The 57,671-nt window shown below is 71.4% G+C and carries 47 protein-coding genes (1 of these 47 running past the window's edge); 17 read left to right on the forward strand and 30 right to left on the reverse strand.

Annotation, left to right across the window (positions count from 1 at the left end; translation table 11 throughout):
- On the reverse strand, positions 1–652 hold a 652-nt coding region (locus JYK17_RS14775; RefSeq protein ID WP_222810525.1), incomplete at its 3' end, for a TerD family protein.
- Between the two features lie 158 nt (positions 653–810).
- On the reverse strand, positions 811–1,407 hold the full coding sequence (locus tag JYK17_RS14780; RefSeq protein WP_108014025.1) for a M48 metallopeptidase family protein: 597 nt from the start codon (positions 1,405–1,407) through the stop codon (positions 811–813).
- A gap of 338 nt (positions 1,408–1,745) precedes the next feature.
- On the opposite strand from JYK17_RS14780, the gene JYK17_RS14785 reads away from it, so the two are divergent.
- Positions 1,746–2,960 carry a TOMM precursor leader peptide-binding protein gene (locus JYK17_RS14785; protein WP_222810563.1) on the forward strand — a complete coding sequence of 405 codons (1,215 nt, stop codon included), beginning with the start codon at positions 1,746–1,748 and terminating at the stop codon, positions 2,958–2,960.
- Positions 2,953–4,314 carry an ABC1 kinase family protein gene (locus tag JYK17_RS14790; protein ID WP_108014024.1) on the forward strand — a complete coding sequence of 454 codons (1,362 nt, stop codon included), beginning with the start codon at positions 2,953–2,955 and terminating at the stop codon, positions 4,312–4,314. The genes JYK17_RS14785 and JYK17_RS14790 overlap by 8 nt, the downstream gene beginning before the upstream one ends.
- Before the next feature lie 111 nt (positions 4,315–4,425).
- Here the strand turns inward: JYK17_RS14790 and JYK17_RS14795 are convergent, their stop codons facing one another.
- The 4 genes from JYK17_RS14795 to JYK17_RS14810 all read right to left on the reverse strand — a co-directional run bounded on the left by JYK17_RS14795 (position 4,426) and on the right by JYK17_RS14810 (position 7,987).
- Entirely contained in the window at positions 4,426–4,749 is a 324-nt protein-coding gene (locus JYK17_RS14795; protein WP_108014023.1) for a putative WhiB-interacting protein, read from the reverse strand.
- Entirely contained in the window at positions 4,746–5,114 is a 369-nt protein-coding gene (locus JYK17_RS14800; RefSeq protein ID WP_108014022.1) for a WhiB family transcriptional regulator, read from the reverse strand. Before JYK17_RS14800 ends, JYK17_RS14795 begins: the two co-directional genes overlap by 4 nt.
- A gap of 177 nt (positions 5,115–5,291) precedes the next feature.
- Complete coding sequence (locus tag JYK17_RS14805) at positions 5,292–5,615, reverse strand: RAD23 family protein (protein ID WP_108014021.1); 324 nt, start codon at positions 5,613–5,615, stop codon at positions 5,292–5,294.
- Positions 5,616–5,779: 164 nt separating this feature from the next.
- Positions 5,780–7,987 carry an ATP-dependent DNA helicase UvrD2 gene (locus JYK17_RS14810; protein WP_181362553.1) on the reverse strand — a complete coding sequence of 736 codons (2,208 nt, stop codon included), beginning with the start codon at positions 7,985–7,987 and terminating at the stop codon, positions 5,780–5,782.
- Positions 7,988–8,170: 183 nt separating this feature from the next.
- Here JYK17_RS14810 and JYK17_RS14815 point away from each other — a divergent pair, with 183 nt between their 5' ends.
- A complete protein-coding gene (locus JYK17_RS14815) occupies positions 8,171–8,413 on the forward strand; it encodes a mycoredoxin (protein ID WP_108014081.1) in 243 nt (80 codons plus the stop codon).
- A gap of 87 nt (positions 8,414–8,500) precedes the next feature.
- Here the strand turns inward: JYK17_RS14815 and nudC are convergent, their stop codons facing one another.
- The 5 genes from nudC to JYK17_RS14840 all read right to left on the reverse strand — a co-directional run bounded on the left by nudC (position 8,501) and on the right by JYK17_RS14840 (position 18,842).
- Positions 8,501–9,445: an NAD(+) diphosphatase gene (gene nudC, locus JYK17_RS14820; RefSeq protein ID WP_108014020.1), complete on the reverse strand. Its 945-nt coding sequence runs from the start codon at positions 9,443–9,445 to the stop codon at positions 8,501–8,503.
- 156 nt (positions 9,446–9,601) lie between these two features.
- Positions 9,602–11,014, reverse strand: coding sequence for a dipeptidase (locus tag JYK17_RS14825; RefSeq protein WP_222810526.1), 1,413 nt, complete (start codon positions 11,012–11,014; stop codon positions 9,602–9,604).
- 10 nt (positions 11,015–11,024) lie between these two features.
- Positions 11,025–14,714 carry an ATP-dependent helicase gene (locus JYK17_RS14830; protein ID WP_222810527.1) on the reverse strand — a complete coding sequence of 1,230 codons (3,690 nt, stop codon included), beginning with the start codon at positions 14,712–14,714 and terminating at the stop codon, positions 11,025–11,027.
- 100 nt (positions 14,715–14,814) lie between these two features.
- On the reverse strand, positions 14,815–18,198 hold the full coding sequence (locus tag JYK17_RS14835; RefSeq protein WP_222810528.1) for an ATP-dependent helicase: 3,384 nt from the start codon (positions 18,196–18,198) through the stop codon (positions 14,815–14,817).
- A gap of 257 nt (positions 18,199–18,455) precedes the next feature.
- A complete protein-coding gene (locus tag JYK17_RS14840) occupies positions 18,456–18,842 on the reverse strand; it encodes an MGMT family protein (RefSeq protein WP_108014017.1) in 387 nt (128 codons plus the stop codon).
- 185 nt (positions 18,843–19,027) lie between these two features.
- On the opposite strand from JYK17_RS14840, the gene JYK17_RS14845 reads away from it, so the two are divergent.
- The 3 genes from JYK17_RS14845 to JYK17_RS14855 all read left to right on the forward strand — a co-directional run bounded on the left by JYK17_RS14845 (position 19,028) and on the right by JYK17_RS14855 (position 25,168).
- Entirely contained in the window at positions 19,028–21,826 is a 2,799-nt protein-coding gene (locus JYK17_RS14845) for a lysylphosphatidylglycerol synthase transmembrane domain-containing protein (RefSeq protein WP_181362552.1), read from the forward strand.
- 94 nt (positions 21,827–21,920) lie between these two features.
- Positions 21,921–23,474, forward strand: coding sequence for an alpha/beta hydrolase (locus JYK17_RS14850; RefSeq protein WP_222810529.1), 1,554 nt, complete (start codon positions 21,921–21,923; stop codon positions 23,472–23,474).
- 137 nt (positions 23,475–23,611) lie between these two features.
- Positions 23,612–25,168 (forward strand): alpha/beta hydrolase, encoded by a 1,557-nt coding sequence (locus JYK17_RS14855; protein WP_222810530.1) that lies wholly within the window; start codon positions 23,612–23,614, stop codon positions 25,166–25,168.
- Positions 25,169–25,305: 137 nt separating this feature from the next.
- Here the strand turns inward: JYK17_RS14855 and moeZ are convergent, their stop codons facing one another.
- The 12 genes from moeZ to JYK17_RS14910 all read right to left on the reverse strand — a co-directional run bounded on the left by moeZ (position 25,306) and on the right by JYK17_RS14910 (position 40,619).
- Positions 25,306–26,484 (reverse strand): adenylyltransferase/sulfurtransferase MoeZ, encoded by a 1,179-nt coding sequence (gene moeZ / locus JYK17_RS14860; RefSeq protein WP_108014013.1) that lies wholly within the window; start codon positions 26,482–26,484, stop codon positions 25,306–25,308.
- 63 nt (positions 26,485–26,547) lie between these two features.
- Positions 26,548–27,294 carry a spherulation-specific family 4 protein gene (locus tag JYK17_RS14865; protein WP_222810531.1) on the reverse strand — a complete coding sequence of 249 codons (747 nt, stop codon included), beginning with the start codon at positions 27,292–27,294 and terminating at the stop codon, positions 26,548–26,550.
- Positions 27,282–28,241, reverse strand: coding sequence for an NAD-dependent epimerase/dehydratase family protein (locus tag JYK17_RS14870; protein WP_108014011.1), 960 nt, complete (start codon positions 28,239–28,241; stop codon positions 27,282–27,284). Before JYK17_RS14870 ends, JYK17_RS14865 begins: the two co-directional genes overlap by 13 nt.
- Before the next feature lie 553 nt (positions 28,242–28,794).
- A complete protein-coding gene (locus tag JYK17_RS14875; protein WP_108014010.1) occupies positions 28,795–30,081 on the reverse strand; it encodes a hypothetical protein in 1,287 nt (428 codons plus the stop codon).
- Positions 30,078–31,805, reverse strand: coding sequence for a DUF3492 domain-containing protein (locus JYK17_RS14880; RefSeq protein ID WP_222810532.1), 1,728 nt, complete (start codon positions 31,803–31,805; stop codon positions 30,078–30,080). The genes JYK17_RS14875 and JYK17_RS14880 overlap by 4 nt, the downstream gene beginning before the upstream one ends.
- Positions 31,806–31,995: 190 nt before the next feature.
- The gene (locus JYK17_RS14885) at positions 31,996–33,723 is read right to left on the reverse strand and encodes a dipeptide ABC transporter ATP-binding protein (protein WP_222810564.1); all 1,728 of its coding nucleotides are present in this window, start codon (positions 33,721–33,723) and stop codon (positions 31,996–31,998) included.
- Positions 33,724–33,755: 32 nt separating this feature from the next.
- Entirely contained in the window at positions 33,756–34,754 is a 999-nt protein-coding gene (locus tag JYK17_RS14890; protein ID WP_108014007.1) for an ABC transporter permease, read from the reverse strand.
- Positions 34,751–35,812, reverse strand: a complete 1,062-nt coding sequence (locus tag JYK17_RS14895; RefSeq protein ID WP_222810533.1) for an ABC transporter permease — start codon at positions 35,810–35,812, stop codon at positions 34,751–34,753. The genes JYK17_RS14890 and JYK17_RS14895 overlap by 4 nt, the downstream gene beginning before the upstream one ends.
- Positions 35,813–35,816: 4 nt before the next feature.
- Entirely contained in the window at positions 35,817–37,535 is a 1,719-nt protein-coding gene (locus JYK17_RS14900; protein ID WP_108014005.1) for an ABC transporter substrate-binding protein, read from the reverse strand.
- Between the two features lie 167 nt (positions 37,536–37,702).
- Positions 37,703–37,795 carry an Ms4533A family Cys-rich leader peptide gene (locus JYK17_RS41190; RefSeq protein WP_340643640.1) on the reverse strand — a complete coding sequence of 31 codons (93 nt, stop codon included), beginning with the start codon at positions 37,793–37,795 and terminating at the stop codon, positions 37,703–37,705.
- A gap of 56 nt (positions 37,796–37,851) precedes the next feature.
- Positions 37,852–39,498, reverse strand: a complete 1,647-nt coding sequence (locus JYK17_RS14905; RefSeq protein ID WP_222810534.1) for a DUF3152 domain-containing protein — start codon at positions 39,496–39,498, stop codon at positions 37,852–37,854.
- An 8-nt stretch (positions 39,499–39,506) separates the two neighbouring features.
- Positions 39,507–40,619 carry an alpha/beta fold hydrolase gene (locus JYK17_RS14910; protein ID WP_222810535.1) on the reverse strand — a complete coding sequence of 371 codons (1,113 nt, stop codon included), beginning with the start codon at positions 40,617–40,619 and terminating at the stop codon, positions 39,507–39,509.
- 164 nt (positions 40,620–40,783) lie between these two features.
- On the opposite strand from JYK17_RS14910, the gene JYK17_RS14915 reads away from it, so the two are divergent.
- From JYK17_RS14915 to JYK17_RS14930, 4 genes are all read left to right on the forward strand, one after another.
- The gene (locus JYK17_RS14915; RefSeq protein ID WP_108014002.1) at positions 40,784–41,008 is read left to right on the forward strand and encodes an Rv3202a family protein; all 225 of its coding nucleotides are present in this window, start codon (positions 40,784–40,786) and stop codon (positions 41,006–41,008) included.
- A gap of 205 nt (positions 41,009–41,213) precedes the next feature.
- Positions 41,214–41,858, forward strand: a complete 645-nt coding sequence (locus JYK17_RS14920; RefSeq protein WP_108014001.1) for a TetR/AcrR family transcriptional regulator — start codon at positions 41,214–41,216, stop codon at positions 41,856–41,858.
- 169 nt (positions 41,859–42,027) lie between these two features.
- Complete coding sequence (locus JYK17_RS14925; protein WP_108014000.1) at positions 42,028–42,255, forward strand: DUF3107 domain-containing protein; 228 nt, start codon at positions 42,028–42,030, stop codon at positions 42,253–42,255.
- A gap of 242 nt (positions 42,256–42,497) precedes the next feature.
- A complete protein-coding gene (locus JYK17_RS14930) occupies positions 42,498–42,770 on the forward strand; it encodes a hypothetical protein (protein ID WP_108013999.1) in 273 nt (90 codons plus the stop codon).
- 48 nt (positions 42,771–42,818) lie between these two features.
- On the opposite strand, the gene JYK17_RS14935 is transcribed toward JYK17_RS14930, so the two are convergent.
- Positions 42,819–43,556, reverse strand: a complete 738-nt coding sequence (locus tag JYK17_RS14935; RefSeq protein ID WP_108013998.1) for a ferritin-like fold-containing protein — start codon at positions 43,554–43,556, stop codon at positions 42,819–42,821.
- A gap of 471 nt (positions 43,557–44,027) precedes the next feature.
- On the opposite strand from JYK17_RS14935, the gene JYK17_RS14940 reads away from it, so the two are divergent.
- Both JYK17_RS14940 and JYK17_RS14945 read left to right on the forward strand, forming a co-directional pair.
- Positions 44,028–46,886 (forward strand): DEAD/DEAH box helicase, encoded by a 2,859-nt coding sequence (locus JYK17_RS14940; protein WP_222810536.1) that lies wholly within the window; start codon positions 44,028–44,030, stop codon positions 46,884–46,886.
- A gap of 348 nt (positions 46,887–47,234) precedes the next feature.
- The gene (locus JYK17_RS14945) at positions 47,235–48,125 is read left to right on the forward strand and encodes an alpha/beta fold hydrolase (protein ID WP_222810537.1); all 891 of its coding nucleotides are present in this window, start codon (positions 47,235–47,237) and stop codon (positions 48,123–48,125) included.
- Between the two features lie 212 nt (positions 48,126–48,337).
- On the opposite strand, the gene JYK17_RS14950 is transcribed toward JYK17_RS14945, so the two are convergent.
- Entirely contained in the window at positions 48,338–49,231 is an 894-nt protein-coding gene (locus tag JYK17_RS14950; RefSeq protein WP_164932167.1) for an NYN domain-containing protein, read from the reverse strand.
- Positions 49,232–49,404: 173 nt separating this feature from the next.
- Between JYK17_RS14950 and JYK17_RS14955 the strand changes: the two genes are divergently transcribed.
- A complete protein-coding gene (locus JYK17_RS14955) occupies positions 49,405–49,557 on the forward strand; it encodes a DUF8834 family protein (RefSeq protein WP_016437842.1) in 153 nt (50 codons plus the stop codon).
- Positions 49,558–49,679: 122 nt separating this feature from the next.
- On the opposite strand, the gene JYK17_RS14960 is transcribed toward JYK17_RS14955, so the two are convergent.
- From JYK17_RS14960 to JYK17_RS14970, 3 genes are all read right to left on the reverse strand, one after another.
- Entirely contained in the window at positions 49,680–50,285 is a 606-nt protein-coding gene (locus tag JYK17_RS14960) for a MarC family protein (protein ID WP_108013993.1), read from the reverse strand.
- A gap of 56 nt (positions 50,286–50,341) precedes the next feature.
- Complete coding sequence (locus tag JYK17_RS14965; RefSeq protein WP_128801977.1) at positions 50,342–51,199, reverse strand: PHP domain-containing protein; 858 nt, start codon at positions 51,197–51,199, stop codon at positions 50,342–50,344.
- Positions 51,200–51,390: 191 nt separating this feature from the next.
- Positions 51,391–52,032 carry a DUF6758 family protein gene (locus JYK17_RS14970; protein WP_128801978.1) on the reverse strand — a complete coding sequence of 214 codons (642 nt, stop codon included), beginning with the start codon at positions 52,030–52,032 and terminating at the stop codon, positions 51,391–51,393.
- 204 nt (positions 52,033–52,236) lie between these two features.
- On the opposite strand from JYK17_RS14970, the gene JYK17_RS14975 reads away from it, so the two are divergent.
- Positions 52,237–53,463, forward strand: a complete 1,227-nt coding sequence (locus tag JYK17_RS14975; protein ID WP_222810538.1) for an MFS transporter — start codon at positions 52,237–52,239, stop codon at positions 53,461–53,463.
- 63 nt (positions 53,464–53,526) lie between these two features.
- Here the strand turns inward: JYK17_RS14975 and JYK17_RS14980 are convergent, their stop codons facing one another.
- Positions 53,527–54,111, reverse strand: a complete 585-nt coding sequence (locus JYK17_RS14980; protein ID WP_108013989.1) for a suppressor of fused domain protein — start codon at positions 54,109–54,111, stop codon at positions 53,527–53,529.
- Between the two features lie 455 nt (positions 54,112–54,566).
- On the opposite strand from JYK17_RS14980, the gene JYK17_RS14985 reads away from it, so the two are divergent.
- Complete coding sequence (locus JYK17_RS14985; protein WP_108013988.1) at positions 54,567–55,685, forward strand: magnesium and cobalt transport protein CorA; 1,119 nt, start codon at positions 54,567–54,569, stop codon at positions 55,683–55,685.
- 23 nt (positions 55,686–55,708) lie between these two features.
- Positions 55,709–56,221, forward strand: a complete 513-nt coding sequence (locus tag JYK17_RS14990) for a hypothetical protein (RefSeq protein ID WP_108013987.1) — start codon at positions 55,709–55,711, stop codon at positions 56,219–56,221.
- 14 nt (positions 56,222–56,235) lie between these two features.
- Here JYK17_RS14990 and JYK17_RS14995 read toward each other — a convergent pair whose 3' ends face one another.
- The gene (locus JYK17_RS14995; RefSeq protein WP_108013986.1) at positions 56,236–56,973 is read right to left on the reverse strand and encodes a hypothetical protein; all 738 of its coding nucleotides are present in this window, start codon (positions 56,971–56,973) and stop codon (positions 56,236–56,238) included.
- Positions 56,974–57,188: 215 nt separating this feature from the next.
- Between JYK17_RS14995 and JYK17_RS15000 the strand changes: the two genes are divergently transcribed.
- On the forward strand, positions 57,189–57,671 hold the 5' portion of the coding sequence (locus JYK17_RS15000) for a magnesium transporter MgtE N-terminal domain-containing protein (protein ID WP_108013985.1). It continues 807 nt past the right edge of the window; only the first 483 of its 1,290 coding nucleotides appear in the window; the start codon lies at positions 57,189–57,191; its stop codon lies off the right edge, out of view.

Below are 57,671 nucleotides of genomic sequence, written 5' to 3' on the forward strand. Positions count from 1 at the left end.
GGGCCGGAGCGGGCGCGGGAGCCGGCGCCGGAGCGGCCGGGGCGGCGAACGCGGGCGGGGCGAAGCCGGGGGTGGCGCCGGTCTGCTGCGGCTGCTGCGGAGCGGGGGCGGCGGGCTGCTCCTCCTCCATGACCTCGCCGCCGAAGTTCTTCAGCAGCGCCTCGAGGCCGCCGTCGAAGCCCTGTCCGACAGCGGCGAAGCGCCACACGTCCTTCAGGTAGAAGTCGCCCAGCATCACGGCTCGCTCGGTGGTGAACTCCGAGCCGTCGAAGGCGTACCGGGCCACCTCCTCGCCGCCCGCGACGATGCGGAGGTATCCGGGGGCGATCTGCGACATCTGCCCGGCGCCGTCGAGCGTCGCCGTGAACGACAGCTTCTGGATCTGCGCCGGGATCCTGTCGAGCGTGACCCGGAAGGACTGCGTGTCACCGGCCTGCTCGCCCAGGAGCTGAATGGACTCCTCGGGGGACTTCGGCTGGTTGAAGAAGACGAAGTAGCGGTCGTCCGAGAGCCGTTCGTCGGCGTCGAGACCGAAGCAGCTGATGTCGAAGGTCAGTCCGGGGCCGCTGATCTGCACACCTACGTACAGATCCGTGCCCGCGGTCAGGTCACTGATCTTGGCCTTGTGGCCGCGTTGGAATTCCCTGGCCATGCGTAACGACCGTCCCCCATCCCGAATGTGAGTGCGTCGCGCCAGGCTAACGGCAAACTCGGACACCGGAAGAAGTCGGTACAGACCCGGTACACAACCGCCGTCCCGGGGACGGTGCTCCCTGCCCGGGGGCCGCGCCCGCTCCTCGCGGGTGCCGCTCAGTCCTCGCGCGTGCCGGGCAGATGCGGCAGCCGTTCGGCGGCGACCACGCCTTCGAGATAGCCCCGGGCCCGTTCGGTGCGCGGAAAGGCCTCCAGGAGACGCCAGAAGCGGGGGCCGTGCCCGGGGACCAGCAGATGTGCCAGTTCGTGGACGAGCACGTAGTCGACGACGTACTCAGGCATGCCCTGCAGCCGGTGCGACAGGCGGATGCTGCCCTCGGAGGGGGTGCACGAGCCCCAGCGCGTGTTCTGGTTGGTGACCCAGCGCACCGAGGTGGGCCGGGCGCGTCCGTCGAAGTACTGCGCCGACAGCCGCTCGGCGCGCTCGGCCAGCTCGCCGTCGCCGAGGACCCGCTTGCTCTCCTGGGCGGCCAGCTTGTCGAGCATGACGCTCACCCAGCGCTGCTCCTCCGCCTCGGACATCCGGGCAGGGATGAGTACGACGGTGCGATCGCCCTCGCGGTACGCGGAGACCGTCCTGCGTCGACGGGCGCTCCTGCGGACCTCGATCGCGCTCGCCCCCGAGCCGCTCGGCGGCTGGCTCGTCGTACTGCGCTGTGGCGTTCTGGCGCTGTGCAGTGGGTCGGCGGGCACGCCCCGACGTTACCCGCTGCACATGGGGGAAGTCCCGACTCCGGGACGGTTCCGTGCCGATCGCCCACCAGGCGTTTGATTTGTACGACGAATCCTCGCTGCTTGTGGATAACTTTCGGTGGCTGTCGGCCGGTTTGGGCATGCTGGTTCCTGCCGGACGGAGCCATGACCGGGCCCGGCCGGCGAACGGGGATGTTCTGCGAAGGTTACGGGGGCTTGTGATGAACGCGATGGAAGCTACGGTTCCGCCTGCGCTGGATACGCCGACTGCGCCGGTTGCCGCGACGGATGCGGCTGTTCCGACGGCTCCGGTTGTCCCGACGGCTGCGGCTGCTCTGATCGCCCCTGCGGTGAAGCCCGCGCTGCGACGCGGATGGCGCGATCTCAACACGGTGCAGTTCGGGATGGCACCGGCGCATGCGCTGACGCTGGGGCCGGTGGACACGGCGACGGGCAGCTTCCTCGATCTGCTCAACGGCACCCGCGGACTGCCCCTCCTGCGCGAGGAGGGGTGCCGGATGGATCTGCCTGACGGACATGTCGACAGACTGGTGGAGCGGCTGGCACGGGCGGGTCTCCTGGACGACGTCAGGGGCGGAGGGCCGGACGCCGACGAACTGCGGGGCAAGAAGGAGGTCATGGCCCGGCTGCGCCCGGATCTCGCCTCCCTCTCCTTGCTCACCACCGAACCGGGCGACGCCATCGCGCGACTGGCCGCGCGCCGTTCGCTGCGCGTCCAGGTACGGGGCGCCGGCCGAGTGGGCACGGTGCTCGCCTCACTGCTGGCGGGCGCCGGGATCGGCGAGGTCGATGTGCGGGACATCGGCCGGGTCGAGGCGGGTGATGTGGCACCGGGCGGCCTGCCCGCCGAGTCCGTCGGCGACCGCAGGGAGGAAGCGGCCCGTCGGGCGGTACGCCGGGCCGCTCCGGACCGGCCGCCCCGCCATGTCCGCGCCGACCGGCTCTCGGCCGGCGAGCCCGGCTTCTCCCTGGTGATCCTGGCCCCGCGCGACGACGTCGCCGTGCACGCGCCCGCGCCGTCCACCGCGGAACCGCTCATCGCCTCGGGCACGCCGCATCTGTACGCCGGTGTCGTGGAGGCGACGGGCGTCGTCGGCCCCCTCGTCCTGCCCGGCGAGACCAGTTGCGCGGGCTGTCTGCACGAGGCGCGCACCGACCGGGATCCGGCCTGGCCCCGACTGGTCGCCCAGTGGCGCTCCGGCGGGCCACGCCCGGGGCGCGCCTGCGATGTGACACTTGCCACAACGGTCGCCGGGCTGGCGTCCGCGCACGCACTCTCCTTCCTGGACGGGCACCTCCCGACGAGCGCCGGCGCGCGCTGGGAGGTCTCGCTACCGGGTCTGACCTGGCACGCCCGGCCCGTCTGGGCACATCCCGCATGCCCCTGCGGAAGTGCGGAGAAAGGAAAGGGTGAACGCCCCTCAAAGGACGAGGAGCCACACGGGACAATGGAGGGGCAACGGTCGCCGAAGACGTTGTGCCGTAAGGCAGACGCGGCGCGGCCGGCAGGGACTTGGAGGGCGCATGTCTGATCTTCCGCGCAAGGCGGTCACCCGGACCGCCAAGCTCGCCGCGCTCCCGCTCGGCTTCGCCGGGCGGGCCACCTGGGGGCTCGGCAAGCGGATCGTCGGCGAGTCCGCGGAGATCGTCGGCCGCGAACTGCAACAGCGCACGGCGGAGCAGCTGTTCAAGGTGCTCGGTGAGCTCAAGGGCGGCGCCATGAAGTTCGGCCAGGCCCTGTCGGTCTTCGAGTCCGCGCTGCCCGAGGAGGTCGCCGGTCCCTACCGCGCGGCGCTGACGAAGCTGCAGGAGGCGGCGCCGCCGATGCCGACCAGCACCGTGCACCGGGTGCTGGGCGAGCGGCTGGGTGAGGACTGGGCCGACCTGTTCCTCGAGTTCGAGGACAAGCCCTCCGCCGCGGCCTCGATCGGGCAGGTGCACCGCGGGGTGTGGCACGACGGCCGCGAGGTGGCGGTCAAGGTCCAGTATCCGGGAGCCGGCGACGCCCTCCTGTCCGACCTGGGGCAATTGAGCCGATTCGCCCGCTTGTTGGGGCCGCTCATCCCCGGCATGGACATCAAGCCGCTGATCGCGGAGCTCAGGGACCGTGTCTCCGAGGAGCTGGACTACGCCCTGGAGGCCCAGGCCCAGCAGGCGCATGCCGAGGAGTTCGCGGACGACCCGGACGTCCTGGTGCCGGGCGTGGTCCACCAGTGCGACCAGGTGCTGATCACCGAGTGGATCGACGGCATACCGCTGTCGGAGGTCATCGCGGAGGGCACCCAGGAGCAGCGCGACCGGGCCGGTCAGCTCCTGGCCCGCTTCCTCTTCTCCGGGCCGGCCCGCACCGGCCTGCTGCACGCCGACCCGCACCCGGGCAACTTCCGCCTGCTGCCCGGCGGCCCGGACGACGAGGAGCAATGGCGCCTGGGCGTGCTGGACTTCGGCACGGTCGACCGCCTCCCGGGCGGCCTGCCGACCCCCATCGGCAGCTCTCTGCGGATGACTCTCGACGGCGAGGCGGAGGCCGTCTACGAACTGCTGTGCTCGGAGGGCTTCGTCAAGGACTCCATAGAACTGGATCCGAGCGCCGTCCTCGACTATCTCCTGCCGATCATCGAACCGGCCAAAGCCGACGAGTTCACCTTCACCCGCGGCTGGATGCGCAGCCAGGCGGCCCGCATCGCCGACCCCCGCTCCCCCGCGTACCAGCTGGGCAAGCAGCTGAATCTTCCGCCCGCCTATCTGCTGATTCACCGCGTCACCCTGAGCACGATCGGTGTGCTGTGCCAGTTGGGGGCGACGGTGCGGCTGCGTGAGGAGCTGGAGGAGTGGCTGCCGGGGTTCGTGGTGGAGGCGGACGAGGAGGAAGCCGTCGAGGCGTGACCACCACCGCCGTGCGAACGCACCGCGGGGGCCGGTCCGTTCGGACGGACCGGCCCCCGCAGGCAGCTGGCGCCTCCCGGTCGGGGAGGCCACCGCTTCAGGTGTCGTTGTCTACTGCATGACCGCCACGGCGAGCGCGCGGCGAGCACGCCGCGAGGCGCGCTCGGCTCGGCGCTGCATCCGGCGGGCGACCACCAGGCTCATGGCCCGGCGTTCCCGCTCGGCTTCATGCAGCCGGTCGTGCATATGCGCACGAGCCAGGGCTTCTGGGATGAGTTGCATCTCTCGGGTCCTGTTCTGGCGCGAGCCGGTCGCGCCGGTGGTGGTGAGGTCTTCGATCGCGGAGCCGGTGGGCTCGTTGGTGGACGGCTTCATCGGGGCCTGCTTCTTGGGGTCGTTCGTGAGGGGACGGTCGATCGTTCCTGTGATGTTCATGCCGTGACCGGGTTCTTGCGCGGGCGGCCACGCGGCCGCTTCCGGGCGACGACAACACCCTGGACGAACAGCTCGCCACCCCAGACGCCCCAGGGCTCACGCCGCTCCTTCGCGCCGGCGAGGCAGGCCTCGATCAGCGGGCAGGTGCGGCACAGGGACTTGGCGTACTCGACGTCGGCCGGCGACTCGGCGAAGAAGACCTCCGGGTCGTAGGAGCGGCACGGGACGGGTACACCGAGGTTCTCGATGGCGTCGTCGAGCGCGGTGAGCGCGGTGAGCGGGATCAAGGTGGAGTCCTCCGTGGAACCGGGCTTGGGGATCGTGTCTGAAGGCGGTACGGACGGGGCGTGCGCTTCGAGTTGCACGGTTCGTCTTCCTCGTCTGGTCGTTCCGGCCCTGTTGGACCGGTGGTCGGCTGGTACCGGGTTCTTTTTTTGTCCCGAGGCCCCTTCTCTCCGTCGCCCCCGGTGGTGGGGCAAACAGAAGGGCCGCGGATCCCGGATGGGGTTCCGCGGCCCTGAAGGCGCCGGCCTGATCAAAGATCAGGCTGGATCACTCCAGGGATCTGGCCCACGGAAGGCCCACATCAGGTGGTGCTGCGTCGTCTGCTTCCGGCTTCCGGCACCGGTCGCGGTAAAGGCATAGGCCTTCGCCTGTGCCACTACTGCTTCCAGTGCCTTGATCGGTCGCTCATTGCGCTCACGGACGGGAAGGCCCGCGAGAGACACGGGGGCGGACGCCGGACCGGCGGCAGGAATGCCGGACAGACCGGTGCCCTGGTTCGAGGCGCCGAGCATGCACAGGGAGACGATCGCGCGATCGGTCAGTTTGGCGGTGCTCACGGTGCTGTTGCTGATGCTGATCACTTCAATCGCCTCCTCTCGGCGTCTCGGGGGACTGGATGAACCAGTCCGACGGATATGCAAGTAGAACACGGAATCGGGGCCTCCGAGAAGGCCTCCGTCCCCGTGGACAAGAACCTATGGGGATCGCTGGGGCATGCGCAAACTATTTTTCCGACGAGTTTGAATCAGTCGTCTTCGTCCTCTTCTTCGGCCTCTTCCACGGGCTCGCGGCCGGCGCACAGGGCCAGGACCTCGGTGCCGTAGCGATTGAGCTTGCGCATGCCGACCCCGGGGATCCGTGCCAGTTCGCGCTCGTCGTCGGGAACGGACTCGGCGATGGCCATCAGGGTCTTGTCGGTGAAGACGCAGAAGGCGGGCTGCCCGCTGCGCTCCGCCTGGACCGCGCGCCACTCCCGCAGCCGCTCGTAGAGCCCCTCGTCCATGTCGGAGGGGCAGTCCTCGCAACGCATCAGTTTCATCTCGCCGGCGTCGGTGAGCGTGCGCCCGCACACCCGGCAGCGTGCCGGGGTGCGCTGCTTGCGCCGCGGCGCGGCCGCCGGTGCGCTGGTGAAACCGCGCTCGACTCCTCCTGCCCCTGCCACGGCGGCGCGGCCCGCCGTGCCGGTGGAGCCCGGACGCAGCCCGTCCAGGAACCGGCTGGGCCGGCGGTTGGGGCGGCCGCCCGGCGAGCGGGACAGCGACCAGGAGACGTAGAGGCGCTCCCGGGCCCGGGTGACGCCGACGTAGAGGAGGCGGCGCTCCTCCTCGATCTGTTCGTCGGTCTTCGCGTAGGTGATCGGCATCATGCCCTCGGCGACGCCGACCAGGAAGACGACGTCCCATTCGAGGCCCTTGGCCGAGTGCAGGGAGGCCAGGGTGACGCCCTGGACGGTGGGGGCGTGCTGTGCGTTGGCCCGCTCGTCGAGTTCGGCCACGAGGTCACCGAGTGTGGCGCCGGCTCTGGCAGCGGCGAAGTCGCGCGCGAGGTTCACGAGGGCGGCGAGGGATTCCCAGCGCTCTCTGACCGCGCCGGAGCCTGCCGGGGGCTGAGCCGTCCAGCCCTCCCCCGACAGCACGGCGCGGACCTGGGAGGGCAGGTCCACGACGTCGTCGAGCAGGGAGTCGTTGCCCCCGAAGCGGGCCGCGCCGCGCAGGGCGACGCTCGCCTTGCGCACCTCGGGGCGGTCGAAGAACCGCTCGGCGCCGCGCAGCTGGTAGGGGATTCCCGCGTCGGCCAGGGCCTGCTCGTAGGTCTCCGACTGGGCGTTCGTACGGAACAGGATGGCGATCTCGCTCGCCGGGACGCCCGACTCCATGAGTTCGCGGATGCGGCGGGCGGCGCCCTCGGCCTCCACGGGCTCGTCGGTGTACTCGGTGTAGGCGGGCTCGGGACCCGGCTCGCGCTGGGAGATCAGCTCCAGGCGGTGGTCCGCGGCGCGGCCCCGGGCCTGGGCGAGGAGGCCGTTGGCGAGGTGGACGACCTGGGGGGTGGAGCGGTAGTCCCGGACCAGTTTGACGACGGTGGCTCCGGGATGGCGGGTGCGGAAGTCGAGGAGGTGGTCGGGGGTTGCTCCGGTGAAGGAGTAGATCGTCTGGCTGGCGTCGCCCACCACGCACAGGCTGTCCCGCTCGCCGAGCCACAGCTCCAGCAGGCGCTGCTGGAGCGGGCTGACGTCCTGGTACTCGTCGACCACGAAGTGCTGGTACTGGGAGCGGACCTGCTCGGCGATGTCGTGCCGGTCCTGGAGGACGGCGACCGTCAGCAGCAGGACGTCCTCGAAGTCGATGACGGAGCGGTCCCGCTTGAGGTCCTCGTAGACGGAGTAGAGCTGGGCGATCTCGGCCGGGTCGCGGGGGGACTCACGGCCGGCCTTGGCGGCGGCCGGCGCGTAGTCGGCGGGGACGGTCTGGGTGACCTTGGACCATTCGATCTCGGCGGTGACGTCCCGCAGCTCGCCCCGGTCGAGGCGGATGCGGCAGGCGGCGGCCGCGTCCGCGACGAGCTGGATCTTGCGGTCGACGAGCCGTGGCATGGAGCCGCCGACCGCTTTCGGCCAGAAGTACTGCAGCTGGCGCAGGGCGGCCGAGTGGAAGGTGCGGGCCTGGACGCCTGCGGCGCCGAGCTGGCGCAGGCGTCCGCGCATCTCCCCGGCGGCGCGGTTGGTGAAGGTGACGGCCAGCACGCTGGAGGGCTGCAGGATGCCGGCCCGCACTCCGTAGGCGATGCGGTGGGTGATCGCCCGTGTCTTGCCCGTGCCGGCGCCCGCCAGCACGCACACCGGGCCGCGCAGGGCGGTGGCCACCTCGCGCTGCTCGGGGTCGAGCCCTTCGAGCACCGCGTCGGCCGAGTCCGGTACCCGCGGGAAGAGCGTGGAGTGCGTTGCTGCTGTCACACCGCCATGCTGCCAGGTCGCCGGAGACGAGTGCGGCGGTTGTCCACAGGCAGGCACCCGCAGTCGTACTAATGCGGCAGGCGTCACCTCGGGCCGGATACCACCCCGGGGAATGGTGGCGCATTCAAGTACGTTCCCTCTCTGCGAGCACCGATCCCCCAGCTGTTGAGGAGCGCGAGAGACATGTCGGGCACTGTGACGATGTACAGCACCACGTGGTGCGGCTACTGCCGCCGGCTGAAGAGCCAGATGGACCGCGAGGGCATCACGTACAACGAGATCAACATCGAGCAGGACCCGGAGTCGGCGGCGTTCGTCGAGAAGGCGAACGGCGGAAACCAGACAGTCCCGACCGTGCTCTTCCCCGACGGTTCGACGCTCACCAACCCGTCGCTGGCGCAGGTCAAGCAGAAGATCGGCGCGTAGACACCCCACGGCTTCGCCGGGAAGGCGGCTCCTGAGGCAACTCAGGGGCCGCCTTCTCGCGGTTCGGCCGCCCGGCCGCTCCGCCGCTCAGACGAAGCTCCTCGTCGGCAGTGGCTTGCCGTACCACATCTCGATCAGGCGGGCCGCGATGGAGATGCCGTAGGGGGGCAGCACCTCGCCGGACTCGAAGGCCGCGCCCAGTTCGTCGCGGGAGAAGAAGCGGGCCTCGTGGATCTCGTCGCCGTCGACGTTGATGTCGGTCGAGGTGGCGTGGGCCATGAAGCCGAGCATCAGGCTGGACGGGAAGGGCCAGGGCTGGCTGGCGATGTACTCCACGTCGCCGACGACGATGCCCGCCTCCTCGAAGACCTCGCGGCGCACCGACTGCTCGATGGACTCTCCCGGTTCGACGAACCCGGCGAGCGTCGAGAAGCGGCCCTCGGGCCAGTGCACCTGGCGCCCGAGCAGGATGCGGTCCTGGTCGTCGGTGACGGCCATGATCACGGCGGGGTCGGTGCGCGGGTAGTGCTCGGCGCCGCAGGCGGGGCAGCGGCGAATGTGGCCGGCCGCGGCGATCACCGTGCGCTCGCCGCAGCGGGAGCAGAAGCGGTGGGTGCGCTGCCAGTTCTCCAGGCCGACCGCGTGCACCATCAGGCCCGCGTCGCGGGGCGACAGCAGCAGGCCCGCCTCGCGCAGACCCGCCGGGCGGGCGGACTGGTCGATACGGCCGGGCAGGGCGTCCTTCTGGAGGGCGAAGTAGCTGACGCCGTCCTCGTCGGTGCCCAGGAAGTAGCGGTGCGCCTCGGTCAGAGGGGCCTCGAAGGAAGGGGTCATGACGAGTTCGGTACGGCCGTCGGGCGTCTCGTCGATGAGGACCTGGCCGCCGGAGACCACGAAGCAGCGGGTCGAGGGGTGGCTCCAGGCCGCCGCGAGCCAGGCCTCGTCGAGGCGGTGGTGGGCGGCGCGGTCGATTCCGCTAGGGGCGGTGAGCGAGATGGGGCGATCGGCGGTGTGGTCGGTCCTGGTGGTCACGGGTGCTTCCAACTCCCCCGGTGGAACGGATTGTTTCGGCAGGTGGTTCGGCGGGACGTGGGGCAGGGGGCGGCCGGATCCGGCGGGGCCGGGCGGTGCGGGGCGGTCCTTCCAGTGTGCTCCGCGCGCGGTGCCGCTCCGGACAACGCGGAGGCTTCAGGGCGCATGGCGCCAGGTCTCGGCGAGATCCCCCCACAGGTGTGCGCTGGTCTCGGCGCCCTTGAGGAGGAGATCGAGCTCGACCTTCTCGTTCGGAGCGTGCCAGCCGTCGGACGGGACGGAGATACCCAGGAACAGCACGGGTGCGCCGAGGACCTCCTGAAGGTCGGCGGCGGGTCCGGATCCGCCCTCTCGCGTGTAACGGATCTTCTGGTCGAAGGCGCGGCCCATGGCCCGGACCACGGACTGCAGGGCCGGGTGGTCCAGCGGCGTCAGGCACGGGCGCGTGGCCGGGGCGAACGTGATCTCGCACCGGATACCGGCGGGCACCTGTTCGGTGGCCCACGCGCGGACAGCCTTCTCGATGTGGCCGGGGTCCTGGCCCGCGACCAGCCGGAAGGAGAGCTTCACCATCGCCGACGACGGGATGATCGTCTTGCTGCCGGGGCCCTGGTAGCCGCCGCCGATGCCGTTCACCTCGGCCGTGGGGCGGGCCCAGATGCGCTCCAGGGTGGTGTGCCCGGCCTCGCCGTGGGTGGCGTACGACTTGGCGGTGCGCAGCCACTGCTTTTCGTCGAAGGGCAGCTCGGCGAGGAGTTCGCGCTCGCTGTCGGTGAGTTCGACGATGCCGTCGTAGAAGCCGGGGACCGCCACGCGTGCGTGCTCGTCGTGCAGGGCGGCGACGAGGCGGGCGGCGGCGGTGGCCGGGTTCGGGACGGCGCCGCCGAAGGAGCCGGAGTGGATGTCCTGGTCGGGGCCTTGGAAGTGGATCATGCACTCGGCGAGGCCGCGCATGCCGGTGCACACCGTGGGGGTGTCCTCGGACCACATACCGGTGTCGGAGACGATGACGACGTCGGCGGCCAGCCGCTGCGCGTGCCGCTCGACGAGGGCGCGGAAGTGCAGGGAGCCGGACTCCTCCTCGCCCTCGATCAGCAGCTTCAGGTGGACGGCGGGAGCGGTGCGGCCGGTGGCGGCGAGATGGGCACGGACGCCGAGTGTGTGGAAGAACACCTGGCCCTTGTCGTCGGCCGCCCCGCGCGCGTGGAGACGGTTCTCCCGGACGACGGGCTCGAAGGGGTCGCTGTCCCAGCCGTCCTCCCGGGCGGCGGGCTGCACGTCGTGGTGGCCGTAGACGAGGACGGTGGGTGCCTCGGGGTCGGTGCAGGGCCATTCGGCGAAGACGGCCGGGGCGCCCGGGGTCTCCCAGACCTCCGTGGTCGTGAAGCCGGTCTCCCGGAGCTTGACGGCGAGCCATTCCGCGCTGCGGCGCACGTCGGGCGCGTGATCGGGCTGGGCCGACACGGACGGAATGCGCAGCCACTCGGCGAGGTCGTCGAGGAAGGCGGCGCGATGCTGTGCGAGGTACGTACGGACGGCGCTGACGGCACTGTCAACGGGCTGGCTCATGGTCACGAGCCTATCGGCCCGCACCGACATCGTCGTTGGGCGGTTCCTCACAGTTTGCCGTCGCGGCAGGCTCCCCCAGCAGCAGCCGTTCCAGTGCGGCCCGGTCCGGCAGGCCCTGCGGTCGTACGACCTCACCCGTGCGTACGTAGAGGAACGCCGCGTTGACGGACTCCAGGGGAACGCCCTGCTGCTCGGCCCAGGCGAGCCGGTACAGGGCGAGCTGGAGGGGGTCGCCGGAGCGGGTGCGACCGGTCTTCCAGTCGACGATCTCGTACGTCGTCCCCTTGCCGTCGGCGCTCTCCCTGTAGACGGCGTCGATACGGCCCCGGATCACGCGTCCGGCGATGGCGAGCTGGAAGGGCGCCTCCACACGGTGGGGCGTGCGGTGCGCGTACTCGGTCCGCTCGAAGGCCTCCTTGAGTGCTTCCAGGTCGCGCTCGTCGGCGATCTCGGCATCGGTGCCGGGCAACTCCTCCGGCTCCAGCACGGGCAGGGTCAGCTCTTCGAAGCGCGCTTCGACCCAGGCGTGGAAGCGGGTGCCCCGGCGGGCGGCGGGCTGCGGCGGGCGGGGCATGGGCCGCGCGAGTTCCTGTGCAAAACCGTCCGGGTCGGCGGCCAGGCGCAGCACCTGGGACGCGGTGAGCGACGCGGGCAGGGGGACTTCCGTGACGGCCTCCCGCGCGCGCAGGAGCTCACCGGTGAGGGCGTCCAGGTCGCGGTCCCAGGAGGCGAGGGTGCGGGCCTCCTCAGGGGTGAGGCGGACCTCCTGCGCGGTGAGGCGGGCGGGCTCGCGAGGCGGGCGGTGCGGGTACGCGCGCGTGCCGCCACGCGGATCGGGGGCCTCCGGGGGCGGTGTCCCGGAAGCGTCAGGGGACGATGCCTGGTGCGGGACGGTGGGGCGGGTTGTGGACCAAGAGTCCCAACCGGACGGGGCTTCGCCCGTGGAGGGGAGTTCGTCGTCCGTGAAGGGGGGCTTTTCGCCCGGCGGCTCGCCCTCGTACGGCGGTTCGTCGCCGTACAGCGCTTCCTCGTCGTACGGGAGATCGTCCTCGAACGGTGGTTCGCCCTCGTAGGGTGGCTCGTTCTCGTAGGGCGGCTCGTTCTCGTACGGCAGCTCCTCGTCGTCCGGTGGCGCCGGCCAGTCCGGGTCGTCGTGGCTGTCGGGGTCGTGCGTGGCCGTGGGGTGGCCGTCCTCGTGGAGGGCGAGTTCCTCCAGGTGGGCGAGGACCGTCTCGGCGGCCGCGCGGCGCCGGGCGAGGGACGTCTCGTCCAGGGGCAGGGGCCAGGCCTGCTCGGCGCTCGCCGTGTGCAGGGCCGGATTCTCCTCGTCCTCGGCGGGCTCGTCCGCCCACGCCTCGATCTCGCCGTGCCCGGCCTCGCAGTGCTCGTACAGGGCCTGGAGGAAGTCGGAGGGGCCGCGCGGTTTCTTCTGCGTGGGGCCCCACCAGTGGCCCGAGCCCAGGAGCAGTGAGCGGGGGCGGGTGAAGGTGACGTAGCCAAGGCGGAGTTCCTCGGTGTGCTGGTGCTCCTTCATCGCCTCCTGGAAGGCCTTCAGGCCCCGGGAGTCCCAGGAATCGACGTCGGGCAGGGTGGCGGCGTCGCCGCGCAGCTCGTGCGGCAGCACCTTGCCCTGGGAGGTCCATCTCTCGCGGCCCTGGGTGCTGGGGAAGGTGCCGGTGACCAGTCCGGGGACGGCCACGACGTCCCACTCCAGGCCCTTGGACTTGTGCGCGGTGAGGACCTTGACGGTGTTCTCGCCGCCGGGGAGGGCGTTGTCGAGGCCCTTCTCGTACTGGGCGGCGGTGCGCAGGAAGGCCAGAAAGGCGAGCAGGGTGGCCTCTTGGTCGCCGGCGGCGAACGAGGCGGCGATGTCCAGGAAGTTGGAGAGGGTCTCGCGACGGCGTGCGGCCAGGGCGTGCGGGGACGCGGACAGTTCCACCTCCAGGCCGGTCACGGCGAGGACGCGGTGCAGTACGTCCATCAGCGGGTCGGACAACGACCGGCGCAGATCGCGCAGTTCGGCGGCCAGGCGAGCGAAGCGCACGCGCGCGTCCGGCGAGAAGGGCAGTCCGTCGTCCTCCCGGTCGGCGTCGAGCGGCATCTCCAGGAAGGTGTCGAGGGCGTCCGCGAGCGAGGTCACCTCCGAGGGGTCGATCCCCTCGACGGCCTCGGCGAGCCGGCGGTCCCGGTCGTCGTCGTCCACGCGCGCGTGGCTGACGAGGAGGCGCGCGCGGCGTCCCAGGAGGGCGAGGTCGCGCGGGCCGATGCGCCAGCGCGGGCCGGTCAGCAGCCGGACCAGGGAGGCGTTGGCGCCGGGGTCCTGCAACACCTCGCAGACGGCGACCAGGTCGGCGATCTCGGGCAGGTGCAGCAGCCCGGACAGTCCGACCACCTCGACGGGTACGTCCCGGGCGACGAGCGCGCCCTGGATCTCGGCGAAGTCGGTCGCCGTGCGGCACAGGACGGCGATCTCACCGGGCGCCTTCCCGGTGTTCACCAGGTGGGAGACGGAGTCGGCGAGCCACTCGATCTCCTCGGCGTGGGTGGCCAGCAGCGCGCAGCGCACCGTGCCGTCGCGCTCGGCGCCGGGCGCGGGCCGCAGGGCCTCCACGCCCGCGTGCATGGCGCGCAGCGGCTCCGCGAGGCCGTTGGCCAGGTCGAGGAGGCGGCCGCCGCTGCGGCGGTTCTCGCTGAGCGCCTGCCGGGTGGCGGGGCGGCCGTCGGGGTGGGCGAAGTGCTCGGGGAAGTCGTCCAGGTTGGCGACGGAGGCGCCGCGCCAGCCGTAGATGGCCTGGCAGGGGTCGCCGACGGCGGTGACCGGGTGGCCGGTGCCGCCCCCGAACAGGCCTGCAAGGAGGATGCGTTGGGCCACCGAGGTGTCCTGGTACTCGTCGAGGAGGACCACGCGGAACTCGTCGCGCAGGGTGCGGCCGACCTCGGTGATCTGCGCGAGCTGCGCGGACAGGGCGATCTGGTCGCCGAAGTCGAGCAGGTCGCGCTCGCGTTTCGCGGCTCGGTAGCGGACCACGAGGTCGGCGAGTTCGCGGCGCGCCGCGGCCGCTTTGGGCACCTGTCGCAGGGCGTCGTTGCTGAGTCTGACGCCCTCGAGGGTGCGCAGCAGCTCGGAGTCGTACGCGCGCACCTCTGCCGGTGCCACGAGGTGTTCGGAGAGTTCGGCGTCGAGCGTGAGCAGGTCGCTGACGAGGTCCGCGAAGGAGCGGGTGAGTCCCGGGTAGGGGCCCGGCGCCTCGCGCAGCACGCGCGCGGCGAGCTGGTAGCGGGTGGCGTCGGCGAGCAGTCGCGCGGTGGGTTCGAGGCCGATGCGCAGTCCGTGGTCGGTCAGGAGGCGGCCCGCGAAGGCGTGGTAGGTGGAGATCACGGGCTCGCCCGGCGGGTTGTCCGGGTCGATGACGTCGGGGTCGGTGACGCCCGCCTTGATGAGCGCCTTGCGGACGCGCTCGGCGAGTTCGCCCGCCGCCTTGTTGGTGAAGGTGAGTCCGAGGACCTGTTCCGGAGCGACCTGTCCGGTGCCGACCAGCCACACCACGCGTGCCGCCATCACGGTCGTCTTGCCGGACCCGGCTCCGGCCACGATCACCTGCGGGGCGGGCGGCGCGATGATGCAGGCCGTCTGCTCCGGGGTGAACGGGATCCCGAGGAGCTCCTTGAGCTGATCGGGATCGGTGATACGTGGCGGCACGTCAGAGAGGCTAGCGGCGGCCACTGACAGTGGAGGCCGCATCGGCCCGCGGTCGGCGAGAAGTGCAGGTCAGCACGCGTGGTGTGATGGATCACCCTCGTCACTCCACGATGTGGCGTCCTTCGGGCCGGGCGCTGCAGGACGCCTGGAACGCGCAGTGCGCGCAGTGCTGTCCGGCGGTCGGCGTGAAGCGTTCGTCGAGCACCTTGCCGGCGGCGGTGGCGAGCAGTTCGCCGACCCACTCCCCCTCCAGCGGCTCCTGCGCCTGCACCTTGGGGAGCGTCTCGCCGCCGTCGCGCACGGCGGCGCCCTGGCGCAGCTGGACCAGTTCGGCGCCCCCGGCCTCGGGGCGCTGCCCGTCGAAGGCGTCGTCGACGGCACCCTCCCGGACGGCGAGCTGGTAGACGGCGAGCTGGGGATGGCGCTCCATCTCGCGCGCGGTGGGCGCCTGTTTGCCTGTCTTGAAGTCGACGACGTAGGCGCGCCCCTCGCCGTCCGCCTCGACGCGGTCCATGGAACCGCGGATGCGCACCTCGTAGTCGCCCGCTTCGAGAGTGACGTCGAAGCCGTGCTCGCTGGCGACGGGCGTGCGGCCCGCGCGGTCCATGACGTGCCACTTCAGGAAGCGTTCGAGCGCCACGCGCGCGTTGTCCTTCTCCTGCGCCGACTTCCACGGCGCGTCGAAGGCGAGCGCGTTCCACACGGAGTCGAGGCGTTCCATGAGGACGTCGAGGTCGGCGGGGGTGTGCCCGGAGGCGACCTCGTCGGCGAGGACGTGCACCACGTTGCCGAAGCCCTGGGCGGTGGTCGCGGGTGCGTCGGCCTTCACCTCGCGGCCCAGGAACCACTGCAGGGTGCAGGTGTTGGCGAGCTGGTCCAGGGCGCTGCCGGAGAGCACGACGGGCTGGTCGCGGTCGCGCAGCGGCACCTTGCTCTCGGTCGGCTCGAACATGCCCCACCAGCGGTAGGGGTGGGCCGAGGGGACGAGCGGGCGGCCGTCCTCGTCGGCGAGCGCGGCGAGCCGTGCCAGCCGCTGGGCGGCGGACTGCCTGAGGGTGTCCGAGACGCGCGGGTCGACCGTCGTGGCCCGCAGCTCGGCGACGAGCGCGGCGACGGACAGCGGGCGGCGGGGGCGGCCCGTGACGTCCTTGGGCTCGACGCCGAGCTCGGTGAGGAAGCGGGAGGGCTGGTCGCCGTCGTCCGCGGGGGCCTTCACCGCGGTGACGACGAGACGTTCACGCGCGCGCGTGGCGGCCACGTAGAACAGCCGGCGCTCCTCCGCCAGCAGCGCACCCGGGGTGAGCGGTTCGGCGAGTCCGTCCCGGCCGATGCGGTCGGCCTCCAGGAGCGAGCCGCGGCGGCGCAGGTCGGGCCACAGCCCCTCCTGCACTCCGGCGACGACGACCACGCGCCATTCCAGGCCCTTGGAACGGTGCGCGGTCATCAGGCGTACGGCGTCGGGTCGTACCGCACGCCGGGTGAGGGTGTCGGCGGCGATGTCCTCGGCCTCGATCTCCTCCAGGAAGTTGAGCGCGCCGCGGCCGCCGGTGCGCTCCTCCGCGCGCGTGGCGGTCGCGAACAGGGCGCACACGGCGTCCAGGTCACGGTCGGCGTTGCGTCCCGCCGCTCCGCCGCGGCGCGCGGACCGCTCCAGGCGGACCGGCCACGGTGTGCCCTCCCACAGGTCCCACAGCGCCTCTTCGGCCGTGCCGCCACGGGCCAGGCGTTCCCTGGCCTTGCGCAGCAGCGCGCCGAGCCGCTGGGCGCCACGCGCGTACGCGGGGTCGTGGACGGCGAGTCGCTCCGGTTCGGCCAGCGCCCGCGCGAGCAGCTCGTCCGAGGGCGGCGGCAGGGCGTTCCCCGCGGCCCGCTCCTCGTCGCGCAGGGCCCGCCCCAGACGGCGCAGATCGGCGGCGTCCATGCCGCCGAGGGGTGAGGCGAGCAGGGTGAGGGCGGTTTCGGTGTCGAGCCACGGGGTGGGCGGTGTTTCCGGCTCTACGGGCGGCGCCTCTTCCGCAGGGGGTTCCTCTTCCGCAGGGGGAGCCTCGGACTGCTCCGCCTCCGCAGCGGCCACCCCCTCGGAACGCTCCGCCTCCGCAGCCGCCACCGCCCGCAGCGCCGTGAGCAGTGGTGCCACCGCCGGCTCGTGGCGCAGGGGTAGGTCGTCGCCGTCTATGTCCAGGGGGACGCCTGCGGCGGTGAGGGCGCGGCGGACCGTCGGGATGGTGCGGGACCCGGCGCGCACCAGCACCGCCATCTCACGCCACGGAATCCCGTCCTCCAGGTGGGCCCGGCGGAGGATGTCGGCGATGTTGTCCAGCTCCGTACCGGGTGTCGGGTACGTGTACACCTCGACGCGTCCGCCGTCGCGCACCGGGGCGAGCGTGCGGTGCGCGCGCACCTTTTCGGCGGGGAGGCGGGTGAGCGGCATGCGCTGGGTGACCAGCCGGGTCGCGGCGAGCAGCGCGGCACCGGAGCGGCGTGAGGTGCGCAGGACCTCCACGGGCGCCGGGCGGCCGTCCGCGCGCGGGAAGGTGTCCGGGAACTCGAGGATGCCGTTGACGTCCGCACCGCGGAAGGCGTAGATCGACTGGTCGGGGTCGCCGAAGGCGACAAGGGTGCGGCCGCCGCCGGCGAGCGCGTGCAGCAGCCGTACCTGGGCGGCGTCCGTGTCCTGGTACTCGTCCACGAAGACGGCGTCGTACTGCGCTGCCAGTTGCCCGGCCACCTCGGGGCGGCGGGCGAGGAGGACGGCCCTGTGGACCAGTTCGGCGTAGTCGAGCACGCCCTGCAGGTCGAGCACGTCGAGGTACTCGGCGAGGAAGGCGGCCGCGGCGCGCCAGTCGGGGCGGCCGATGCGGCGGGCGAAGGCGTCCAGGGAGCCGGGGCCGAGGCCCAGTTCGCGGCTGCGGGCGAGGACGGCGCGGACCTCGTCGGCGAAGCCGCGGGTGGTGAGACAGGCGCGCAGTTCGTCGGGCCAGCGCACATGCGCGAGGCCCAGCCGCTCCAGGTCGGCCTGGCCCGCGAGCAGTTCGCGGACCGTCACGTCCTGCTCGGGGCCGGACAGCAGCCGCAGCGGCTCCACGAACAGGTCGCTGTCCTGGTGGGCGCGGACCAGGGCGTAGCAGAACGAGTGGAAGGTGGTGGCCCGGGGCGCGTGGGCCGCCCCGATGCGCAGGGCCATGCGGTCGCGCAGTTCGACGGCGGCCTTGCGGCTGAACGTCAGCACCAGGATGCGTTCGGGGTCGCCGCCGCGGGCGACGTGCGCGGCCACGGACTCCACGAGCGTGGTGGTCTTGCCGGTGCCCGGACCTGCGAGGACGAGCAGCGGGCCGCCCTCGTGGTCAACCACGGAGCGCTGTGACGCGTCAAGACGAGGGGGATCCTGTCGGGTCGGCGGAGTACGCACCAGACGGTAAGCGCCACGGTTCCCCTGCCGCACCTGGGGGTGCGGCAGGCGCCTGGTGGAGGAAGAGGAGCTCACGTGGTTCGCCGGTCCTGGTGGTTGCGCTGGTTGTCGGACCACAGTGCGTGGAGGACGGTGGTCAGGGGGTGAGGGGGACTGATGCAGCCGACGCTACGCCGACGGCAGCTGCGGAAGTCGGTCTTCCGCTTCTTCCCTCTCGGCACTCGCGACCCGCAGGCCCCTCGCCCCACGAACGTACGGCATGCCACAAACGTGCCTCTGTTCCCCCGTACGGATCACGGGTCACACGCGGACCTGCCACATGGCGGAAGCTGTCAGGTGTGACCCTCCGCGCGTCCGCCGCCGTCCCACCGCGCCCGTCTCATGTCGAGGCGCGGCAGGTGGCCCTCGGCGGCCCTGCTCGCCTCCTTGAGGGGCGTGCCCTCGACGCGGTAGCGGTCGAGCGCCCGCAGTTCGTGGCCGGGGAGCAGGACGCCGTCCGAACGTACGACGCGCCACCACGGGACGGCTCCGCCGTAGAGGGCCATCACCCGGCCGACCTGACGCGGGCCGCCCTCCTGCAGCCATTCGGCGACATCCCCGTACGTCATCACGCGCCCGGGCGGAATCAGTTCGGCGACCTCCAGGACCCGCTCCGCGTACTCCGGCAGCGCGTCGGAGTGTTCCGGACGGTCGTCGTGCGGCAGGCTCTCCTCGCTCATCCGGTTCATCCTGCCCCATGCCACCGACAGTGCGACGGGCCGGTGACTATGCGTGACCCTCGCCCCAGGGCGGCACTTCCGGCAGACTGTGCGCCCCGCACGTGCACCCTGATACCCCCGCGTGTCGGTGGGGCATGCCACCATCATGCGGGCGGTGACCGTTGATACGAGATCAAGAAGAGACGATGAAGCAGCAGGGTGCGCACCCAGAGGACGCGGAGAGCACCTCTGACGCTTCGTCGCGCCCGGGCAGCGCCACCGGCTCCGGAACGGACGCCGGGACCACCGCCCCGGACGGCAAGCAGACCGCTCCGGACGGCAGGTCAGCCGGCTCGAAGAGCGCGGGCAGGAACGAGGACCCGTACCTCGACGAGGCCCACATCGACGAGGTGGAGGGCGACGAACCGCTGCTCCCCGCGCGCGTGCACCGCCCGTCCGACCTGATGCGCCTCATGGTGGGCGTACTGGCCGTCGCCGTCCTGCTCGCCATCGCCGCGTTCGCGCACGGCACCACCTCGGGGCTCGAACAGGACATCAACAAGGGCACCGGACAGGCGCCCGACCTGCTCATCAAGATCGCCGGCCTGGCCTCCAGCATCGCGATCCTGCTCGTGCCGGTCGCCTTCGCGATCGAGCGGCTGATCAAGCGCGACGGGCTGCGCATCGCCGACGGCGTGCTCGCGGCGGTCCTCGCCCACGGAGTGACACTCGCCACCGACCTGTGGGTCGCCAAGGCCGCCCCGGACTCCATCCAGGAGGCGCTCACCCAGCCCTCCCCCGGCGACATCCACGCCCTGACCGACCCGGTGCACGGCTATCTCGCGCCGGTCATCGCGTACATGACCGCGGTCGGCATGTCCCGCCGGCCGCGCTGGCGCGCGGTGCTGTGGATCGTGCTGCTCCTCGACGCCTTCTCGATGCTCGTCACCGGCTACACCACGCCGTTCTCGATCATCCTGACGGTGCTGATCGGCTGGACCGTGGCCTACGGCACGCTGTACGCGGTCGGCTCGCCCAACGTCCGCCCCACGGGACGCACGCTGATGGCGGGCCTGCGGCACGTCGGATTCCGTCCGGTGACCGCCGCGCGCGAGGAAGTGCCGGAGACGCCCGAGACCGGCGACCGCGGCCGGCGGTACTTCGTCACCCTGGAGGACGGTCCGCCCCTGGATGTGACGGTGGTCGACCGCGAGCAGCAGGCACAGGGCTTCTTCTACCGCGCGTGGCGCAATCTGACGCTGCGCGGCTTCGCCACGCGCAGCAGCCTGCAGTCACTGCGTCAGGCGCTGGAGCAGGAAGCGCTGCTCGCCTACGCGGCGATCGCGGCCGGCGCCAACGCACCCAAGCTGATCGCGACCTCGGAACTCGGCCCCGACGCCGTGATGCTCATCTACGAGCACACCGGCGGGCGCACCCTCGACACGCTGGCGGACGACGAGATCACCGACGAGCTGCTGCACGACGCCTGGCACCAGGTACGGGCCCTGCAGTCGCGGCGCATCGCGCACCGCAGGCTGGTGGGCGACGCGATCCTGGTGGATCGTTCCGGCACGGTGATCCTGACCGATCTGCGCGTCGGCGAGATCGCGGCCGGCGACCTGCTGCTGCGCATGGACGTCTCGCAGCTCCTGGTCACGCTCGGCCTGCGGGTGGGCGCCGAGCGCGCGGTGGCCTCCGCGGTGGGCGTGCTCGGTCCTGACGCCGTGGCCGACTGCCTGCCGATGCTGCAGCCCATCGCGCTCAGCCGCACCTCGCGCTCGACCCTGCGCAGACTGGCCCGCGAGCGCGCCGAACGCGAGCGCGAGGCGGTCCTGGACGCCTCGCGGCAGCTCAAGCAGGCCCGGCTGGACGAGTCACCGGACGACGGCACCCCCGTATCCGACAAGCCCGACAAGAAGGCCGTACGGGCTGAGCAGCGGGCCGAGCAACGCGCCGAGAAGCGGGCCCTCGACGAAGCCCTGGACGAGGCGCGCGAGGACGATCTGCTCACCCAGATCCGTCACCAGGTGCTGCTCATCAGGCCGCAGGCGCCGGTCGAGCCCGCCCGCCTGGAACGGGTGCGGCCGCGCACGCTGATCAGCTTCATCGCGGGCGCCTTCGGTGCCTACTTCCTGCTGACGCAGCTCACCCACATCGAGTTCGGCCCCCTGATCTCGAACGCGAAGTGGGGCTGGGTCCTTGCGGGCGTGGCGTTCTCGGCGGCCAGCTACTTCGCCGCCGCCATGGCGCTGCTGGGGTTCGTGCCCGAGCGGGTGCCGTTCGTGCGGGCCGTGGCCGCGCAGGTCGCCGGGTCGTTCGTCAAGATCGTCGCCCCGGCCGCGGTGGGCGGTGTCGCGCTCAACACGCGTTTCCTCCAGCGCTCGGGCGTGCGCCCGGGGCTCGCGGTGGCGAGCGTCGGCGCCTCACAGCTGTTCGGGCTCGGCTGCCACATCGTGATGCTGCTGTCGTTCGGCTATCTGACGGGCACCGAGAAGACCCCGTCGCTCTCGCCGTCCCGGACGGTCATCGCGGGTCTGCTCACCGTGGCGGTGCTCGTCCTGGTGGTCACCTCGGTGCCGTTCCTGCGCAAGTTCGTCGTCACGCGCGTGCGGTCGCTGTTCGCCGGTGTCGTGCCGCGCATGCTGGACGTGCTGCAGCGGCCGCAGAAGCTCGTCAGCGGCATCGGCGGCACCCTGCTGCTGACCGCCTGCTTCGTGATGTGCCTGGACGCCTCGATCCGCGCCTTCGGCAGCCAGGGGACCACGCTCAGCATCGCCAGCGTCGCCGTCGTCTTCCTCGCCGGCAACGCGCTCGGATCCGCGGCCCCGACCCCGGGCGGCGTGGGCGCGGTGGAGGCGACCCTGACGGTCGGTCTGATCGCGGTGGGCCTGCCCAAGGAGGTCGCGGCCCCCGCCGTCCTGCTGTTCCGGCTGCTGACCCTGTGGCTGCCGGTGCTGCCGGGCTGGCTGGCCTTCAACCACCTCTCCCGCAAGGGCTCGCTCTAGTACGACGGTTTTCTGGTACGGCGGCTGTACGCGCGCGTACCTCGTACGGCCCGTGTCCCGAGCATCCCGCCCCGCACGGCCGCAGGATGGAGGCATGCCGAACCCTTCCCGTCCGCGCGCCGCTGCCGTGACCGCCGCCGTCGTGCTCCTGTCCTCCGTGCTGGCCGGCTGCAGCGATGACTCCGGCAGCAACAACTCCGGGAATCTGTCGACCCAGAAGCTGGACTGGAAGGACTGCCCCGCGCCGTCGGCCGCGGAGGGCGGCGGGGGCGCGCCCTCGCCACTGCCGAAGCACGGCACCTGGCAGTGCGCCACCATGAAGGCGCCCCTCGACTGGAACAAGCCCAAGGGCGACACCATCGGCATCGCGCTGATCCGGGCCAGGACGAGCGGCCCGCAGAACAAGCGCATCGGCTCGCTCGTCTTCAACTTCGGCGGGCCGGGCGGCTCGGGCGTCACCACGCTGCCCTCCTTCGGCGAGGACTACGCGACCCTGCGCACCCGCTACGACCTGGTCAGCTTCGACCCCCGCGGGGTCGGCCGCAGCGCCCCCGTGAAGTGCGAGAGCGACCAGGAACTCGACGCGTACTTCCAGCAGGACGCGACCCCGGACAACGCACGTGAACAGACCGAGTACCTGGACAACACCAAGGACTTCAACGCGGCCTGCGAGAAGAACTCCAAGAAGGTGCTGCCGCATGTGCGCACCACCGACGCGGCCCGTGACATGGATCTGATGCGGCAGGTCCTCGGCGACCACAAGCTGTACTACTTCGGCATCTCGTACGGCACCGAACTCGGCGGCGTCTACGCCCACCTGTTCCCGAAGAAGGTGGGCCGCGCCGTCTTCGACGCGGTCGTCGACCCGACGCAGAACTCCGAGCAGAGCTCGCTCGGACAGGCCGAGGGCTTCCAGCTCGCGCTCGACAACTTCGCCGAGGACTGCACGTCCAAGACCACGGACTGCCCCATCGGCGACACGGCGCAGGACGTGAAAACCCGTATCGCCACGCTGCTCAAGAACCTCGACAGCGAGCCGATCACCGGCATCTTCCCCCGCCGGCTGACACAGACCGCCGCGACCAACGGCATCGCGCAGGCGCTGTACTCGAAGGACTTCTGGCAGTACCTCACCGAGGGCCTGGAGCAGGCCTACCAGGGCGACGGAAGGATTCTTCTGTCGCTGTCCGACTCGCTGAACGGGCGCAGCGAGAACGGCGAGTACAGCAACATCTCCGCCGCCAACATCGCCATCAACTGCGCCGACGACAAGCCGCGTTACAGCCCCGGCTTCGTGCAGCAGAAACTGCCCGAGTTCCGGTCCGCCTCACCGCTGTTCGGCGACTTCCTGGCCTGGGGCATGGTCAGCTGCACCGACTGGGCCGTGGCGGGGTCCGGCGACCACCCCGACGTGAGCGCGCCGGGCTCCGCCCCGATCCTCGTCGTGGGCAACACCGGCGACCCGGCCACACCGTACGAGGGCGCGAAGAAGATGGTGGACGCGCTGGGCCCGGGCGTCGGGGTCGAGCTGACGTACAAGGGTCAGGGGCACGGTTCGTACGACAGCAAGAACAAGTGCGTGCAGGGTGCGGTGAACGGCTATCTGCTCGACGGGAGGGTGCCGAAGGCAGGGACCGTCTGTTCCTGAGACCCGAGCCAGATGACCGTCAAAACAGCAGGTCAGAGCGTTATCCACAGGCTCCGGCAGGCGCGGCTTGATCCGCCTACTATGGCCTGACCGCCATCCGCGGCACGATGCGGAGGGCCTGTGAGGGGGGAAAGCACATGGCACGACTCGTACGGTGGACGGCTCTGGGCGCCGCCGCCGCGCTCCTGGTGGGCGGCTGCAGCAGCGGTTCGTCCTCCGGCGACGGCAAGGACGGTGACCGCACGAGCGCGCCCGCTGCGTCGCCGTCCCGCTCCTCCGGCACGACGGCCGCGCTGCCCTCCTCACTGACCGGGCAGAAGCTCGCCTGGGGAGCCTGCAAGGCCACCGCCGACTCCCCCGCGCCGGGCAACGACTGGCAGTGCGCGACGCTCAAGGCGCCACTGGACTGGTCGAAGCCCGGGGGCGAGACCATCGGCCTGGCGCTGATTCGAGCCAAGTCCAACGGGGACAAGCGCACCGGCTCGCTCCTGTTCAACTTCGGCGGCCCCGGCGGCTCGGGCGTCTCCATGATGCCGACGTACGCCTCCACGGTCTCCAAACTGCGCGAGCAGTACGACCTGGTGAGCTGGGACCCGCGCGGGGTCGCCGCCAGCGAGGGTGTGCGCTGCCGCAGCGACAAGGACATCCAGGCAGCCGAGGACGTGGACGCCACCCCGGACACCCCGGCCGAGGAGAAGGCGTACTTCCAGGACTCCGCCGACTTCGGCAAGGGCTGCGAGAAGGCCGCGGGAAAGCTGCTGGCGCATGTGTCGACGACCGACACCGCCCGCGACATGGACCTGATGCGCCAGGTCCTGGGCGACAAGAAGATGCACTACTTCGGCATCTCGTACGGCACGGAACTCGGCGGTGTCTACGCCCACTTGTTCCCGAAGAACGTGGGGCGGCTGATCCTCGACGCGGTCGTCGACCCGAGCGCCGACACCGTGGGGCACGCGGAGAACCAGACCAAGGGCTTCCAGCGCGCCCTGGACGACTACCTCAAGTCGACCGGCCAGGACCCCAAGCAGGGCTCCCGGAAGATCGCGGACCTGGTCCGGCGACTCGACTCGAAGCCGCTGCCCACCTCGTCCGGCCGCAAGCTCACGCAGACGCTCGCCCTCACCGGCATCGTCCTGCCTCTGTACAGCAAGGCCGGCTGGCCGACCCTGACCAGCGCCCTTGACGCGGCCGAGCAGGGCGACGGTTCCGAGCTGCTGACGCTCGCCGACGGCTACAACGAACGCGACACCTCGGGGCACTACGGCACGACGACCCACTCCCAGCGGGTCATATCGTGCCTGGACGACAAGGAGCGGCCGACCGCCGAGGAGACGAAGAAGAGGCTGCCGGCGTTCGAGAAGATCTCACCCGTGTTCGGCGACTTCCTCGGCTGGGACACGGCCGGCTGGTGCCACGACTGGCCGGTGGCCGGGCAGTCCGACACCCCGGAGGTGAGTGCGCCGGGTGCCGCTCCGATTCTCGTGGTCGGCAACACCGGCGACCCTGCGACGCCGTACGAGGGCGCCCGCAAGATGGTCGACGAACTGGGCAAGGGCGTCGGCGTGGAACTCACCTGGAAGGGCGAGGGGCACGGTGCGTACGGAAGCGGGAGCGACTGCGTCGACTCGACGGTGAACGCCTATCTGCTGGACGGGACCGTGCCGAAGGACGGCAAGGTCTGCGCTTCCTAGCCGCGGCGGCGGACTTCGGGACCCGGACAGCGGAAAGGGGCCCGGCACCAGTGGTGCCGAGCCCCTCCCGGGAAGGCGTGCGCCGTGTGGACCGGCGTGAACTGCTGAACGGGTGCGGCCTGCTGGGCCTGTGCGGCCTAGTAGACCGGCTTGTGCGGCTCGATCTGGTTGACCCAGCCGATGACACCGCCGCCGACGTGCACGGCGTCGGAGAAGCCCGCGGACTTCAGGACCGCGAGAACCTCCGCACTGCGGACACCCGTCTTGCAGTGCAGGACGATCTTCTTGTCCTGCGGGAGGCTCTCCAGGGCGGTGCCCATGAGGAACTCGTTCTTCGGGATCAGCTTGGCGCCCGGGATGTTGACGATCTCGTACTCGTTGATCTCACGGACGTCGATGATCTCGATGTTCTCGCCGTCGTCGATCCACTCCTTGAGCTGCTTGGGAGTGATCGTCGAGCCGGCGGCCGCCTCCTGGGCCTCCTCGGAGACGACGCCGCAGAAGGCCTCGTAGTCGATGAGCTCGGTGACGGTCGGGTTCTCGCCGCAGACCGCGCAGTCGGGGTCCTTTCGGACCTTGACCTGGCGGTACTGCATCTCCAGGGCGTCGTAGATCATCAGGCGGCCGACCAGCGGCTCGCCGATGCCCGCGAGGAGCTTGATGGCCTCGTTGACCTGGATGGAGCCGATGGACGCGCACAGCACGCCGAGGACGCCGCCCTCGGCGCAGGAGGGGACCATGCCCGGGGGCGGGGGCTCCGGGTACAGGCAGCGGTAGCAGGGACCGTGCTCGGACCAGAAGACGGAGGCCTGGCCGTCGAAGCGGTAGATCGAGCCCCACACGTACGGCTTGTTCAGCAGTACGCAGGCGTCGTTGACCAGGTAGCGGGTCGCGAAGTTGTCCGTGCCGTCGACGATCAGGTCGTACTGGCTGAAGATCTCCATCACGTTGTCGGCCTCGAGCCGCTCCTCGTGAAGGATCACGTTCACGTACGGGTTGATGCCCTTGACGGAGTCACGGGCGGACTCGGCCTTGGAGCGGCCGATGTCGGACTGGCTGTGGATGATCTGACGCTGCAGGTTCGACTCGTCGACCTCGTCGAACTCGACGATGCCGAGGGTGCCCACGCCCGCGGCGGCCAGGTACATCAGTGCCGGCGAGCCCAGGCCGCCGGCGCCCACACAGAGCACCTTGGCGTTCTTCAGCCGCTTCTGCCCGTCCATCCCGACGTCGGGGATGATCAGGTGGCGGGAGTACCTGCGGACCTCGTCTACGGTGAGCTCGGCAGCCGGCTCGACCAGGGGTGGCAGCGACACGGGGACTCCGTTGGTCGGTCAATCACTACGGGTGTTCTTGCTGCAACACTGCCACGCGCTTTTTCATTCCGAGACACCCGTTCCGATCCGCGAGACGATTTCGTCCCAGTAGCCGGGCATGGCATCCCAGGGGCCGCCGTGGCCTTGGTCCGTGCAGTCGGTGAAGTAGATCGTCGCCGCGCCCTGCCAGCGGGCGATGCGCAGGGCCTCCTCCAGGTGCGGGAGGGGCACTCCGTGGACGAAGTGGCAGAAACGCTCGGGCGGATGCTCGGCGGTCCACTCGGCCACCTGCGACCAGCGGTAGTCGCTCCAGGGGCCGCTGAAGGTGACCAACTGGTCGGCGCAGTCCACGTAGCCGGGGTGCGGGTGGGCGCCGTGGCCCAGGACGATGTGAGCGTCTTCACACAGCGCGCGGAGCGTGGCGACGGTGCGGCGGATCTCGGGGAGCGAGACGCCGTCGGTCGGACAGCGGTCCAGGAGGAAGCCGTCGACCTGGTACCAGTCGACGTGGCGCTGCGCGTCGGAGATCACCTCGCCGAAGTTCCGGCTCCCGGACGCGGCGTCGAGGTGGCCCAGGACCCGCACGCCCGCGTTGCGCAGTCGTCCCGCCGCCTCCAGGCAGTGCGGGTCGGGCCGGGTGCCGGGGCCATCGGAGACGTTGAGCACGACCCAGTGCAAGGGGGTGCCGGGGCGGGTGAGTTCGTTCCATTCGGTGGGTGCGACGAGGGGGTGTGCGTAGCCGGGGATGCCGAAGCCCGTGCGGACGCCGGTGCTTGCGATGCCTGCTCTGGTGCTCGTCACATACGACATGCCGCCTCCATCCAGATGTCGGCGAGGGACTCCTCGAGGTTGATCCGCGGCCGCCAGCCGAGCCGGTCGCGCGCAGTGCGCACATCGGCCTGCTGCCAGCTTCCGCAGCCGTCCGGGTACGGGTACGCCACCGGGGCCGCGTGGTCGGGATCCGGGCGCGGGTGGCCCACGGTCGCCCGCAACGGGCCGGGCGGACCGTCGAGTTCATGGAGGGCACCGCCGTATCCGGCCACCCGGGCGAGCATGGCGGCGGCGTCGCGCAGCCGGACGGCGCGGCCCGCGCCGATGTTGATGACGCCCTGCGCGGCGGAGAGCGAGGCGGCGTGCACGGCTCGGGCCACATCGCGTACGTCGACGAAGTCGCGCTGGATGCCGAGGCCGCCGAGCTTGAGCTCGCCGTCGCCGGACTGCATGGCCCGGCGCATGGCCTCGGCGAGCCGGCCGAGCGGTGATCCGGCGGGCGTGCCCGGTCCGGCCGGGGAGAAGACCCGCAGGACGACCGCGTCCAGGCCGGAGCCGAGGACGAGTTCGGTGGCGGCGAGCTTGCTGACGCCGTACGGGCCGCCGGGGCGGGGGACGGCGTCCTCCGCCGTGGAGGAGCCGGGTTGGCTGGGCCCGTACTCCGCGCCGCAGCCGATCTGCACCAGGCGTGCGCCGCAGCCACTGCGGCGCAGGGCCTCGCAGACGGTGGCCACGGCCACGGTGTTGTGGCGGGTCAGGTCGCGGGCGCCGCCGCGGGTGGCACCGGCGCAGTTGATGACGACACCGGGGTGGACCGCGTCGAGGAAGCGGGTGAGGGCACCGGGGCTGCCGGACGCGAGGTCGAAGCGGACGTCGGCGTCGTCGCCGCGGCCGAGCGCGGTGAGCTGTACGGCCGGGTCGGCGAGCAGACGGTCGGCGACGAAGCGGCCCAGGTAGCCGTTGGCTCCGATCAGCAGGACTCTCATCGGGCGGCTCCCGGGGCCGAGGCGTCAGATCGGGAGGTGATCATCTGGACTTCTCCTTCGGAGGGGGAGGTGCGGTTGCCCCGGGCGGCGGATCCGGGCGCCGGCGGCGGGGTGGGGGCCGGCCTGCTGCGGCGTACCGGCGGCCCGGGGCGGTGGCAGGAGGGCGGCCGCGGCGTCAGCACGGCTGGTCCACGGGCGCGTGGGCCGAGGCCCAAGTCAGGGTGCGGGTCACGTGGACCAGCAGGGCCAGCGCCGCCGCTGCGCAGACGAGGGTCGAGACGCTGCGCCGTCGGCCGGGTGGGGGTCGGCCCGCTGCGGCGTTCGAGCGGCCCGAGGCGGTGGCCAGGAGACGGCCGCGGCGTCGGCGTCAGCACGGCCTGTCCGCGGGCGCGTGGGCCGAGGCCCGAGTCAGGGTGCGGGTCGCGTGAGCCAACGGGATCAGCGCCGCCACCGAGCAGACGAGGGTCGGGACACTGCGCCGGCGACGGGGTGAGGGCCAGCCTGCCGCGGGGTACCGACGGCCCGAGGCGATGGCCAGGAGACGGCCGCGGCGTCAGCACGGCTGGTCCACGGGCGCGTGGGCCGAGGCCCGGGTCAGGGTGCGGGTCGCGTGGACCAGCAGGGTCAGCGCGGCCACCGAGCAGACGAGGGTCGGGACGGTGCCGGGGCCCCAGGTGTCGGCGGCGGTTTCCACGGGGGTGGCGAGGAAGCCGCACCCGGGCAGGCGGCCCGCGAAGACCGTGGCGAGGGCGGTCGCCTCGGCGGCCGCCGCTGCCCCGAGGAGGATCGCGGGGGCGTGGGTGAAACCGTGCGCGGTGAGGAGGCGGGCGAGGAGCAGCAGGGCGCCCAGGGTGACGGTCTGGGCGTAGGCCGGGCTCTCGCCCAGGACGACGCCGCACACGGCGAGCAGGGCCGACAGAGCGGACAGGAACAGGGCGAACGCGCCCAGCAGCAGGGGCCGCGCGGACGCGGTGAAATCCTCCAGGCCCCGGCTGGTGTCCAGTCGGCGGCGGGCGCTCACCGCGAAGAGGTGCGCGCACCACGCGGCGGGGGCGCACGCCAGGCTCAGGGCCAGGACAGGCGCCGTGGCCACGGCCCATGAGCTGTCGGCGGAGGCACCGGGCAGGGCGTCGGGGCCTCCGGCGACGGCCGCCTCGAGCAGGCCGTCGCCGAGGAGGGCGTAGGCGACGAGCCAGCACGTCCACGCCCGACTGCCTGAAGAGTGGCGTGCGGATCCCGGGAGCGTGCCGTTCGTCGGGGCGAGGGGGCCGCGGGTGAGCGCCGCGCGCAGGGCGAGGACCGCTGCGAGGACGCCGACCGCGAGCGCGATGGCGTGGGCCTGTCCGTGAGTGAGGCGGAGGGCGGCCACGGTCGCGGCGCAGAGCGTTCCGGGCAGCAGGGTGAGAAGGATCCAGGAGGTGTGTGCGCGGGTGGGCGTGAGGGTGGTGGGGCGCGGCGCCGTCTCCTCGTCGTGGGCGGCGCGCGCGTACATCTCCTCCGCGAGGGAGAAGACGTCCCGGTGGCGGAAGCGGGTCGCGGTCCGGTCGGTGACGCCGTGGGCCTCCAGGCCCGCCGCGATCTCCAGGGGGTCCACGGCTCGTTCGCACAGCTCGCGATGACGGTGCATCAGCGCCTTCACGGGGTCGGCGGCGGTGCGGCGGGGGGTCGGTCGACGGTTGGGGGCGGGGGCATGAGCCTGCTCGGACACCGCGGACACCGCAGTCCCCTCCGGCACCGCATCAGCCCCACCGACCTCCGCAACCCACTCCCCCGAGCGCTCGTCCCACGCCTCCGCGCCGCCCGGTGCGCCGGGGCGGTCCAGTTCTCCCAAGCCGCTCATCGCGCACCCTCCGTGGCGGGCGTCGCGTGCGTTGCGGGCATCGCGGAACCGGCGCGTACGGGGGCGCCCGCCGCCCAGGCGGGGCCGCCGCGGGCCACTACGCGCGCGGCCGGGCCGGTCCAGCGGCCGGGGACGTGGGCCTCGGCGGGAACGGCGAAGGGCAGGGGCTCGCCGGTGTCGTCGAGGACGAGCCGGCGTACCGGGGTGTGCGAGACGATCTCCAGGTAAATGCCGTGAAATGCCGTGGTGTTCTGCTCGACGGTGAACAGTTCGAGCGCACGCGCGCGTGCGGCCGCGCCCAGGCGCTCCCGGCGCTCGGGGTCGCGCAACAGCGCCAGGCACGCCTCGCCGAGCGCCCGGGGGTTGCGCGGCGGCACCACGAGCCCCGTGCCTCCAATGACCTCGACGACCGCACCGACATCCGTGGACACCGTCGCGCGGCCGCAGAACATGGCCTCGACCAGGCTGATCGGAAAGCCCTCGACGACGCTGGAGAGCACGGTCACGGCCCCGGCGGCGTACGCGTCGGCGAGCGTGGGCAGCTCCGGGCCGCCGATCTCCTCGAAGGAGACGGGGTTGTCGCCGACGGAGTGCGGCCCCTCGGCCTCGTCGGGGAAGAGCTGCGCCGCGAGCGCTTTGCAGTGTCCGAGATAGGCCGTGCCCTCGGGGTCGGCCGGTGCGCCGACGATCCGCAGCCGCGTCTTCGGCTCCTCCTTGCGGATCTCGGCGAAGGCGTGCAGCAGGGAGACCAGGTCCTTGGCGGGCTCGATGCGGCCGACCCAGACCAGCGTGTCGGCGTCGGCGCTCTCGGCGGACTCCCCCACCTCGGCGAAACGGGAGGCGTCCATGCCCGGGTAGACCGTGCGGAGCTTGGTCCGGTCGGCGCCGCAGCGCTCCTGCCAGCGGCGGGCGTGCGCATTGCCCGGTGTGATGACGGCGGCCCGTTCGTAGGTCTCGGCGGCGAGCCTGCCGTGGAAGGCGGCGAGCAGGGCGCGCACGGCGGGCGGCGCGTCCGTGGCGGCCAGGTAGTGCGTGCGCAGTCGCACGCCGTACTCGGTCACCAGGAGGGGTACGCCGTGGAAGTGGCGCGCGAGCAGTCCGGGCAGGGCGGCGGGGCCGCCGGACGTCGCGTGGCACAGGTCGACCGAGCCGAGCCCGTCGTCCTCGTACCAGTCGAGCGAGAGGGGGCGCAGGGCGCGTTCGAGGTGTGCGGCGACCGCGAGCAGATCCGGGACGCGCGCCTCCCGCGCGTCCCGCAGGGCGCCCGGTGCGCGACAGGCGCGCTCCAGGGCGCGTACGGCGGTCTCGGATCGGAGCGCTCCCACGAGACCGCCTTCGTCGCGGGCGAGTTCGGCGAGGCCGTACAGCGCGTTGCCGAAACGGTCCGCCTCGGCGGCCGGGGCCTCCCCCGGGGCGGCGGGATCCCCTGGCCTGCCCGTGCACAACGCGGCCGCCAACTCGCCGTAGCACTCGGCGAACCGGCGGCGCGCCCGGCGCCCGTAGTGGACCCCGTCGTCCTCGGCTGTCCACAGCGGCGCGGTGATCACCCGGTCGACCTGCGACGGCAGCGGGATCCAGCCCTCGGCCTCCTGGCGCTCGCTGCGGCTGAGCGCGTAGACCTCGAACTCGTGCTGCCCGAGCCCGCGCACGAGCCGGTCGCACCAGAGCCTGGCGTCACCGCTCACATACGGATAGCCACCCTCCGTAAGCAGTCCGATGCGCACGAGCGCACCCCCGATCTCCCGTATGAGGAGCCGCCGTTGACTTGGCGGCTCACAGCGGGAAGAACGTATGCGGACAAGGCGGTGGCGCGATGGACGGTTGTCCGTCGCGCCACCAAAAGGGGTGAACGGTCGTAACTTTCCTGTGCGGTTCGCGTTCGATCGCGCTAAGAGATCAAGCAGTTACGTTCCGTCAGGCGACGGCCAATTCTCGCCGGGCCACCCTGCGCCGGGCGGCGACCTGCGGGTCGAGCGACGGTACGGCGGCCAGCAGCTGCTTGGTGTACGGGTCCTGGGGGTTGTCGTACACCTCGTCGGCGGGGCCCGACTCGACGATCCGGCCGCGGCGCATCACCGCGACCCGGTCGCTGACCTGTCGCACGACGGCGAGGTCGTGCGCGACGAAGACGAGCGCCAGCCCGAGTTCGCGCTGGAGCTCACCGAGCAGGGCGACGACCTGGGCCTGCGTGGTCACGTCGAGCGCGGAGACCGGCTCGTCGCAGACGATCACGCGCGGGTCGGCGGCGAGCGCCCGCGCGATGCCCACGCGCTGGCGCTGTCCACCGCTGAACTCGTGCGGGTAGCGGTCGTAGTGCGCCCCTTCGAGCCCTACGCGCTCCAGCAATTCCGTCACGCGCCCCCTGATCCGCTTCTCGTCCCTCTCGCCACGCGCGCGGAGCGGGTCGGCTATCGACTCACCCACGCTGCGGCGCGGGTTGAGGGAGGAGACGGGGTCCTGGAAGACCATCTGGACGGCCGGATGCACGCCCACGCGCGCGTGCCCGTCGTAGCGGACCTCACCGGCCGTCGGCTCCAGCAGCCCGACCAGCATCCGGCCGAGCGTCGTCTTGCCGCTGCCGCTCTCGCCCACGACACCGAGGGTCTCGCCCCGCCGGATGGCCAGCGACACGCCGTCCACTGCGGCGAACGCCCGCTTGCCCCGCCCGAACTCACGCCGCAGGCCGGTGGCTTCCAGAACGACGTCCCCGGTCACCTCCGGACGGCCGTCGGGGCCGCCGGCGCCGACCTCTGCCGCAGACACGGCAGACACCGCAGACACCGCGGACACGGCGCCGGCGGCTACCCCGGCGCCCTCCTCGCCGGCTACCCCGGCGTCGTCCCCGCCAGTCACCGACGCGCCCCGTCGCGCATCCACCCGCGGCACCGCCGCCAGCAACTCCCGTGTGTACGTCTGTGCAGGCGCGCTCAACACGTCGGCCACCGGACCGTGTTCGACCCGGCGCCCGTGCCGCATGACGAGTACCTCGTCGACGCTCTCGGCGGCCACGCCCACGTCGTGCGTGACGAGCAGCAGGCCCATGCCGGTCTCCTCGCGCAGTGTGTGGAGCAGGTCGAGGATCTGGGCCTGGACCGTGACGTCGAGTGCGGTGGTCGGTTCGTCGGCGATCAGCAGGTCGGGCTCGCAGGCGAGCGCCATCGCGATGAGCGCGCGCTGGCGCATGCCGCCGCTGAACTCGTGCGGCCGGGAACGCGAGCGCCGCACCGCGTCCGGAATCCCCACCCGGTCGAGCACGTCCACCGCACGCGCGCGTGCCGCCCGTCGTGACACGCGCGTGTGCACGCGGTACACCTCGGCGATCTGGTCGCCGATCGCGTAGTACGGGTCGAGGGACGACAGCGGGTCCTGGAAGACCATGGCGGCCTTGGCGCCGCGCAGCCGCCGCAGTTCGTCGTCGGACGCCCGCTGTACGTCGGCGCCGGCGACCTCGATCGAGCCGCCGACCCGCGCGCCGGTTCCGCGGTGCAACCCCAGCAGGGCCGAGGCGACCGTGGACTTGCCGGATCCGGACTCGCCGACCAGCGCCAGGGCGGCGCCGCGAGCCAGGCCGAACGAGAGGCAGTCCACGGCCCGCAAATCGCCGAACTCCACGGACAGGTCCGTCACCTGGACGAGACTCACGTCGGTACCACCACTCACGTCGGTACCACCACTCACGTCAGTACCACCCGTCGGTCGGCCACCGCGTACAGGACGTCCGCGACGGCGTTGGCGAGGACCACGAAGAAACCGATGACCAGGACCATGCCGACGACGACGGGCAGGTCGACCACATTGACCGCGTGGACGAGTTCCTGTCCGATGCCGGGCAGTCCGAAGAGGGTCTCGGTGAGGACGGCGCCGCCGATCGCCGAGCCGACGTTGTTGGCGTTCAGCGCGATGACGGGCGCGAGGGCGCCGCGCAGCGCGTGCCGCCCCACGATCGCCCGCTCGGCGACCCCGTAGGCCCGGAAGGTGCGGATGTGGTCCTCTGCCAGCGTCTCCAGCATCGACGCCCTGGTCAGCCGCGCGAACGCGGCGGCCTCGATCAGGGCGAGCGAGAGCCAGGGCAACAGCAGGTTCCACGCCCACTGCTCGGGGTCGTCGGTGAGCTTCACGTACTGCGGGAAGGGCAGCAGTTGCAGTTCGCCGCAGACGACGATCATCAGCACCAGGCCGATGACGAAGACCGGGGTGGCCCAGCCAGCGAGGGTGAGGGCCGTCAGCAGCCGCTCGGTGAACCGGCCGCGCCGCCACGCGGAGAGCACACCGGTGCCGACCCCGAGGACCAGCCACAGGACCATCGCGCCGAGCACCAGCGAGAGGCTCACCGGCAGCTTCGTCAGGATGATGTCCATGACCTGACGGTCGGTCTGGTACGAGAGCCCGAGGCAGGGCGCCGGGCAGTGCTCCACCGAGGTGCCCGTGGAGTAGTCCTGACCGGCGACCAGGCCTTCGAGGAAGTGCCAATAGCGCACGTACAGCGGGTCGTCGAGCCTGAGTTGCTGGGCCACCTGGTGCACCTGCTCCGGGGAGCAGCGCGGGCCGCAGGTGATCTGCGCGACGTTGCCCGGGGTGGCGTAGAAGACGACGTAGACGATGACCGAGATGGCCAGCAGGGTGATGACCGTGCCGATGCCGCGCCGGACCAGGAAGCCTCCGAAGCCGCTCATGCGGAGCCCTCCTTCGCGCCCGCCCCGGCGCCCTTCTCCCCCGCCCGGACGCCTGTCCCAGCGTCCTTCCCGGCCGCCCCGGCCTCCCGCTTGCTGCCCGTCCCGACGCGCAGTCGGGAGGCGGCCCGGGGGTCCAGGGCGGTGCGGACGCCGTCGCCGAGGACGGTCAGGGCGAGGACGGTGACGAAGAGCGCGCCCGCCGGGAGCAGCAGGTACTGCGGGGCCGCCTGGTACCAGACGTCGGCGGCGGTGAGCATCTGCCCCCAGGACGGCGTGGGCGGCTTCACGCCGACGCCGAGGAAGGACAGCGCGGCCTCGACGCTGATGTTGACCGGCATGAGGATCGCGGCGTACGTGATGACCGGAGCGGCGAGCCCGGGCAGCAGTTCCCTGCGCGCGATGCGCCAGGTCCCCCAGCCGCTGAGCCGGGCGGCGGAGACATAGTCGAGCCCCTTGAGCGTGAGCGTCTGGGCCCGCACGATCTTCGCGATGTTGCCCCAGGCGATGAACCCGATGACCAACGTGACCAGTACAGGTCGCGGGAAGCTCGACGGGACGATCGCGAGCAGCGCCAACGACATGATCATCAAAGGCATGGCGACGAAGATGTCGGTGATCCGGCTCAACAGTTGATCAACCCATCCGGCGCCGATCGCCGAGGCGATTCCGATCACCACGCCGAGGAAGACCTGGATCACGGTCGCCGCCAGCGCGACGCCCAGGGAGACCCGCGCCCCGTAGACGAGCCGGGCGAACAGGTCGCGCCCGGTCTGCGGTTCGACGCCCAGCCAGTGGTCGGCGCCGATGCCCCCGAGGGAGCCGATCGGCACGCCTCCGCGCGCGGAGTCGACGAGCGAGGGGTGGTACGTGGTCGGGTCCTGGTTCTCCAGGGCGGTGAGCAGGGGCGCGGCGAGCGCGATCAGGACCAGCAGTGCGACGACGGACGCCGCGACGAGGGCGGCGCGCTGCGTACGCAGCCGCCGCCAGAACCGAAGGGCCCCCGAGGTCCCCGAGGCGGACACCTCGGGGACCTGGGTGGCGACAAGTGCCTCGCTCACGGCGCTACTTCACCGCGACCTGCGAGATGTCCAGCACGCCGGTCCAGTCGCTGATCACGACGTTCTTGATGTCGCTGCCGACCAGGCGCTTGTAGACGGGGTGGAACAGCGGGACGGTCAGGGCCTGTTCGCCGATCTTCTTGTCCAGTGCACCCCACCTCTTGGCGGCAGCGTCAAGATCGGTCAACTTGTTGATCGCGTCAATCTCGTCATTGACCGACTTGTCATTGAGCAGGCCGTTGTTGAAGTTCGCGCCGTTCTTGACGATCTGGCGACCGTCGAAGATCGGGGCGAGGAAGGGGCCGCCGGAGGGCCAGTCGGCACCCCAGTGGGCGAGGAAGAAGCCGGGCTCGGTCTTCACGCTGTGGATCTTGTCCCGGTAGTCGTTGTCCTCCAGGCCCTGCAGCTTGACCGTGATGCCGGCCTTCTTGAGCGCGTCCTGGATGGCGGTCGCGATCTCCGGGCTGGTCTCGAAGTCCTTGGCGTTGGAGTGGGTCAGCGTGACGGTGAGGCCGTTCTTGTAACCCGCCTGGGACAGCAGCTGCTTGGCCTTGGCGGCGTTGCCGGCCGCACCGGCCGGGAAGAGGTCGTACGGCGTGTAGCCGAAGGACTTCTGGTTCGGCAGGAAGGTGGTGGCCGGCTCGGCGAGCGCCGAACCGCCGGCCGCGTTGACCACGGACGACCGGTCGATGGCGTACGAGATCGCCTGCCGCACCTTGACGTTGTTGAACGGCTTGACGGTCGGGTTGAACGCTATGTAGTTGGTGTAGCCGAAGTGGCCCGTGCCGACACGCGCGGCCAGCTTCTTGTCGCTGCTCACCTTGGCGAGTTCGGCCGGACCGAGGTTGGTGTCCGTGGTCACGGCCGCCGCGTCCGCACCCTGCGACGCCGACAGCCGCTGGTTGATCACGGACGAGTCGAGACCGGACCGCACGTCGATCTTGTCCGGGTAGGCCTTGCGCTCGGGGTCCGTGGCGGCCGACCAGTGGGTGTTGCGCTCCAGGACCAGGTGCTCACCGTCGTTCTCGTTGCTGACGACCTTGTACGGTCCGGACGAGACCGGGTGCTCCTCGTACTTCGTACCCGTGTCCTTGGCCTTCGGGACGGGCGTGAACTGCGTCTGCGTGGCCAGGTACGGGAACTCGCCCTCGGGCTTGTTGAGATGGAAGACGATGGTCCGGCTGTCCGGCGTCTCGATCGCCGGCAGGCCCTTCTTGTCCTTGTACGGCCCCTGGTAGTCGGCCGCGCCGACCAGCCAGTCCCGCAGGTAGGGCGCGCCGCCGGACAGCTCGGGCGCGAAGGAGCGCTCGATGCCGTACTTGATGTCGGCGGACGTGATCGCGCTGCCGTCCTCGTACGTGAGGCCCTTCTTCAGGGTGTACGTCCACACGGTCGCGTCCTTGTTGGGGCGCCCGATGTCGGTGGCGAGGTCCGGGACGACCTTGGCACCGGCCGCGCCGTTCTCGCGGTTGCGGGTGGTGAGCGTACGGAAGACCAGGGAGGGGACGTTGCCGCCGCCGGAGGTGTACAGGCGCGCGGGGTCGAAGTCCGTCTGGGCCTCGGAGTTGAGGACCGTGAGGGTGCCGCCCTTGTGGGGCGTGGAGTCGCCGCCGGCGCCCTTGGCATCGTTGTCCTCGGGCCCGCAGGCGGCGGCGCCCAGGGCCAGGACCAGGCCTGCGGATATCGCCGCCACACGGGCTCTGTTTACGGACGGGTGACGCATCGGAATGACGACCTCTCGAATGATGAGACGGATTGACGAGATGTGAGACGAATGTGAGCAGACGTCTGCCCGGGCGTCAGGTCGTCGAAAACGGCTGCCCGGCCACGGCGCAAGACCGGGTCAGGGGAGCGGGACAAGATCGCGACGCGAGCGCCCGTGGGCGAGCGTCAGCGACAGTCGATGTCGGCCACGCAGAGCGCGGTCACGCCGATGAGCGCCAGCTCGATGGCGGCGCGCGCGGAGGCGTGGAGGGTCGACATGACCAGAAATATGAATCAACTTTCTGCGCATGTCAATGTGACATATGCGGCACCCGTCAACTCCCCGGATACGGCCAGGGGTTGGCCCGGCAGTGGATCCCGTCGTGGTCGAGGAACTTGGTCTGCTGCTGCATCACCGGGGCGAGCTCGCCGTCCTTGGTGCAGTTCACGTGGCCGTGGCCGAGTCGGTGACCGACCTCGTGGTTGATCAACATCTGCCGGTAGGCCAGCATGTGGTCGCCGTAGGTCTTCGACCCCTGTGCCCATCTGTATGCATTGATCATCACTCGCTCGGTGGCGGCCGAGTCGCAGGAGACGTTCTCCTCGCCGGTGTCGAGTCCGGACTTGGCGCACCACTTCGCGGTGGTCCCCGGGCTGGCGAGTGTGATCACGAAGTCGGGCTTGCCGGTGTGGATGCGCTCGAAGGTGCGCTCGCCGTCGTGGGCCCAGCTCCGTTTGTCGTTGAGGGTCGTCTGCACGGCCCGGGCGAAGAGTTCGCCGTCGAGCCCGAGCCCCTGCTCCACATCCACGCGGTAGGTGTACTTCTGCCCCTTGCCCGGCGCCTTGGCCACCCCGGGGACCGCGTCGAACTTCCCCGACCCCTTGAGCGTCGCACTGAGCGGATACCGCTTCGCCATCGCCTGGGAGTACGTCAGCGTCGCCACGCTGGGCGAGGCGGACGGCGCCGCGCTCCCGCCCGAGTCCCGGGCGTCCCGGGCCTGGTCGGTCGCCGACTGCGTCCCGATGGCGTCGTCGTCGCGTCCGTTCGCGACCTGCCCGGCCACCACGACGGCCAGCACGGTCGTCACGGCGGCAGCGGCAATGCCGGTGAACGTCCGCCCCTTGCTGCCCCTGGTCTGCGCGGGCACACCGGTTGGCGCCGCGTCCTCGTCGGTCTCTGAGTCGGTCTCGGCATCGGTCTCGGAGGGGACGCCGACCCCCGTGTCCGGATCCCAGTCGGTGACGGAGGCGTACGGGTCCGCGGCGCGCGCGGACGCATACGACCCCGGGGCGCGCACGGAACCGCCGCCGCGGGGCGCGAAGACGTCGGCCTCCTCGTCGGAGCCGCCGAAGCCGCCTGAGCCGCCGAAGGCATCGAAGTCGTCGAATGCGTCGACGTAATCCTGCCGCGGCCCTCCGGGCGGCGCCTGGCGCTGCCGCGGGAGGGACACACCGGGGCTCCTCAACTCGCCCCATCCCCCGCCGGCTTCACGCTGCTCGGGGTGACCGCCACGGAACTGGGGCGCGCTGAGGGAAGTGCCGTCGGCGAGACGGGGAGTGCCGTGGGCGGGAGTGCCGTCGGGGAATCGAGGCACCCCCCGGGCGGGCGTGCCGTCCGGGAATCGAGGCACTCCGCGCGCGGGGGTGCCGTCGGCGAATCGCGGTACCCCGCGCGCGGGAGTCCCATCAGGCAGACGCGGCACCCCACGCGCGGGCGTGCCATCCGTCGGCCGCGGCCCGTACGCCGGCATCCCCTGCCCGGACGGCGGCCCGTACCCCGGCATCCCCTGCGGCCCGGACGGCGGCCCGTACCCCGGCGCCCCTTGCTGCCCAGGCAGCGGCCCGGGTACCCGTCGAGCACCCGCGGCTCCCGCACCGGCGCCCGAGCCCCCGGACCCCGACCCCTGGCCTCCACGTACCGCGTCCGCGTCCCTGGACTCGCCCTTCGCGGCACCGGAGCCGCGGCGGCTGTGACGTCCCACGCCGGCCCTCAGCTCCCCGTGCTCTCGGTGGCACTATCGCCGTCGGCGACAAGCAAACCATCCCGGCCGAGGGAGGCCCGGTCCGCGCCACTCGCCGACGCACCACCGGCCGTCTCACCCGAATCGCCCGACTCGCTTGTCCCGCCTGCGCCACCAGTCTCGCCCATCTCGCCCGTCTCGGCGAGGAGTTCACGAAAGGCGCGGGCCACGGTGTCCGGATACTCCATCATCGCCACGTGCCCCGCGTCCGGCAGGGTCAGCAGGCGTGAGTCGCGGAAGGCGCGGGCCGCCTTCCGGGCCATCCGGAAGCCGACGAGCTGGTCCCGGCCGCCGTAGACGAGCAGGGTCGGGGCGAGGACGCGCTCCGCCTGGCGCCACAGTCCGTGCTGTCCGCCCAGGGTGTACGCGTTGACGATGCCGCGCGCGGAACGCGTCATCGCGTCCCAGAGATACGGCAGTTGCAGCCGCCGTTCCATCTCCTCCACGGCGTTGCGGAAGCCTTCCGGCGACACCTGACCGGGATCGCCGTAGCAGAGCGCCATGACGCCGCGGACGCGTGCCTCCGCGGACCACTTCCTGGTGGCGCGGGTGAACAGGCCGGCGACGCCGGGCAGCGCGAGCAGCGCCGTCGGCACCGCGCTGCGCTGGATGAGGATCTCCGGCAGCGCCGGTGAGACCAGGGTCAGCGTGCGTACGAGGTCGGGCCGCAGCGCCGCCACGCGCGTGGTGACCGCGCCGCCGAGCGAATTGCCCAGCAGATGCACGGGACCGCGCCCGGAGGCGTCGAGAAAACGGATCACCGCGCGCGCGTGCCCGGTGATCGAGTAGTCGCCGTCGTCCGGCGGCGGGGAGTCGCCGAAGCCCGGCAGGTCGATGGCCTCGCCGTCGACCACGTCGTCGAGCTGCTCCATCAGGGCCGACCAGTTCTGCGAGGAACCGCCCAGACCGTGGACGTAGAGCGCGGGTGGCAGTCCCTCGCGCGCGGGTGGTCTCGACCGCACCGTCAGCGTGATCCCCGGCAGCCCGACGGACCTCAGCCGCTCGCCCTCCGCGACCCTTACGGGCGCCACCTTCGGGAGCACATTGGTCGCCGGAACGGACGGCAGCTCGGTCGAAGACATGCGGCAATGTTACGAGACGATCACGTAGTGGCTCATGTGTTCGCCGTCACAGATTGCCTGCACACCGCATAGCATCCGGATCCGGTGTCTCCTAGGCTCATAAAGAGGGCACCCGCTGTGGCCCCTGCTTCTTCCAGGGACATTCGTAGGAAGGGAGCCCGATCATGGCCGTAGACCCAAGCGACCCCGACACCTTCGAGGACGAGAGCGCGGAGGAAGCCCGGGAGATCGACGTCGAGGCACCGGAGAACGACGCCGCTGAGCAGTCCGAGAAGCTCACGGCGGACAAGGACGACCCTCTCGAGGACGTGGACCCGGCCCGCGGGAACGAGGCCGATCTCGTCGAGCAGCACCGCGTCGTCTCCCTCGACGAGGACGACTACCGCTGACGGGGGACGCGGGCCTCCGAGAGGGTGCCGCTGAACTGGAGGGAGACGGCCGCCTGCCCGCTTCGCTCCGGTTTGGCACCATCTGCACGGCTTTCGTCGCTGTCCGGTCCGTGAAATTCTGCGCTCGCACCGCGCACACCGGGGTTACCGAAAAGTACGATGGCGGCGCGGCGCACACCGCATGTGGACGAAATTGGGAGGCGGCGTGACAGCCATCGAGCAGACAGAGGCGGCACGCCCGCGGGGCACGCGCCTGCCGCGCCGTGCCCGACGGAATCAGCTGCTGGGTGCCGCACAGGAAGTGTTCGTGGCACAGGGTTACCACGCGGCCGCGATGGACGACATCGCCGAGCGCGCCGGGGTCAGCAAGCCGGTGCTCTACCAGCACTTCCCGGGCAAGCTCGACCTCTACCTCGCACTGCTGGACCAGCACTGCGAGTCACTGATCGGTTCGGTACGGAGCGCGCTCGCGTCGACCACCGACAACAAGCAGCGCGTCCGCGCGACCATGGACGCCTACTTCGCATATGTGGAGGACGACGGCGGCGCCTTCCGACTGGTGTTCGAGTCGGACCTAACGAACGAGCCCGCGGTGCGCGAGCGCGTCGACAAGGTCACCAACGAGTGCGCCGAGGCGATCTGTGAGGTGATCGCCGAGGACACCGGCCTCTCGCGCGCGGAGTCGATGCTGCTGGCCTCCGGTCTCGGCGGGCTCGCGCAGGTCGTGGCGCGCTCCTGGCTGCACAGCGACCGCAGCGTGCCGCGCGACCAGGCGGTGCAGTTGCTGACCTCGCTCGCCTGGCGCGGTATCGCGGGCTTCCCGCTGCACGGCACCGAGCAGGCTCACTGACGGCCCGTCGGCAGCACCGGCTTGCGCCCTCGTCGCCGCCTTTGTTCCCGCTCGCTGTTCGCTCTTGGCGTTCCCGGGCGGAGCATGTGGGTCCCCTCACCGGGCTAATGTGTGCTGGGTACGGCGCGTATAGGTCGCGCACTTCACTGACCGTCGGAGGGACATAGCCGTGGAGGTCAAGATCGGCGTGCAGCACGCGCCCCGCGAGATCGTTCTGGAGAGCGGTCAGAGCGCCGAGGAGGTCGAGCGGGTCGTGGCCGATGCGCTGGCCGGGAAGACGCAGCTGCTGACCCTCGTGGACGAGCACGGCCGCAAGGTCCTCGTCCCGGCGGACCGCCTGGCCTACGTAGAGCTCGGCGAGCCGGCCCCGCGCAAGGTGGGCTTCGGCGCGCTCTAGGCGCAACAGCACAGCATCACAGCATCACGAGAGGGGCCCGGCGGCCGTGCGCCGCCGGGCCCCTCTCGCTTTCGCCGGGGTTTCGCCGGGACTTCCGCGGGGGCTCTCCTCGGGACTTTCCTCCGAATTCTGTCTCCACATATGGAGCACAGACCGCACACAGAGGAGGATTGCATTCCGCAGGTCACGGGTATGACCGGCTACGACCGTGACGCGCAGTGTGGCCGTGTGGGAGGGACCCCATGTTGTTGTTCGAAGCGCTCGGCTCCGCTGTGCTCGGCCTCGTGCTGGCATGGGTCGCGCAGCAGCGGCTAGGCCACCGTCTGCCCTCCCGCGCGCTGGTGCTGGCGACGGGTGCCGCCGGAGCGCTGTTCGGCGCCTTCGTGACGCACAGCGCCTTCGACCCGGGCAGTGTCCTGCTGATCCTGCTCGGCGCGGCGATCGTGTCCGCCGCCTCGCTCTCCCTCCTGGTGCGCCCGGCAGGGAGACTCCGCCGGCGCTCGGCGCCGGCGTGATCTCGACGGGAACGATGCAAGCGGTTCGAACGATGGAGGAAGCGGGAGCTAGGCGGCCAGCCCCAGCGCGGCCATCCTCTTCGTGTGCGCCTCGGTGATCCGGGAGAACATCCGGCCGACCTCGGCGAGGTCGAACCCGTCCGCCACGCCGCCCACGAGCATCGTCGAGAGCGCGTCCCGGTCCGCCACCACCCGCTGGGACTGCGACAGCGCCTCGCCCATGAGACGCCGTGCCCACAGGGCGAGACGTCCGCCCACGCGCGGGTCGGCGTCGATCGCCGCACGGACCTTCTCCACGGCGAAGCCGGCGTGCCCGGTGTCGTCCAGCACGGCCAGCACCAGCTCGCGCGAGTCCGCGTCGAGCCGGGCCGCGACCTCGCGGTAGAAGTCACTGGCGATCGAGTCGCCGACGTAGGCCTTGACGAGGCCCTCCAGCCAGTCCGAGGGCGCCGTCTGCTTGTGGAACCCGTCCAGGGCGGCGACGAAGGGCTCCATCGCGTGCGTGGGCTCCTCGCCGATCTCCGTCAGCCGGTCGCGCAGCCTCTCGAAGTGGTGGAACTCGGCCGACGCCATCTTCGCCAGTTCCGCCTTGTCCGCCAGCGTGGGCGCCAGTTTGGCGTCTTCCGCGAGCCGCTCGAACGCCGCGAGTTCGCCGTACGCGAGTGCCCCGAGGAGGTCGACGATCGCGGCCCGGTACTGCGGGTCCGCGGAGGCCTTGGCCCAGTCCTGGGCGGCCACCCCGGTCTGCTCGGCGGGTGCGTCGGAGGTGTTGTCTGACGTCGTCATGGAGCGCACAATAGTCCGCTCGCCGACCGGCGGAAGTCCCTGGTCAATCAGTGTGACGACGGCTACGTGACCAAATCGGCCATCGTATGTGCGCGATTCCGGGGTATGGTGGTAATGCGCCTGCCGAGTACTCGACGGGCCGCACGTATGAGGATGCCCGGTCGGTGGCCCGATCGGCTCCGACCCGACAGCCCTCCAAAGGCCGTACGGCACATCACGTACGACGCTCGGAGGGACACCTCAGCGGTACGAGCGCTAGAGCGTCGGCAGAGGTCCCGTGCGTTACGGCAAGCCCGTAAGGCAGCCGACGTCCCCCGGCACGGTCCGTCTACGACCCCCGCGCTCGCCTCGCACCGCGTACACAGAAGAGGCAGCACCCTGACTACCACGTTCAGAGATCTCGGAATCCTTCCCGAGACCGTCGAGGCCCTTGACGCCGTCGGCATCACCACCCCCTTCCCCATCCAGGAGATGACGCTCCCCGTCGCCCTTACCGGCACGGACGTCATCGGCCAGGCCAAGACCGGCACCGGCAAGACGCTGGGCTTCGGCCTTCCGCTCCTCGAGCGCGTCACCGTCCCCGCGGACGTGGAGGCGGGCCGCGCCGAGCCCGAGGACCTCACCGACGCCCCGCAGGCGCTCGTCGTCGTCCCCACGCGCGAGCTGTGCCAGCAGGTCACCAACGACCTGCTGACCGCGGGCAAGGTGCGCAACGTCCGCGTGACGGCGATCTACGGCGGCCGGGCCTACGAGCCCCAGGTCGAGGCCCTGAAGAAGGGCGTCGACGTGGTCGTCGGCACCCCGGGCCGTCTCCTGGACCTCGCGGGCCAGAAGAAGCTCAACCTCAAGCACGTCAAGTGCCTGGTCCTCGACGAGGCCGACGAGATGCTCGACCTGGGCTTCCTGCCCGACGTCGAGAAGATCATCAACATGCTTCCGGTCCGGCGCCAGACCATGCTGTTCTCGGCCACCATGCCGGGCGCGGTCATCGGTCTCGCCCGCCGCTACATGTCGCAGCCCACGCACATCCGCGCCGCCGCGCCGGACGACCACGGCGCGACGGTCGCGAACACCTCGCAGCACATCTATCGCGCGCACAACATGGACAAGGCCGAGATGGTCGCGCGCATACTGCAGGCCGAGGGTCGCGGTCTGGCGATGGTCTTCTGCCGTACGAAGCGTACGGCGGCCGATCTCGCCGACCAGCTCAAGCAGCGCGGCTTCGCCTCCGGCGCGGTCCACGGCGACCTCGGCCAGGGCGCCCGCGAGCAGGCGCTGCGCGCGTTCCGCAACGGCAAGGTGGACGTGCTCGTCTGCACCGACGTCGCCGCGCGCGGCATCGACGTCGAGGGCGTGACGCACGTCATCAACTACCAGTCGCCCGAGGACGAGAAGACCTATCTGCACCGCATCGGCCGCACCGGCCGCGCGGGCAACAAGGGCATCGCGATCACGCTGGTCGACTGGGACGACATCCCGCGCTGGCAGCTGATCAACAAGGCGCTGGAGCTGAACTTCAACGACCCGCCGGAGACCTACTCCACCTCCCCGCACCTCTTCGAGGAACTGAAGATCCCCGCGGGCACCAAGGGTGTCCTGCCGCGCGCCGAGCGCACGCGCGCGGGGCTCGACGCGGAGGAGATGGAGGACCTGGGCGAGACCGGCGGCCGCGGTGCACGCGGTCGTGGCGGCCGGGGCGGCGAGCGGGGCGGCCGGGGCGAGTCCCGGTCCGCCGACCATGAGCGCGAGGCTCGTACGCCGCGTCGCCGTCGCCGTACGCGCGGGGGTACGCCGCTGGAGGCGGGCGCCGCCCCCGAGGCCGTGGCCGATAAGGCGTCCTCCGAGGAGACCGGTCAGCGCACCCTGCGCCGCCGTCGCCGCACGCGCGGTGGGGCTGCGTCCGAGCCGGTGACGGTCGCGGCCGTCGCGCCCGAGGCCGCGGAAGCCGCCGTCACCACGGCGGAGGGCCCGGCCCTTGACGTTGCCGAGACCCCGGAGAAGCCGCGCCGCCGCCGTACCCGCAAGTCCGCGGAGAGCACGCCGGCCGCGGAGACCGTCGCCGCGCAGGCTCCGGCGATCGCGGAGGCTCCGGCCGCCGTGGAGACCGTGGCCGTCGTGGAAGCGCCGGCTGTGGTGGAGCCCGAGGCTCCCGCCACCAAGCCGCGCCGCCGCACCCGCAAGGCGACGGCTGCCGCGGAGACGGCGGTGGAGATCGCCGAGGCCGCCGAGGCCGTGGAAACGAAGCCGCGCCGCACGCGCAAGGCTGCCGAGGCTGCGGTCGAGACGGCCGAGGGCACGGAGGCCAAGCCGCGCCGCACCCGCAAGACGGCGACGACCACCACCGCCGACATCCCGGCCCAGGCGGCCGAGGAGTCCACGGCCAAGCCCCGTACGCGGACCCGCAAGGCCGCTGCCACGGAGACGACCGTGGAGACCGCCGAGGCCGTGGCAACCAAGCCGCGCCGCACCCGCAAGGCCGCGACCACCGCGGTCGACACGGCCGAGGGCACGGAGGCGAAGCCTCGCCGTACCCGCAAGACGGCCGCTGCGGCGGAGCCCGCCGAGGCCGTGGAGACCGCTGCGACCAAGCCGCGCCGGACCCGCAAGGCTGCCGAGGCTGCGGTCGAGACGGCCGAGGGCACGGAGGCGAAGCCTCGCCGTACCCGCAAGACGGCCGCTGCGGCGGAGCCCGCCGAGGCCGTGGAGACCGCTGCGACCAAGCCGCGCCGGACCCGCAAGGCTGCCGAGGCTGCGGTCGAGACGGCCGAGGGCACGGAGACCAAGCCGCGCCGCACCCGCAAGACGGCGACGACCACCACCGCCGACATCCCGGCCCAGGCGGCCGAGGAGTCCACGGCCAAGCCCCGTACGCGGACCCGCAAGGCCGCTGCCACGGAGACGACCGTGGAGACCGCCGAGGCCGTGGCAACCAAGCCGCGCCGCACCCGCAAGGCCGCGACCACCGCGGTCGACACGGCCGAGGGCACGGAGGCGAAGCCTCGCCGTACCCGCAAGACGGCCGCTGCGGCGGAGCCCGCCGAGGCCGTGGAGACCGCTGCGACCAAGCCGCGCCGGACCCGCAAGGCTGCCGAGGCTGCGGTCGAGACGGCCGAGGGCACGGAGACCAAGCCGCGCCGCACCCGCAAGACGGCGACGACCACCACCGCCGACATCCCGGCCCAGGCGGCCGACGAGCCCGCGGCCAAGCCCCGTACCCGCGCCCGGAAGACCACGGCAGCCACCGAGGCCCCCACCGACGCGGCAGAGGCCAAGCCCAGGACCCGCCGCACACGCAAGGCCACAGCCACCGCGGAGCCCGCGGAGAGCTGAGCAACCACCCACCCGACGGCCCGGCCCACCTCACGTGGATCGGGCCGTCGGCATTGGGGCCCCGGGGCCCGCCCCCGCTCGGCTGTCTCGCGTGCGCGGGACGTCGGCATCGGGGCCCACGGGAACCGCGCACCGCCCTCCCTGGTATGGGGCCTAGCCGTTGGCATCGGGCCCGCGGGGACCCCGCCCGTGCCGCCCCTCTGCCCCCTCGCGTGCGCTGGACCATCAGCATCGGAGCCTGCCGGAACCCCACACTGCCCACGCCGTGTGGGCCAGATCGTCGGCATCGGAGCCCGACAGAACCCCCGCCCGCCCCTCCCTGACACCCGCCCCAGATACCCTCACCCCATGAGCAGGCCCCCGACCTTCACCCCGCCCCCCGGCGCTCGTGCGTACGCGCTGCGCACCTCTCGTGGAGAGTTTGCCGTCGTCGACTCCCCCCAGGCGGAGGGCGTTGCGCTCAAGGGAACCGCGTTGTTGCTGCCCGGGTTCACGGGTAGCAAGGAGGACTTCAATCCGCTGCATGAGGCGCTCGGTGAGCGTGGGTACCGGACCGTCGCGGTGGATGGGCGGGGGCAGTACGAGTCCGACGGCCCGGAGCACGACGAATCGGCTTACGCGCAGGGCGAGTTGGCTCGGGATGTGCTTGCTCAGGCCGCCGCTGTCGGCGCCCCGGTGCATCTGCTGGGTCACTCCCTCGGCGGGCAGATCGCGCGGGCCGCGGTCCTGCTGGACCGCTCCCCCTTCCTGTCCCTCACCCTCATGTCCTCGGGACCCGCCCAGATCTCCGTCTCCCAGCAGCAGCGCGTCAAGCTGCTGCAAGACGCGCTCGCGGTGATGAACATGGCCGAGGTCTGGGAGGCGATCCAGGCCATGGAACCGCCCGAGGAGACCGAGACCGGTGAGCTGGACGCGGGGCTCGCCGACCAGGAGGACCTGCGCCGCCGCTGGCTGGGCAACAAGCCGGCCCAGCTCATCGCCACCGGGCGCCAGTTGTGCACGGAACCGGACCGCGTGGCCGAACTGGCCGCCACCGGGCTGCCGTTCCACGTCCTGTCGGGCTCCCGCGACGACACCTGGCCGGTGCCCCTGCTCGACGACATGGCGCTACGCCTGCGCGCGCACCGCACGGTCGTGCAGGACGCCGAGCACTCCCCGAACACGGACCAGCCCCAGGCCACGGCCCGCGCCTTCGCCGACTTCTGGGACCGCATCACCTCCGACGGCCGGTCCACATAGCCGCCGGTTCGCCTAGTGCCTGCCCCCGGCGGCCGGTTCGCCTAGTGCCTCCCCCCGGCGGCCGGTTCGCCTGCGGCCTGCCCCGGCGACCGGTCCAACTAGCGGCCGGCCCGGCCAGTGCTCGCCGCCGTCGGCCAGTCCGCCTGGCCAGTACTCGCCGTCGCTGGCCAGCCCCCCGCCCCACTCGCCCCCCGGCGGCAGCCGACCTCCCGCTAGTACTGCCCCTGCAGATGCTCCCAGAACCCGTCCCGCAGCGCCCGCCGCAGGTCCGCCTGGCCACGCAGGGAGTACTGCAGCAGGCTCTCCGCCTCCACCAGCAGGTCCTGGTCGACCGAGCCGGGCAGGTAGGGGTGGCCGGGGAGCAGCTCCGCCAGCGCCTCCCGGCCTCGCGCCGCCAGCCATTTCGCCGCGATCTGCGCGCCCACGAAACGGACGTCCTCGCGGGCGGGCCGGGCGGCGGTGGCCTCGTAGGCGGCGGCCGTGCGCCGGGCGACGTACGGCTTGAAGAAGTCGAGGTCGAGGGTGCGCTGGCTGTCGACCTCCCAGAGCAGGGGTTCGGCCTGGTTGCGTCCCTCGGGGGCCTCGATGCCCCACAGGTGGACGCGCGCGCCGTACCCCTGTGCCGCCTCCACGGCCGACACCAGGTCCTCGTCGCCGCCCAGCAGTGCCGCGTCGCTGATGGCCCGGTGTCTGGCCAGTGACTCCAGGTCCGATCTGATCAGTGAATCGACGCCCTTCTGCTGGTTGTTGGCGTTGAGATTGCCCAACCGGACCTTCACGTCCGGCAGTTCGGCGATCGACTGCTGCTCGGAGGTGTGGATGCGGCGCCGTGCGCCGTCGTACCAGTACACGCGCAGCAGCCGGCTGTCCGCGAAGATGGTGCGGGCCTTGTCGATCAGCGCCTCGATCAGACCCTCGGCGTCGAGGTCGAACGCCCGGCGGTCCTCCGTGCCGGCGACGAGACGTCCCGCGGCCGCGTAGAGGTAGCCCGCGTCGACGAAGATCGCATGCGTCGAGGGCGTCTTCGCCACCTCGGCGAGCATGCGCTGCAGCAGCTCGTTCGTGCGATCGATGCGGGCGTTGAGGGCCACGAGGTCTTCGTTCATCGCCTCCATTGTCCCGGCGGTCACGCTGCGAACACAACCGGTCCCGGTCAGTCTCGTGAATGTGCAATACCGGTCAGTAGTTAGTCGTTCGAAAAATTTATTTAGCGTAGGGAATGTTTGTCCCGCACAGATCGTTGACCACGTCAGATACACAGCGCGACGAAGGGAGAGGCATGCGCTTCGAAATCATGCGACTCGACGAGGTCAACGGCACGACCGTGGACAGCACCGTCGTGGACGCCGCCTCCGTCAACCGGATCGTCCAGCAGGCCGCCGCCATCGGACAGCGACTCTGGATCCGGCCGGCCGAAGACTCGGCCGCATAACCGACGCGGACCACCGCAGTTGTCTTACTGACGCGGATCACCGCAGTTGCTTTCAGAGCCCCCGCACGGCACGTACGCCGCGCGGGGGCTCCGCGTTTCGGACGGGCTCCCCCACCCGCTCCCTAGGCGCCCTTGATCACCTGCGTGACACCGTTGATGATCTGCTGCACGGCGATCGCGGAGAGCATCATGCCCGCGAGCCGGGTCACCAGGACCACGCCGCCGTCCTTGATGATCCGGATGATCAGCAGCGAGTACCGCATCACCAGCCACAGCACCACATGGATGGCCAGGATCGCCGCCCACACCGACGTCTGCGCGGCGAAGGAGCCGGCCTTCTGCACGGCGAGGATCACGGAGACGATCGCGCCCGGACCGGCCAGCAGCGGCATGCCCAGCGGTACGAGCGCCACATTGACGTCCTTGGTCTGCTTCGGCTCGTCGTTCTTGCCGGTCAGCAGGTCGAGCGCGATGAGCAGGAGCAGCAGTCCGCCCGCGATCATCAGGGCGGGCACCGAGACATGCAGATAGTCCAGGATCTGGTGCCCGAGCAGCCCGAAGACGGTGATCACGCCACCGGCCACACAGACGGCCTGGAAGGCCATCCGCCGCTGCACCTTGCCGGGGCGTCCGGCGGTCAGCGCGAGGAAGATCGGGGTGATCCCGGGGGGATCCATGATGACGAAAAGGGTCAGGAAGAGAGAGCCGAAGACGGCGAGGTCGAACATGGGTGAGCTACAGGCCTTGCGGAGGAGGGCGGACGTGGACGGAGCGGGAGGACGACTCAGGCCCCGCCGGTCCCCGGCACCGGAAAGGCGCCCGTCGCCCGTCGCGTGATCTCCCCGTAGACCTCGGGGTCCGTGACGTACTCGCCGAGTACGCACGTCTTGCGGCTGCCGTGGTAGTCGCTGGACCCGGTCGTCAGCAGCCCCAGGTCCTTCGCGAGCCCGCGCAGCCGTGCCCGGGTGTCCTCGTCGTGGTCCATGTGGTCGACCTCGATGCCGTCGAGCCCCGCGGCGGCCATCTCGGCGATCGCGGACTCCGGCACCGTACGGCCGCGCTTGGCGGCGGCCGGGTGCGCGAACACGGTGACCCCGCCCGCGGCCTTCACCAGCCGGATCGCCTCGAAGGGATCCGTCTCGTGCTTCTCGACGTAGGCACGGCCCCCGTCGGCCAGCCAGTCCTGGGTGAAGGCGTCGTTCACGCTCGCCACGACGCCGAGCTCGACGAGCGCGGTCGCGACGTGCGGTCGCCCGACGGAACCCTCCCCGGCGATCCGCCGCACCTGCTCCCAGGTGACCGGTACGTCCAGCGCGTTCAGCTTGGCGACCATGCCCTGGGCCCGCGGCACCCGGTCGTCGCGCACCAGCTCCCGCTCGGCGAGCAGCGCCGGCTCCTCGGGGTCGAAGAGGTAGGCGAGCAGGTGCATGGAGACGCCGCCGATACGGCACGACAGCTCGGCACCGGTGACAAGCGTGAGCCCCTCGGGCAGCGCGGCGATCGCCTCGGCGTATCCACGAGTGGTGTCGTGATCGGTCAGCGCGACGACGTCCAGCCCGGCAGCGGCAGCATTCCGCACCAGCTCAGCAGGCGTGTCCGTACCGTCGGACGCAGTGGAGTGGGCGTGCAGATCAATACGCACTACGCGAACTCCAGGCGATGAAGGGACGGACGAGGACGCTCAAGGATAACCAGACTTTCGGCACCCCCGGTCACACCCGCACCGCCCAAGCACCCCCTACAGCACCCGGCCCAGGGGCGCGAGGAACTGCGCGACCAGCCACCGCCGCCCCGCACCCGCCCCCGCACAAGAACCCCCACCCCCCGAGGGCGCTACGGCTCGAGCAACCGAGGCGACAACGCCCCACAGGGCACAAGATCCACCTCAGCCCCCGCATCCCGCAGATCCGTCAGCACCAGCTCGTCGTACATCAACAGCCCCGACTGCTCGGGCCACACCACCGCCCACAACCACAACCCCCGCGCCTCCCCCGCGAACACGGCACGGTCGTCGGGGCTGCCGACCACATGCCAGAGCGGGGTGGGCCTCCCACCCGCCAACACCTTGGCCTGCGGCGGCTTCTCGACGTTCATGTACGGCCCCGGGTCCGGGCCGTCGATGCCCGCGTACCGCGCGCCGAGCCCGACGCCGAGTTCTTCGGCGACCAGGATCAGCTCTCCTATGCCGCCGAGCGGTCCCGGTCCCGAGCAGGCCACCGCGGTAGCCCGGCCGCCGTGGCGGTCGTCGCCCGCGCAGGCCACTCCGGTGAACAACCAGCCGACCGGCAGGGGCCACGGCATCCACACCGGTACCTGCGTGCGATGCACCACCACGCTGAGGGCCTCGACGCTGGGCGGGATCACGGGCTGCAGCGGATGCACGGTGCCGTGCACATCGCACTGCCAGGAATCGGCGAAGAGTCCGGGAGCCCTGACCCGGCCACCACACTTCGGGCAACTGGGTTCGCCCCTCATAGGCCCCCACGGTCCTACCCCGACTCCCCCACGTCAAGGACGATCACCCGTCCGGACGGAACCCTTCACCGGCCCACGCGCCGGACCACTGACCGGCCCCGCCCATCCAGAGGTAGATGTAATTTGCATTAATTAGCGAGGCTAACTTACTATGTGCATACACCAACTATTCGCATCATCCCTTTCGAACGGAGCTGAGGAAGCATGGACGACCCCTTCGACGCCGGAGCGGGCGGCATCCTGCGGCAGCCGAGGGCCGTGTGGGCCACGGCCGGCGCGTCCGTCGTCGCCTTCATGGGCATCGGACTCGTCGACCCGATCCTGCCGTCCATCGCCAAGGGCCTGGACGCCACGCCCGGTCAGGTCTCCCTGCTCTTCACCTCGTACTTCCTGATCACCGCCGTGGCCATGCTGGTCACCGGCTTCGTCTCCAGCCGTATCGGCGGCCGCAAGACCCTGCTGCTCGGGCTCGCGTTCGTGGTCGTCTTCGCCGGGCTCGCGGGCACCTCGGGCTCGGTCGCCGAACTCGTCGGATTCCGCGCGGGCTGGGGCCTGGGCAACGCCCTCTTCGTCTCCACGGCGCTCGCGGTCATCGTCGGCGCGGCGGCGGGCGGAAGCGCCGCCGCGATCCTGCTGTACGAGTCCGCGCTCGGCCTCGGCATGGCGTGCGGCCCGCTGCTCGGCGCGCTGCTGGGCAACCAGAGCTGGCGCTACCCCTTCTTCGGCACCGCGTTCCTGATGGCGATCGGCTTCCTGTGCATCACGGTGTTCCTGAAGGAGCAGCCGAAGCCGGCCCGCAAGACCTCGCTGCTGGACCCGATCAGGGCGCTCGGCCACAGCGGCCTCGCCTCCGCGGCGGCCTCGGCGTTCTTCTACAACTACACGTTCTTCACCGTGCTGGCCTTCACGCCGTTCGTGCTGAACATGACTCCGTACCGGTCGGGTGCCGTGTTCTTCGGCTGGGGCGTGCTGCTCGCCGTCTTCTCCGTACTGGTGGCCCCGCGGCTGCAGAAGCGCCTCGGTTCGCTGAAGGTGCTCGGCGGCTCGCTGGTGCTGCTGGCCGCCGACGTCCTCGTGCTCGGCTACGGCGACCACACCGCCGCCGTCGTCTGCACGATCCTGTCCGGCGCGTTCATCGGCGTGAACAACACCGTGTACACGGAGCTGGCCCTCGGCGTCTCGGACGCGCCGCGGCCCGTGGCGAGCGCGGGCTACAACTTCGTGCGCTGGTTCGCGGCCGCGGCGGCGCCGTTCTTCGCGCCGAGGATCGAGGAGTGGACCGACATCCACATCCCGTTCGTGGTCGCGGCGGTCACCGCCGTGCTGGGCGCCGCCGTGGTGCTCGTACGACGCAAGGCGCTCACGCACGAGGCGGAGGAGCTGGAGCCTCGGCACGCGGCTCAGGACAGCGTCGCCGTGTTTGCCAACTGACGGCCGGCTGACGACCAACTGACGCTTTCCGGACGCCTGTTGGTGAGCTTGCTCACTCGCGGGTCAGTCCAGCGGGACGGATCTGCGGGCCGGATCCCGGAGGTCCGTCCCGTGTGTCAGCCAGCGCTCCTGGAGCGCCTGGGCGCCGTGCACGCGCTTCCAGGCGGCCTCGTTCGGGGTCATCGGGAGCAGGGGCAGGAAGCGGACCGGGTCGAGCGGCTCGTCCAGGTCGAGGTCCTCGACCAGGCCGCCGGGCTCGGCGACCAGAACGGAGCTGAACGGGGCGCCGGGCCACAGCGGCCCGCCGACGTCGAGGGAGGCGCCCGGCGCCACGACCACGCCCTCCACCTGCGGGGACGCGGCGAGCACGGCGAGCGGGCGCAAGGCCTTGTCGGTGTCGGCGAGACCGCCGCGCACCGAGAGGATCAGCTCGGCCCGCGGGCCCTCGACCGGATCGGCGAGCATCGCCGTGGGGTCGCTCATCGGCTGCGCCGACATGCCGAGCGTGGCGTAGCGGACGATGTCGTCCTCGTGGAACCTCAGCACCTCGACACGGTCCGCGCCGACGAACGTGACCGCCGCCCGGGCGTCCGGTTCGCCCAGCGCGGTGCGCAACCTGGCCTCGACCAGAGGAAGAACATCAACCATGCGGCGAGCATAGAACTCGTCAGTACCGGGCAAAGCTGCGCCTTGACACTTTGGTCGGCTGATAGTCTTGACCGGGTCGTTCGGGGCAGCACGCTGAAGCGTCGCGATCGGGTCCCGACGCCGTAGAGACTCCCTTACGAGGGACCGGCCGGAGGAGGTGGGGCTGTCATGGATCGAAGTCACCCGTGCAGTACCACTCGCTCTTCCTGCCGCTGATACAGCTGATCCGGCTCTGGCTGACCGCCGCCTTTCACGCTCATGTCTTCCCGCGGAAGAGCACTTCGTTTCCTTTTGCCTGATCTGTCTGATCTGACTCAGCAGCGAAGTCCGCCACCGCGACGGTGCGGTGCTCCCCGCTTTGTGGACGTGCCAAACACCTGAAGCAGGACGTCCCCATTCCGGGCAGTTCCAGCCGTCGTAGGCGTCTTTCGTCGCCTGACACGAAGGAGCCAGCCATGTCGATGATCCGTGACCTCCGCGCCGCGGTCCGGCCGTCCCGCATCTCCCTGCGCAAGGAGACCGGGCCGTACGACACGACTCGCGACCCCTCGACTCCCTCGGCCGTCGTCGACTGCGCCGTCTACCGCGACGGCGCCCGCGTCGACAGCGGCAGGCCCCTGCCCCCGCACGAGGCGATGCGCCTGGTGCGCCGTGACGGGGGCTTCGTGTGGATCGGCCTGCACGAGCCGACGGAGGCCGAATTCTCCGGTATCGCCGCCGAGTTCGGGCTGCACCCGCTCGCCGTGGAGGACGCCGTCCAGGCCCACCAGCGGCCCAAGCTTGAGCCTTACGACGACACCCTGTTCACCGTCTTCAAGACCATCCACTACGTCGAGCACGACCGGCTGACCGCCAACAGCGAGGTCGTCGAGACCGGCGAGGTCATGTGCTTCACCGGACGGGACTTCTTCATCACCGTCCGGCACGGCGGCCAGGGCTCGCTGCGCGCCCTGCGGCACCGGCTGCAGGACGACCCGGACCTGCTCGCCAAGGGTCCTTCGGCGGTGCTGCACTCGATCGCCGACCATGTCGTGGACGGCTATGTGGCGGTCGCCGACGCCGTGCAGGACGACATCGACGACGTGGAGACCGAGGTGTTCTCGCCGGGGCGTCGCGGTGGTGTCTCGCGCGGTGTGGACTCGGCACGCATCTACCAGCTCAAGCGCGAGGTGCTGGAGTTCAAGCGGGCCGTCGCGCCGCTGCAGCGCCCCATGCAGCTGCTGAGCGAGCGGCCGATGCGGCTGATCGACCCCGACATCCAGAAGTACTTCCGGGACGTCGCCGACCACCTCGTCCGCGTGCAGGAGCAGGTCGTCGGCTTCGACGAGTTGCTCAACTCCATCCTCCAGGCCAACCTCGCGCAGGCGTCCGTGGCGCAGAACGAGGACATGCGGAAGATCACGTCCTGGGCCGCGATCATCGCCGTACCGACCATGGTGTGCGGGGTCTACGGCATGAACTTCGAGTACATGCCGGAGCTGCACGCGAAGTACGGCTACCCGGTGGTCATGAGCATCACGGTCTGCATCTGTCTGGGCATCCACCGCACGCTGAAGCGCAACGGCTGGCTGTGAGGGTGCCTGGATAGGCTGGGCCCATGACAAGCGAGCTGCTCGACCAGGCCCTCGTCGAGGAGGCCACCAAGAAGTCCGGCCTCGTGTGGGTCGCTTCTCCCGGTGTCCCGGCCCGCGCGCTGTGGCACGTGTGGCACGAGGGCGCCGCCTGCGTGATCGGCGACGGGCCGGGCGAGCAGCCGCTGCCGGGGCTGACCGACGGCGGCGCGGCCGAGGTGACGGTCCGCAGCAAGGACAAGGGCGGCCGGCTGGTGTCCTGGCACGCCAAGGTGGTCGAGCTGGCACCGGAGTCCGAGGAGTGGGCGGCCGCGGTCGCCGAGCTGAAGGGCAAGCGGCTCAACGCTCCCGACGGCGAGGCGATGACCGGGCGCTGGGCGCGCGAGTGCCGGGTGCTGCGCCTGGAGCCGACCGGGGCGACGACGCCGTTGCCCGACGGCAGCCTGGCCGAAGCGCCGCTGCCGACACCGGCCACGACCCGGCAGCCCATGCCCGCGGCGCTGCACCGGCTGCTGCTGAAGAGGAAGCGACGCCGCTAGCGAGCCGCGGGGCGTCAGGACGACGGCAGCTGCTTGCCGTAGTCCACCGTCTCGTTCTTCTTCGGCTCGTTCAGGGCGAAGTCCTCGCCCCAGGACGAGAAGGCGATCGTTCCCGCGCCGCCCGCCCGCTCCAGCCGGAGCGGGTACGGCTTGCCCTCCAGCGAGACGTCGAGGGTGCCGCCGGAGCCCTTGTCGCCGGTGATGCGGATGGTGCGGGTGCCCGACTGCTCGTGATGGCCGTCCGTCGCGAGCGAGCCGTGCAGGCTGAGCAGACCGTCGAGGAGGACGTCCATGTCCGTGAAACCGCTGAACTTCTTGTACGCGGGGTCGCGCTGCGGCACCTTGACGTACTTGCCGTCGAGCTTGCTCGCGGACGCCTTGTCCTTGTCGCCGTCCGCGTGGTTCCAGAAGCTCGCGTTCGCCTTCAGGTACAGCTGCTCGCCGATCCGCAGCAGCCCGAAGGCCACGCCGTCCGAGGTGACCGAGCCGCTCGCGCCCTCCGACTTCAGCCGCATGTCGAGTTTGTACGTGTGCCCGTTGGTGACGACGTTCCCGGCGAGCCGTACCGCGTCGGCGGACTCGGCGGCCGCCCGGGTCTTCGACTGGATCTTGTCGGCCGGCAGCTTGCCGACCCCGTTCGTGCCCGCGTCCGGGTCGTCACTGCAGCCCGCCAGCAGCCCCGTCACGACCAGTGCGCACATCGCTCCCAGCAGCGCGGGCCGGCGGGTGCGGCCCTGGGCAATCGCAGTCACAGAGGGGGCTGCCTTTCCGTCGTGGGAGGTGAGCGGCGTACCGCAGCGTACCGGGGGTACGAGGGCCCGGCGGAAGCAGTCCGTCCGGCCCCCCTGTCAGGGCGGACCCGATCGGTACGGGCTAGCCTGAAGCCCATCCGAGCGGGCAATTCGGAAAAGAACCACTCCCGTCGACAAGCACTGCGAAACACCCCGCAAGGAAAGGAGGCGCGGCCATGGCAGCGGGCGCCCCCCGGATCTTCGTCTCGCACCTCGCCGGTGTCGCCGTCTTCGATCCCAACGGTGATCAGGTGGGTCGCGTGCGCGATCTGGTCGTCGTGCTGCGCGTCGGCCGGCGGCCACCGCGCGTGCTCGGGCTGGTCGTCGAACTGCCCACCCGCCGCCGTATCTTCCTGCAGATGACCCGGGTCACCAGCATCGAGTCGGGCCAGGTCATCGCCACCGGCGTGCTCAACGTCCGCCGCTTCGAGCAACGCCCCACCGAACGCCTGGTCTTCGGCGAGCTGCTGGACCGCCGGGTCACGCTCACCGAAACCGGCGAGGAGGTCACCGTCCTCGATCTGTCGGTGCAGCAGCTTCCCGCCCGCCGGGACTGGGAGGTCGACCGCGTCTTCGTCCGCAAGGGCAGGCGCAGCGGCGCCTTCCGGCGCGCCAAGGGCGAGCAGCTGACCGTCGAGTGGTCGGCCGTCACCGGCTTC

This window comes from Streptomyces plumbidurans (assembly GCF_019857225.1).
GTDB lineage: Bacteria > Actinomycetota > Actinomycetes > Streptomycetales > Streptomycetaceae > Streptomyces > Streptomyces plumbidurans.

Bases quoted from the DNA above. Each gene is read 5' to 3' on its own strand.
- JYK17_RS14790 (WP_108014024.1), top strand. From the start codon at position 2,953: ATGTCTGATCTTCCGCGCAAGGCGGTCACCCGGACCGCCAAGCTCGCC.
- JYK17_RS14795 (WP_108014023.1), bottom strand. From the start codon at position 4,749: ATGAACATCACAGGAACGATCGACCGTCCCCTCACGAACGACCCCAAG.
- JYK17_RS14815 (WP_108014081.1), top strand. From the start codon at position 8,171: ATGTCGGGCACTGTGACGATGTACAGCACCACGTGGTGCGGCTACTGC.
- JYK17_RS14825 (WP_222810526.1), bottom strand. From the start codon at position 11,014: ATGAGCCAGCCCGTTGACAGTGCCGTCAGCGCCGTCCGTACGTACCTC.
- JYK17_RS14840 (WP_108014017.1), bottom strand. From the start codon at position 18,842: ATGAGCGAGGAGAGCCTGCCGCACGACGACCGTCCGGAACACTCCGAC.
- JYK17_RS14845 (WP_181362552.1), top strand. From the start codon at position 19,028: ATGAAGCAGCAGGGTGCGCACCCAGAGGACGCGGAGAGCACCTCTGAC.
- JYK17_RS14850 (WP_222810529.1), top strand. From the start codon at position 21,921: ATGCCGAACCCTTCCCGTCCGCGCGCCGCTGCCGTGACCGCCGCCGTC.
- JYK17_RS14855 (WP_222810530.1), top strand. From the start codon at position 23,612: ATGGCACGACTCGTACGGTGGACGGCTCTGGGCGCCGCCGCCGCGCTC.
- JYK17_RS14865 (WP_222810531.1), bottom strand. From the start codon at position 27,294: ATGTCGTATGTGACGAGCACCAGAGCAGGCATCGCAAGCACCGGCGTC.
- JYK17_RS14870 (WP_108014011.1), bottom strand. From the start codon at position 28,241: ATGAGAGTCCTGCTGATCGGAGCCAACGGCTACCTGGGCCGCTTCGTC.
- JYK17_RS14875 (WP_108014010.1), bottom strand. From the start codon at position 30,081: ATGAGCGGCTTGGGAGAACTGGACCGCCCCGGCGCACCGGGCGGCGCG.
- JYK17_RS14890 (WP_108014007.1), bottom strand. From the start codon at position 34,754: ATGAGCGGCTTCGGAGGCTTCCTGGTCCGGCGCGGCATCGGCACGGTC.
- JYK17_RS14900 (WP_108014005.1), bottom strand. From the start codon at position 37,535: ATGCGTCACCCGTCCGTAAACAGAGCCCGTGTGGCGGCGATATCCGCA.
- JYK17_RS41190 (WP_340643640.1), bottom strand. From the start codon at position 37,795: ATGTCGACCCTCCACGCCTCCGCGCGCGCCGCCATCGAGCTGGCGCTC.
- JYK17_RS14910 (WP_222810535.1), bottom strand. From the start codon at position 40,619: ATGTCTTCGACCGAGCTGCCGTCCGTTCCGGCGACCAATGTGCTCCCG.
- JYK17_RS14915 (WP_108014002.1), top strand. From the start codon at position 40,784: ATGGCCGTAGACCCAAGCGACCCCGACACCTTCGAGGACGAGAGCGCG.
- JYK17_RS14930 (WP_108013999.1), top strand. From the start codon at position 42,498: ATGTTGTTGTTCGAAGCGCTCGGCTCCGCTGTGCTCGGCCTCGTGCTG.
- JYK17_RS14935 (WP_108013998.1), bottom strand. From the start codon at position 43,556: ATGACGACGTCAGACAACACCTCCGACGCACCCGCCGAGCAGACCGGG.
- JYK17_RS14940 (WP_222810536.1), top strand. From the start codon at position 44,028: ATGACGCTCCCCGTCGCCCTTACCGGCACGGACGTCATCGGCCAGGCC.
- JYK17_RS14945 (WP_222810537.1), top strand. From the start codon at position 47,235: ATGAGCAGGCCCCCGACCTTCACCCCGCCCCCCGGCGCTCGTGCGTAC.
- JYK17_RS14950 (WP_164932167.1), bottom strand. From the start codon at position 49,231: ATGAACGAAGACCTCGTGGCCCTCAACGCCCGCATCGATCGCACGAAC.
- JYK17_RS14955 (WP_016437842.1), top strand. From the start codon at position 49,405: ATGCGCTTCGAAATCATGCGACTCGACGAGGTCAACGGCACGACCGTG.
- JYK17_RS14960 (WP_108013993.1), bottom strand. From the start codon at position 50,285: ATGTTCGACCTCGCCGTCTTCGGCTCTCTCTTCCTGACCCTTTTCGTC.
- JYK17_RS14970 (WP_128801978.1), bottom strand. From the start codon at position 52,032: ATGAGGGGCGAACCCAGTTGCCCGAAGTGTGGTGGCCGGGTCAGGGCT.
- JYK17_RS14975 (WP_222810538.1), top strand. From the start codon at position 52,237: ATGGACGACCCCTTCGACGCCGGAGCGGGCGGCATCCTGCGGCAGCCG.
- JYK17_RS14980 (WP_108013989.1), bottom strand. From the start codon at position 54,111: ATGGTTGATGTTCTTCCTCTGGTCGAGGCCAGGTTGCGCACCGCGCTG.
- JYK17_RS14985 (WP_108013988.1), top strand. From the start codon at position 54,567: ATGTCGATGATCCGTGACCTCCGCGCCGCGGTCCGGCCGTCCCGCATC.
- JYK17_RS14990 (WP_108013987.1), top strand. From the start codon at position 55,709: ATGACAAGCGAGCTGCTCGACCAGGCCCTCGTCGAGGAGGCCACCAAG.